Annotated in this window: 48 protein-coding genes, 1 tRNA gene and 3 pseudogenes (1 of these 52 running past the window's edge); 14 read left to right on the plus strand and 38 right to left on the minus strand. The window is 63.9% G+C overall.

Annotation, left to right across the window (positions count from 1 at the left end; all coding sequences use genetic code 11):
• Window positions 1–155: pseudogene (locus AB4Y44_RS25700) on the plus strand (electron transfer flavoprotein subunit alpha/FixB family protein); the annotation flags it as partial.
• A gap of 104 nt (window positions 156–259) precedes the next feature.
• Here AB4Y44_RS25700 and AB4Y44_RS25705 read toward each other — a convergent pair.
• From AB4Y44_RS25705 to AB4Y44_RS25765, 13 genes are all read right to left on the minus strand, one after another.
• Window positions 260–1063: a CoA ester lyase gene (locus tag AB4Y44_RS25705; protein ID WP_368701225.1), complete on the minus strand. Its 804-nt coding sequence runs from the start codon at window positions 1061–1063 to the stop codon at window positions 260–262.
• Entirely contained in the window at window positions 1060–2439 is a 1380-nt protein-coding gene (locus AB4Y44_RS25710; RefSeq protein ID WP_368701226.1) for an MmgE/PrpD family protein, read from the minus strand. Before AB4Y44_RS25710 ends, AB4Y44_RS25705 begins: the two co-directional genes overlap by 4 nt.
• A 45-nt stretch (window positions 2440–2484) precedes the next feature.
• Window positions 2485–3663 carry a CaiB/BaiF CoA transferase family protein gene (locus AB4Y44_RS25715; protein WP_368701227.1) on the minus strand — a complete coding sequence of 393 codons (1179 nt, stop codon included), beginning with the start codon at window positions 3661–3663 and terminating at the stop codon, window positions 2485–2487.
• 15 nt (window positions 3664–3678) lie between these two features.
• Window positions 3679–4842 (minus strand): acyl-CoA dehydrogenase family protein, encoded by a 1164-nt coding sequence (locus AB4Y44_RS25720; RefSeq protein ID WP_368701228.1) that lies wholly within the window; start codon window positions 4840–4842, stop codon window positions 3679–3681.
• Window positions 4843–4880: 38 nt separating this feature from the next.
• Window positions 4881–5726 carry a MaoC family dehydratase N-terminal domain-containing protein gene (locus AB4Y44_RS25725; protein WP_368701229.1) on the minus strand — a complete coding sequence of 282 codons (846 nt, stop codon included), beginning with the start codon at window positions 5724–5726 and terminating at the stop codon, window positions 4881–4883.
• Window positions 5727–5884: 158 nt separating this feature from the next.
• Window positions 5885–6673 carry a citryl-CoA lyase gene (locus tag AB4Y44_RS25730; protein ID WP_342921947.1) on the minus strand — a complete coding sequence of 263 codons (789 nt, stop codon included), beginning with the start codon at window positions 6671–6673 and terminating at the stop codon, window positions 5885–5887.
• Between the two features lie 32 nt (window positions 6674–6705).
• A complete protein-coding gene (locus AB4Y44_RS25735; protein WP_368701230.1) occupies window positions 6706–7575 on the minus strand; it encodes a MaoC/PaaZ C-terminal domain-containing protein in 870 nt (289 codons plus the stop codon).
• A 21-nt stretch (window positions 7576–7596) separates the two neighbouring features.
• Complete coding sequence (locus tag AB4Y44_RS25740; protein WP_342921945.1) at window positions 7597–8388, minus strand: enoyl-CoA hydratase/isomerase family protein; 792 nt, start codon at window positions 8386–8388, stop codon at window positions 7597–7599.
• Window positions 8385–9521 (minus strand): hypothetical protein, encoded by a 1137-nt coding sequence (locus AB4Y44_RS25745; protein ID WP_342921944.1) that lies wholly within the window; start codon window positions 9519–9521, stop codon window positions 8385–8387. Before AB4Y44_RS25745 ends, AB4Y44_RS25740 begins: the two co-directional genes overlap by 4 nt.
• Window positions 9518–10693 carry a phenylacetate--CoA ligase family protein gene (locus AB4Y44_RS25750; protein ID WP_368701231.1) on the minus strand — a complete coding sequence of 392 codons (1176 nt, stop codon included), beginning with the start codon at window positions 10691–10693 and terminating at the stop codon, window positions 9518–9520. The genes AB4Y44_RS25745 and AB4Y44_RS25750 overlap by 4 nt, the downstream gene beginning before the upstream one ends.
• 45 nt (window positions 10694–10738) lie before the next feature.
• Window positions 10739–11938 (minus strand): acetyl-CoA C-acetyltransferase, encoded by a 1200-nt coding sequence (locus tag AB4Y44_RS25755; protein ID WP_368701232.1) that lies wholly within the window; start codon window positions 11936–11938, stop codon window positions 10739–10741.
• 59 nt (window positions 11939–11997) lie between these two features.
• The gene (locus AB4Y44_RS25760; protein WP_368701233.1) at window positions 11998–13290 is read right to left on the minus strand and encodes an acetyl-CoA hydrolase/transferase family protein; all 1293 of its coding nucleotides are present in this window, start codon (window positions 13288–13290) and stop codon (window positions 11998–12000) included.
• Window positions 13290–14195 (minus strand): SDR family NAD(P)-dependent oxidoreductase, encoded by a 906-nt coding sequence (locus tag AB4Y44_RS25765; protein ID WP_368701273.1) that lies wholly within the window; start codon window positions 14193–14195, stop codon window positions 13290–13292. The genes AB4Y44_RS25760 and AB4Y44_RS25765 overlap by 1 nt, the downstream gene beginning before the upstream one ends.
• A gap of 293 nt (window positions 14196–14488) precedes the next feature.
• Between AB4Y44_RS25765 and AB4Y44_RS25770 the strand changes: the two genes are divergently transcribed.
• A complete protein-coding gene (locus tag AB4Y44_RS25770; RefSeq protein ID WP_342921940.1) occupies window positions 14489–15391 on the plus strand; it encodes a LysR substrate-binding domain-containing protein in 903 nt (300 codons plus the stop codon).
• Window positions 15392–15430: 39 nt separating this feature from the next.
• Here the strand turns inward: AB4Y44_RS25770 and AB4Y44_RS25775 are convergent, their stop codons facing one another.
• The 4 genes from AB4Y44_RS25775 to AB4Y44_RS25790 form a co-directional block, all read right to left on the minus strand.
• Complete coding sequence (locus AB4Y44_RS25775) at window positions 15431–16588, minus strand: acyl-CoA dehydrogenase family protein (RefSeq protein ID WP_133183506.1); 1158 nt, start codon at window positions 16586–16588, stop codon at window positions 15431–15433.
• 70 nt (window positions 16589–16658) lie between these two features.
• Window positions 16659–18197, minus strand: a complete 1539-nt coding sequence (locus AB4Y44_RS25780) for a class I adenylate-forming enzyme family protein (RefSeq protein WP_368701234.1) — start codon at window positions 18195–18197, stop codon at window positions 16659–16661.
• A gap of 263 nt (window positions 18198–18460) precedes the next feature.
• Window positions 18461–19834 carry an MFS transporter gene (locus AB4Y44_RS25785; protein ID WP_342921938.1) on the minus strand — a complete coding sequence of 458 codons (1374 nt, stop codon included), beginning with the start codon at window positions 19832–19834 and terminating at the stop codon, window positions 18461–18463.
• Window positions 19835–19881: 47 nt separating this feature from the next.
• Window positions 19882–22221, minus strand: a complete 2340-nt coding sequence (locus AB4Y44_RS25790) for a cytochrome P450/oxidoreductase (protein ID WP_368701235.1) — start codon at window positions 22219–22221, stop codon at window positions 19882–19884.
• Between the two features lie 164 nt (window positions 22222–22385).
• On the opposite strand from AB4Y44_RS25790, the gene AB4Y44_RS25795 reads away from it, so the two are divergent.
• Window positions 22386–23270 (plus strand): IclR family transcriptional regulator, encoded by an 885-nt coding sequence (locus AB4Y44_RS25795; RefSeq protein ID WP_342921936.1) that lies wholly within the window; start codon window positions 22386–22388, stop codon window positions 23268–23270.
• A 67-nt stretch (window positions 23271–23337) separates the two neighbouring features.
• On the opposite strand, the gene AB4Y44_RS25800 is transcribed toward AB4Y44_RS25795, so the two are convergent.
• Window positions 23338–23661, minus strand: coding sequence for a hypothetical protein (locus AB4Y44_RS25800; protein WP_368701236.1), 324 nt, complete (start codon window positions 23659–23661; stop codon window positions 23338–23340).
• Between the two features lie 66 nt (window positions 23662–23727).
• Window positions 23728–23937, minus strand: coding sequence for an alkaline phosphatase family protein (locus AB4Y44_RS25805; RefSeq protein ID WP_368701237.1), 210 nt, complete (start codon window positions 23935–23937; stop codon window positions 23728–23730).
• Between the two features lie 116 nt (window positions 23938–24053).
• Here AB4Y44_RS25805 and AB4Y44_RS25810 point away from each other — a divergent pair, with 116 nt between their 5' ends.
• Window positions 24054–25415 (plus strand): NYN domain-containing protein, encoded by a 1362-nt coding sequence (locus tag AB4Y44_RS25810; protein ID WP_368701238.1) that lies wholly within the window; start codon window positions 24054–24056, stop codon window positions 25413–25415.
• 295 nt (window positions 25416–25710) lie between these two features.
• Here the strand turns inward: AB4Y44_RS25810 and AB4Y44_RS25815 are convergent.
• From AB4Y44_RS25815 to AB4Y44_RS25855, 9 genes and pseudogenes are all read right to left on the minus strand, one after another.
• Window positions 25711–25944, minus strand: a pseudogene (locus AB4Y44_RS25815) (hypothetical protein); the annotation flags it as partial.
• 64 nt (window positions 25945–26008) lie between these two features.
• Window positions 26009–26815 (minus strand): hypothetical protein, encoded by an 807-nt coding sequence (locus AB4Y44_RS25820; protein ID WP_342921934.1) that lies wholly within the window; start codon window positions 26813–26815, stop codon window positions 26009–26011.
• Entirely contained in the window at window positions 26812–29046 is a 2235-nt protein-coding gene (locus AB4Y44_RS25825) for a cation:proton antiporter (protein WP_368701239.1), read from the minus strand. The genes AB4Y44_RS25820 and AB4Y44_RS25825 overlap by 4 nt, the downstream gene beginning before the upstream one ends.
• A 12-nt stretch (window positions 29047–29058) precedes the next feature.
• Complete coding sequence (locus AB4Y44_RS25830; RefSeq protein WP_368701240.1) at window positions 29059–29646, minus strand: lactate utilization protein C; 588 nt, start codon at window positions 29644–29646, stop codon at window positions 29059–29061.
• Complete coding sequence (locus AB4Y44_RS25835; protein WP_368686543.1) at window positions 29633–31027, minus strand: lactate utilization protein B; 1395 nt, start codon at window positions 31025–31027, stop codon at window positions 29633–29635. Before AB4Y44_RS25835 ends, AB4Y44_RS25830 begins: the two co-directional genes overlap by 14 nt.
• Window positions 31024–31767, minus strand: coding sequence for a (Fe-S)-binding protein (locus AB4Y44_RS25840; RefSeq protein WP_342921930.1), 744 nt, complete (start codon window positions 31765–31767; stop codon window positions 31024–31026). The genes AB4Y44_RS25835 and AB4Y44_RS25840 overlap by 4 nt, the downstream gene beginning before the upstream one ends.
• 117 nt (window positions 31768–31884) lie before the next feature.
• A complete protein-coding gene (locus AB4Y44_RS25845) occupies window positions 31885–33096 on the minus strand; it encodes a porin (RefSeq protein ID WP_368701241.1) in 1212 nt (403 codons plus the stop codon).
• A gap of 140 nt (window positions 33097–33236) precedes the next feature.
• The gene (locus tag AB4Y44_RS25850) at window positions 33237–34691 is read right to left on the minus strand and encodes an APC family permease (RefSeq protein ID WP_368701242.1); all 1455 of its coding nucleotides are present in this window, start codon (window positions 34689–34691) and stop codon (window positions 33237–33239) included.
• A 314-nt stretch (window positions 34692–35005) separates the two neighbouring features.
• Entirely contained in the window at window positions 35006–36022 is a 1017-nt protein-coding gene (locus AB4Y44_RS25855; RefSeq protein ID WP_368701243.1) for an AraC family transcriptional regulator, read from the minus strand.
• A gap of 207 nt (window positions 36023–36229) precedes the next feature.
• Between AB4Y44_RS25855 and AB4Y44_RS25860 the strand changes: the two genes are divergently transcribed.
• From AB4Y44_RS25860 to crcB, 5 genes are all read left to right on the plus strand, one after another.
• On the plus strand, window positions 36230–38212 hold the full coding sequence (locus tag AB4Y44_RS25860) for a primary-amine oxidase (protein ID WP_368701244.1): 1983 nt from the start codon (window positions 36230–36232) through the stop codon (window positions 38210–38212).
• A 7-nt stretch (window positions 38213–38219) separates the two neighbouring features.
• Window positions 38220–39200: a hypothetical protein gene (locus AB4Y44_RS25865; protein ID WP_368701245.1), complete on the plus strand. Its 981-nt coding sequence runs from the start codon at window positions 38220–38222 to the stop codon at window positions 39198–39200.
• 49 nt (window positions 39201–39249) lie between these two features.
• Window positions 39250–40728 (plus strand): phenylacetaldehyde dehydrogenase StyD, encoded by a 1479-nt coding sequence (styD, locus tag AB4Y44_RS25870; protein WP_368701246.1) that lies wholly within the window; start codon window positions 39250–39252, stop codon window positions 40726–40728.
• Window positions 40729–40851: 123 nt separating this feature from the next.
• Complete coding sequence (locus AB4Y44_RS25875; RefSeq protein ID WP_342921923.1) at window positions 40852–41598, plus strand: SDR family oxidoreductase; 747 nt, start codon at window positions 40852–40854, stop codon at window positions 41596–41598.
• 179 nt (window positions 41599–41777) lie between these two features.
• Window positions 41778–42158 (plus strand): fluoride efflux transporter CrcB, encoded by a 381-nt coding sequence (gene crcB, locus AB4Y44_RS25880; protein WP_028208288.1) that lies wholly within the window; start codon window positions 41778–41780, stop codon window positions 42156–42158.
• A 69-nt stretch (window positions 42159–42227) separates the two neighbouring features.
• Here crcB and cfa read toward each other — a convergent pair whose 3' ends face one another.
• Window positions 42228–43391: a cyclopropane fatty acyl phospholipid synthase gene (gene cfa, locus AB4Y44_RS25885; protein ID WP_342921922.1), complete on the minus strand. Its 1164-nt coding sequence runs from the start codon at window positions 43389–43391 to the stop codon at window positions 42228–42230.
• A 233-nt stretch (window positions 43392–43624) separates the two neighbouring features.
• Here cfa and AB4Y44_RS25890 point away from each other — a divergent pair, with 233 nt between their 5' ends.
• Window positions 43625–44041: an HIT family protein gene (locus AB4Y44_RS25890; RefSeq protein ID WP_368701247.1), complete on the plus strand. Its 417-nt coding sequence runs from the start codon at window positions 43625–43627 to the stop codon at window positions 44039–44041.
• Window positions 44042–44077: 36 nt separating this feature from the next.
• Here AB4Y44_RS25890 and AB4Y44_RS25895 read toward each other — a convergent pair whose 3' ends face one another.
• Window positions 44078–44749, minus strand: coding sequence for a nitroreductase (locus AB4Y44_RS25895; RefSeq protein WP_368701248.1), 672 nt, complete (start codon window positions 44747–44749; stop codon window positions 44078–44080).
• A gap of 82 nt (window positions 44750–44831) precedes the next feature.
• Window positions 44832–44981 (minus strand): annotated as a pseudogene (locus tag AB4Y44_RS25900) (porin); the annotation flags it as partial.
• A 182-nt stretch (window positions 44982–45163) separates the two neighbouring features.
• Between AB4Y44_RS25900 and AB4Y44_RS25905 the strand changes: the two are divergent.
• Together AB4Y44_RS25905 and AB4Y44_RS25910 are read left to right on the plus strand one after the other, a co-directional pair.
• A tRNA-Ser gene (locus AB4Y44_RS25905) sits at window positions 45164–45254 on the plus strand.
• A 178-nt stretch (window positions 45255–45432) separates the two neighbouring features.
• Window positions 45433–45702 (plus strand): hypothetical protein, encoded by a 270-nt coding sequence (locus AB4Y44_RS25910; RefSeq protein WP_368701249.1) that lies wholly within the window; start codon window positions 45433–45435, stop codon window positions 45700–45702.
• Window positions 45703–45935: 233 nt separating this feature from the next.
• Here the strand turns inward: AB4Y44_RS25910 and AB4Y44_RS25915 are convergent, their stop codons facing one another.
• Window positions 45936–46172, minus strand: coding sequence for a hypothetical protein (locus tag AB4Y44_RS25915; RefSeq protein WP_368701250.1), 237 nt, complete (start codon window positions 46170–46172; stop codon window positions 45936–45938).
• Between the two features lie 581 nt (window positions 46173–46753).
• On the opposite strand from AB4Y44_RS25915, the gene AB4Y44_RS25920 reads away from it, so the two are divergent.
• Window positions 46754–47524 (plus strand): hypothetical protein, encoded by a 771-nt coding sequence (locus AB4Y44_RS25920; protein WP_368701251.1) that lies wholly within the window; start codon window positions 46754–46756, stop codon window positions 47522–47524.
• A 244-nt stretch (window positions 47525–47768) separates the two neighbouring features.
• On the opposite strand, the gene AB4Y44_RS25925 is transcribed toward AB4Y44_RS25920, so the two are convergent.
• From AB4Y44_RS25925 to AB4Y44_RS25950, 6 genes are all read right to left on the minus strand, one after another.
• Window positions 47769–48755, minus strand: a complete 987-nt coding sequence (locus tag AB4Y44_RS25925; RefSeq protein ID WP_368701252.1) for a hypothetical protein — start codon at window positions 48753–48755, stop codon at window positions 47769–47771.
• Between the two features lie 438 nt (window positions 48756–49193).
• The gene (locus AB4Y44_RS25930) at window positions 49194–50180 is read right to left on the minus strand and encodes a hypothetical protein (protein WP_368701253.1); all 987 of its coding nucleotides are present in this window, start codon (window positions 50178–50180) and stop codon (window positions 49194–49196) included.
• A gap of 281 nt (window positions 50181–50461) precedes the next feature.
• Complete coding sequence (locus tag AB4Y44_RS25935; protein ID WP_368701254.1) at window positions 50462–53113, minus strand: hypothetical protein; 2652 nt, start codon at window positions 53111–53113, stop codon at window positions 50462–50464.
• A gap of 373 nt (window positions 53114–53486) precedes the next feature.
• Window positions 53487–55550, minus strand: a complete 2064-nt coding sequence (locus AB4Y44_RS25940; RefSeq protein WP_368701255.1) for a VapE domain-containing protein — start codon at window positions 55548–55550, stop codon at window positions 53487–53489.
• Window positions 55551–55849: 299 nt separating this feature from the next.
• Window positions 55850–56050, minus strand: a complete 201-nt coding sequence (locus AB4Y44_RS25945) for a helix-turn-helix transcriptional regulator (protein ID WP_368701256.1) — start codon at window positions 56048–56050, stop codon at window positions 55850–55852.
• Window positions 56051–56534: 484 nt separating this feature from the next.
• Window positions 56535–57065 carry a hypothetical protein gene (locus tag AB4Y44_RS25950; RefSeq protein ID WP_368701257.1) on the minus strand — a complete coding sequence of 177 codons (531 nt, stop codon included), beginning with the start codon at window positions 57063–57065 and terminating at the stop codon, window positions 56535–56537.
• A 66-nt stretch (window positions 57066–57131) separates the two neighbouring features.
• On the opposite strand from AB4Y44_RS25950, the gene AB4Y44_RS25955 reads away from it, so the two are divergent.
• Window positions 57132–57671, plus strand: partial view of a serine protease gene (locus AB4Y44_RS25955; protein WP_368701258.1) — the 5' portion only. The gene runs 192 nt beyond the window's last position; 540 of the gene's 732 nt are visible here — the first part of the coding sequence; the start codon lies at window positions 57132–57134; the stop codon falls past the right edge of the window.

Raw genomic sequence — 57671 nt, forward strand, 5'->3', positions numbered from 1 at the left:
CGGGTGCGATCCAGCATCTGGCCGGCATGAAGGACTCGAAGGTCATCGTCGCAATCAACAAGGACGAAGAAGCGCCGATTTTCAGCGTGGCCGACTACGGCCTCGTGGGCGACCTGTTCACGGTCGTACCCGAACTCGCTGGCGCAATCGGCTAATACTGCCGCCTGGCTAGTAGCAAAAACGAAAGGCGCCTTTGTGAAAACAAAGGCGCCTTCTTTATCGGCTTATTCACAGCAGCTTCAACGACATCGGTCAGCGTTCAAACACCCAGAATCCGCCGCGCCTTGAGGATCACCGGCATGTCGACCATCTTGCCGTCGAGCGCCACCGCCGCCCCGCGACTCGCCTGCACGGCTTCGAGCACGCGCTGCGCCCATGCGCGCTCCGTCTCGCTCCATGCGTACGCGCGATGCACGGGCTCGATCTGCTTCGGATGAATGCACAGCTTGCCGCCGTAGCCGAAGCGCCGTCCGCGGCGTGCTTCACGCTCGAGACCATCGGCATCGTCGAAGACGGTCGAAACGCCGTCCACAGGCGCCGCAATGCCTGCAAGCCGCGAGGCCAGCACGATCTGCGAACGGAACGCGTCGAGTTCCTCGCCGTCGCCGTCGATGCCCATATCCACCTGAAAGTCGAGCGTGCCGAACGCCACGCGCAGCACGCCTTGCGCGGCACACAACGCATTCAGGCCCGCGATGCCGCGCGCCGTTTCCACGATCGGCAACACGTGCAGCGCGCCGTGCGCGCCTGAGCGCACCGCCGCGACCTGCTCCGCACTTTCCGCCTTCGGCAACATGATGCCCGCCACGCCGTTATGTCCGGCGAGCGCGGCGGCGTCATCGGCGAACCAGGGCGTGTCGGTGCCGTTCACGCGCACCCACACGGGGCGCGCGGCGTCCAGCGCCGCAAGCACGGCGTCGCGCGCGGCGCCCTTTTCCGCCGGCGCAACCGCATCTTCCAGATCGAGGATCACGGCGTCCGCCCCTGCGCCGCGCGCCTTCTCGAAGCGCTCGGGCCGGTTGCCCGGCACGAAGAGATACGAGCGAGCAAGCGCGGCGCTCATACACTCGCCCCTTCGCCGAACAGCGTGCTCACGCGCGTCGCCTCGGCGATGCCCCACGCCGCGTCGAGCAGGCGCTGCGCATTGCTTTCGCTCGCCGCGCCCGAGAAGGCCGCGAGTCGTACGAACTTCGCTGCGATCTCTTCACGCGACAGCGTATTGCCCGGATCGCCCTTCGGCTCGTCCACGCGGCCTTGCAACGTGCGGCCGTCGCGCGTCGTCACGCTCACCTTGCCGATCCAGCGCGCGGGATACGCGCGGTCCACTTCCTCGTCGAGCGCCATCGTCACGCGTTCGCGAAACGCAGCGATATCGGCCGCCGAGTAGTCGCGCTCGAACTCGTTCACGCCCGCGTAGCCGCGGCATGCGACCAGGCCGAGCACCGTCCCCATGTTGAATTTCGCCTGATGAACGGTGCTCGGCACGACCACGCTGCCAAGCACGTCGATGGCGCCTTGATGCACATGCGCCGTCACGCTCGCGATATCGTCGGGATTCAGACGGTGGGCTTCGATCACGGACAGCAGCGCGTCGGCGGCCGGGTGCGTGTGACGGCACGCGGCGTGATACTTGAACGACGTTTCGACCGTGGCCCAACGCTCATCCAGGCGATCGACCAGCTTCGCGGCATCGGCGTCGCTCGACATGCCCGCCGCCATGCCCTGCGCGCCTTCGAGAATGCGCTGCGCGCCGCGAAAGCCGTCCGCCGCGAGCTGGGCGGCCATCAAGCCATTTGCCGCTGCCATGGCCGTGTGCAGCTGCTTCGAATCGGCCGCGTCGCGCAGGAACTCCCACAAACCGCTCGCCTGCGTGCCCGCCGAACCGAAGGCGTCGAGCATCTGGTCGGCCGAGAGCTTCAGCAGCTGGCCCGCCGCGGCAGCAGCTGCGATCGTGCCCACGGTGCCGGTCGTGTGAAATATCTTGTAGTGCGAACGACCCATGAATTCGCCGACACGTATGCCCACTTCATAGCCCGCCACCGAGGCCGCGATGAACTCCTTGCCTGACGCGCCCAGCGCCTGAGCGAGCGCGAGCGTCACCGGAAACACGACGGTACCCGGGTGCAGCACCGAGCCGTTGTGCACGTCGTCCTGCTCGACGAAATGCGAAGCGGCGCCGTTGGTCATCGCGGCGAAATACGCCGTGGTGCGAGTGCGATCGATGATCACGTCGCACGGGCCTCGCGCGTCTGTGGTGCCGCGCGCGGCGCGTGCAAAACGCGCGATCGTTTCGACCGGGCGCGCGCCCTTGCCGCCCAACGCGGAGCCGAGCCAGTCCACGTAGAGATTCACGGTGCGCTCGACCACGTGAGTCGGGATCGCGTCGAAGCGCAGTTGCGAGGCGAACGCCGCGAGTGCGCGGCTGGGATGATCTGTCATGGCAGCGTAGTTCAGTGAAGTCGGTTTGCGAGGCGCGAGGCGCGTTCAGATGGCGCCGGCTTCGCGCAGCGCACCGATGCGCGCCGCGTCATAGCCAAGCTCACGCATGATTGATTCGGTATGCTGACCGAGCGCCGGCACCGCATCCATACGCGCATCGAATGCGCAAGGCGCGCCCGGCGGCAACAAGGCTGGCACGGTCCCCGCCGACGTCTGCACCTCGCGCCAGCGCTCGCGCGCTTGCAGTTGCGGATGCGCCCACACGTCGGCCATCGTGTTCATCTGGGCATTGGCAATGCCGGTGCGGTCGAGCCGTTTGATGACCTGCGCCGCGGTCAGCTTCGAAAACGCATCGACGATCAGTTCGCGCAGTTCCGCACGGCGCGCGGAACGCTGGGAGTTCGCGGCAAAGCGCTCATCGGTGGCGAGTTCCGGCTGCAGCAGCACGTGCTCGCAAAAGAGCTTCCATTCGCGGTCGTTCTGCAGGCCGAGCATCACCGATTTGCCATCGCCGGCGGGAAACGGTCCATAAGGATAGATCGTCGCGTGCGAAGCGCCTGCGAGTGGCGGAGGCGTTTGCCCGTCGAATGCGTAGTAGAGCGGATAGCCCATCCACTCCACCATGCTTTCCAGCATCGAAACGTCGATGCGGCAGCCGCGCCCGGTGCGTCCGCGCATCAGCAGCGCGCTCAGGATGTTCGAGTAGGCATACATGCCTGCGGCGATATCGGCGATCGAGCAGCCCGCCTTCGCGGGCTCGCCGGGCGACCCCGTGATGGAGAGAAAGCCCGATTCGCTCTGGATCAGCAGGTCGTAGGCCTTGCGCTCGCGGTAAGGACCGTCGTCGCCATAGCCGGAGATGTCGCACACGATCAGCTTCGGGTAGCGCTCGCTCAACGCCTCGTAGCTCAGCCCAAGTCGCGCCGCAGCGCCTGGCGCGAGATTCTGCACGAGCACATCGGCGTCGGCGAGCAGCGCGTCGAGGATCGACGCGGCCTCCTTGTGCTTGACGTCGAGCGAGAGGCTTTCCTTTGAGCGGTTCGTCCACACGAAGTGCGAGGCGAGTCCATGCACGCGCTCGTCATAGCCGCGCGCGAAGTCCCCGACACCAGGCCGCTCGATCTTGATCACGCGCGCGCCGAGATCGGCAAGCTGGCGCGTGCAGAAGGGCGCGGCGATCGCGTGTTCGAGCGTGACGACCTTGATGCCGTCGAGTGGTCTCATGGCGCGCGCCTCCGGTCAGAACGAACGCGGCAGGCCGAGCACGTGCTCCGCCACGTACGAGAGGATCAGGTTGGTCGAGATCGGCGCGACCTGGTAGAGGCGCGTCTCGCGGAACTTGCGCTCCACATCGTACTCGCACGCGAAGCCAAACCCGCCGTGGAATTGCAGGCAGGCATTCGCGGCTTCCCAGGAAGCGTCGGCGGCGAGCAGCTTCGCCATGTTGGCCTGCGCGCCGCAGGCCTCGTGCGCGTCGAAGCGGCGCGCGGCCTCGAAGCGCATCAGGCTCGCGGCTTCGACGTTGACGAACGCACGCGCGATGGGAAACTGCACGCCCTGGTTCTGTCCGATCGGCCGCCCGAACACGATGCGCTCTTTTGCGTAGGCGCTCACCTTGTCGATGAACCAGTAGCCGTCGCCGATACATTCGGCCGCGATCAGCGTGCGCTCGGCGTTCAAGCCGTCGAGGATGTACTTGAAGCCCATCCCCTCCTCGCCGATCAGGTTTTCCGCGGGAATTTCGAGGTTATCGAAGAAGAGTTCGTTGGTCTCGTGATTGACCATGTTGAGAATCGGCTGCACCGTGAGGCCGTTGCCGATTGCCTCGCGCAAGTCCACCACAAAAATCGACATGCCTTCGGACTTCTTCTTCACGTCGGCAAGCGGCGTGGTGCGTGCAAGCAGAATCATGAGGTCCGAATGCTGCACGCGCGAGATCCACACCTTTTGCCCGTTGATCACGTAGCGGTCGCCCCTGCGTACCGCCGTGGTCTTGATCCTGGTGGTATCGGTGCCCGTGGTGGGCTCGGTCACGCCCATCGATTGCAGGCGCAGTTCGCCGCTCGCGATCCTCGGCAGGTACTTGCGCTTTTGCTCGGCCGAGCCGTGGCGCAACAGCGTGCCCATGTTGTACATCTGGCCGTGGCAAACGCCCGAGTTGCCGCCCGAGCGGTTGATCTCTTCCATGATGACCGAAGCCTCGGTCAGGTCCAGACCCGATCCGCCGTACTCCTGAGGAATCAGCGCAGCAAGCCAGCCGGCTTTCGTGAGCGCGTCGACGAATGCCTCGGGATAGCCGCGCGCCTCGTCGATCTTGCGGAAATATTCACCGGAGAACTGCTGGCACAGATCGCGCACGGCTTCGCGGATGTCCTGAAACGAGTCTTGTTGCTTGGTTTGCATGATCGATATGAATTCGCTATGAATAATCGTGTTGCCGCTCAGGCCAGCGTGGCGGTGGCCTGCATCGTCAGATAGCCGTCATGGTCTTTCGCCCAGAGTTCGACCGAGCGACCGTCGTCCGCAAGCTTGCCGCACAGCGTGAACGCGTTGCCCGCGAACGTGGGCCGTACCGCACGAAACGCGAACGTCGCGATGGTGGCGTCGGGCCGCTCGCGGTGCACGAGGTCGAGCAGCAGCGTCGCAATGAGCGGGCCGTGCACGACGAGGCCCGGATAGCCCTCTTCCTGCGTGACGTACGGGAAGTCGTAGTGAATGCGATGACCGTTGAAGGTCAGCGCGGAATAGCGGAACAGCATGAGTGCACTGGCGGTGAGCGTTCGCGACCATGTTTCGCCTTGCGGCGCGACGACGGGCTTGGGCGCGCTCGCGCCGGGCTGCGGCGCGTCGCGATAGACGATGTCGTGCTCTTCCTCGATGCACAGCGCCCCGCCACTTTCATAGCGATGCTGCACGGTCACGAACACGAGTCGGCCGCTGCGGCCGGTCTTGTCTTCGATGTTCGCGATGGTGGATGTGCGCGCGGCCTCGTTGCCCGCACGCAGCGGCGCGTGAAAGATCAGGCGACCGCCCGCCCACATGCGGCGCGGCAGTTCGACCGGCGGCAGGAAGCCGCCGCGTTTCGGGTGGCCGTCGGGACCCGCCTCCGCGAGCGGCGAGACGGGCAGAAAATAGAGCCAGTGCCACAGCGGCGGCACGGCGCTATCGGGGGCTTCACGATCGAGCGTGGCTGCGAGCGCGCGCAGCGGAAACGCGGTGATGTCGTCGGTGAGCGTTTCGGTCTTGTCGAGCCACGCACTGAGCGTTGGCGTTTGCGATTCCGGCATGGCGTTTCTCCGTTTCGAGACTGTTGGCCATACTATGAACGGCTAGCGACGCTTCGCGAAGTTGCCTTTGCCGAATCAGCCCTTTCGCTTTCGTTAATCCCCCGACCATTGTGGCCCGGTACTTGCACGCGGCTTTCAACCACGGCCGCGCGCCGGCGTCACGCTTCCCCGCGCAGATGCGCTGAAGCTTCGTCTTCCACGCGTTGCCACAACTCGAACGACATGGGGCGCTCGCCTTCTTCGAGCAGATGACCCACCAGGCCAATGGCGCGCGCCATCACGCCGAAGCCGCGCACGATACGCCACGGGAAGCCGAATTCGCAGCAGATCGCGCCGATCGCACCCGTCGCATTGATCGGCAGCGCTTTGCCCGAGGCACGCTCGGCCTCCGCGCCAATGAGTTGCATGAGCTTCACATAGCGCCCCGACATGCCGTTTTGCGCGGCCAGTTCGAAAAGGCGCGGCGTACGGGGATCGATGGGCTTGTGCAAAGGATGGCCGAGCCCCGGAATCGGCGTGCTGCGTGCGCGCCATGCCGCGACGGTATCGACTGCAAGTTTCTCCAGGTCGTCGCACTGGCTTTCATAGGGCAGCGTTTCGGACAGCATGCGGCACGCGCCTTCCATGCTGCCGACGAACACCGATCCAAGCCCGCATAGCCCCGCTGCAACAGCCGCCTGCAGCGACTCGGGCGCGCCCGCATAGGTCATGCGCGCGGCGATGGCGCTTGGCGTCATGCCGTGCTCGACGAGCGTGATGACGATGGCGTTGAACATCGCGGACTGCTGCGGCGTGGCCGCCTTGCCCGTGAGTTGCAGAAACGCGAAGTCGCCGAGATTCATGTGGCCAAGAACTTCGTCGGGCAGGCTCTTGCCACGCACGACGATGCGATCGGGCGTGCTGTACGCGATATCTGAACGCACGAGCGGTTTCGGTTGACGGGCCATAGTCCTGATTCCTTCGTTATACAGAATAGCGTTCAGCGCAGTTGTGCGCGTCCATGGTTGAGCACGAGCACGTCGCGTTCCAGCACGCGTGCGCGAAAACTCACCTCATTGCCGTCGCGCCACATCTCGGTGCGGATCGTCTCGCCCGGATACACAGGTGCCGTAAAGCGTGCGTGAAACGCCGCGAGGCGTTGCGGGTCGCTTGCGCACAGCGTCTTGAGCACGGCATGCGCGGCGACGCCCCACGTGGCGAGCCCGTGCAGGATAGGCCGCTCGAAACCCGCCGCGCGTGCGACCTGCGGGTCGGCATGCAACGCGTTGTCGTCACCGCACAGGCGATAAATCAGCGCCGTTTCCGGGCGCGTCGGCAGATCGCAATGATGATCAGGCACGCGCTCGGGCATCGGCGGCGGCGGCGCGGGCGCTTCATCGCTCAAACCGTTGTCCGCGCTGAAGCCGCCGTCGCCACGGCAGAACGTGAGCTGCGTGACGGTGGCATACCGCTCGCCGCTTGCCTTGTCGGTAATGCTACGCTCGATTTCGAGCAACGCGCCCTTGCCTGCGCCTTTGTCGACCACGCGCGTGATGCGCGAGCGGCCGATCACCGTTGCGGTCGGCGGCAATGGCTTGTGCATTACGAGGCTCTGCTCGCCGTGCAATAGCCGCACCCAGTCGATGCCCGAACGCGGGTCGCGCGCCCAGAAGCCGGGAAAGCCGAGCACGACGGCAAGCGTCGGCGGCACGCGCAACGCCTTTTCGTAGACGAATGCCAGGTCGTCCGGATCAACCGGGTTGGCGCCGTATCCCACAGCGAGGCTGTATAGCACGGCGTCGCGCGCGGTATAGGTTTGCTCGACGTCTTTGAACGGCCAGTTGCGCAGGGTGTGATAGTCGATCGTCATGGCGGTGCGTTCAATGAAAGATCAGGCCTCGGCAGCGGGCCACTTGAAGAGCGGGTCGGCCTTCTCGCGAAAGCGCTTCACGGCTTCGCGATGGAATTCGGTCGTGAACGCAATGCCCTGCGCCGCCGACTCGATTTCGAGCATCGCGCGCAGGTCGCTGCCAAGCGACTGATTCAACGCGCGCTTGGCCAGACCGAACGCAATGGGCGACGCCGTCGCGAGACTGGCCGCGATCTGCGTAGCGCGTGCATGAAGCTGGTCGGGCTCGACGACTTCGAGCACCGCGCCGATCTCCTTCGCTTCTGCAGCGCGTATTTCGCGCGCCGTAAAGACGAGATCCTTGGCGCGCGCGAGGCCCACCACGCGCGGCAGCGTATAGAACGCCCCGCAATCGGGCACGAGACCGACTTTCATGAAAGGCATGCAAAAGCGCGCCCGCGTGCTGGCAATCACGAAATCGGCGGCGAGTGCGAAGCTGAAGCCCGCGCCGTAGCACACGCCATCCACGGCCGCGATTACCGGGCGGTCGAGGTCGATCAGCATGCTCACCCAGCCGTGCAGGTCGTCGATCCGGTCGCGTCCCGCTTCGGCGCTCGTCACGTTCATGCCGCGCACGTCGCCGCCCGAGCAGAAGTCGTTGCCCGCGCCGCGCAAAACGACCGCACGCACGCTGCGGTCCGCACGGATGCGCTGCACGGCGTCGAGCAATTCCACCCGCATCTCGCCGTTGAGCGCGTTCTTCGCCTCCGGACGATTGAACGTGAGCGTCGTGACGCCCGCGTCCTGTTCAACCAGCAAGGTTTTTTCGCTCATGCGCTCACCCCGGCGCTGGCGAGTTCGGCGAGCGCCTTGTCGAGCGCCGTGACGAGATGCACCGGCTCGACGCCTGCGAACTCCACGTCGGGACGCGCGAGAAATGCCTCGATATGCGCCGCGCACGCCTCGCGTGTGGCGGCGAGTCCGGTGAAGCCGTCTTCGAGCCAGGCGACCGAAGCCAGCGGACGCGGGTGCCAGTCGCCATTGACGATCGCCTTGACCACCGTGCCGTCACGCACGAGCAGGCTCAGCCAGATCAGACCGGCCGGCGCCTTTTCACGTCCGCGCACGATACGGTCGCCCGTCAGGGTAACCGGGCTGTAACGCGTGGCCTCGCTCTTTTCATGGAACCAGCTTTCCTCGTGCAGTTCGCGCTCGTATTGCTGGGCGAAAATGCGTTCATCGCTGCCGAGAGCGCCAGATTCGAGCGCCACTTCACCGAACGTGCGTCGAACGCAGGCCGTGACCCAGGCGGTCAACTCATCGGCGCTCACCGCGCGGCCGATTTCCTGCTCCAGAAACGTGTAGCGCGAGCCGAGATCCTTGTGCTTCTTGTCCTTGACCTTCTCGGGCGCCATCGGCATGGCACGCGCCGCGATCGCCGTATTGATCGCCTTCACGTTCAGCAGAATGCGGAACGTCAGCACGCCGCCTTCGATCTTGAGCGACGTGGCCACCAGCTTGCGGCCGTCGATCTCGACGTCGTTCAGCGGCCGGTAAGCGGCCTGCAGGCCGAACACATCGCGCAGCGCTTCGGCGACGTGGCCCAGTATCGTGGGAAACGCCTGCGCCGCCGTTTGGGGCACGCCCGGCAGACCGATCGGCAGATAGAACGCGAGAAATGCCGAGCCGCGCCCTGCGTAGATCGCACCGCCGCCGCTCACGCGTCGCCGCGCGAGCACGTTGTTGTCGCGGCAGAACGGCAGATCGAGCACCTGGTTTGGATCTTCGTTCACGCCTACCGTGATGCTGTCTTCGTTGAAGACGTTCAGATAGACCGTGGGCGGCGCGAGATTTTCGGCCACCGCGCGCTCGACGGCCGGCGACACCGAAATCGAAAAGTCCGCGTAGCTGTGACCGCCTACGACGAGGCGCCACGGGGTTGGGATAGGCGTTGCGCTTGTATTCATGTCGTCTCTCTCCGTTGATCCTCTACCAGGACTGTGCCTTCGATCTTCGCGACCGTCTCGATGGCGTCCGCGTGTATCAGCGTCTGGCGCCTGAAGCGCTCCGCGATGGCCTCGATCGCGCCACCCTGCACCGTCCCTTCCACCTGCAGCGTGAGATGGTCGCCGCCATGAGCCTTTGTGCCGACCACGAGCCGATACGCGCCCGTCGCGCCCTCCACGCCCAGCAGCACCGTCTTCAGCTCGGAGGGGTACACCTTCACGCCCTTGATCTTCACCATCGAATCGGCGCGGCCGAACACCACGTGCGGCAGCGACACCATGCGCCCATGCACGGGTGCGGTGCGCTCGAGCATGGTGAGGTCGCCGGTGCGATAGCGCACGAGCGGCTGCAGTTCCTTCTTCAGATGGGTGAGCACGAGTTCGCCACGTTCGCCCTCGGCAACCGGCATGCCGGTGTCCGGGTCGATGACTTCGGCATACAGCAGTTCGTCGAACACGTGTACACCCGTGCCGCCGGGAAACGTACGCGCCACGGGCAGGCATTCGGAAAGCGAGTAACTGTCGATCAGCAACGTACCCGGCATCGCTTCGCGCACGCGGGCGTACAGCGCGGCATTGCCCGTGAACGCTTCGCCGCCCGCGAAGAACACGCGCGGCACGGGGCAGCCCGCTTCGATGAGCTTGAGCGCGTGCGACGGATTGCCGGCCAGCACCGTCACGCCGCATTGCTGCGCGACGCGCGCCGCGCGCTCGGTCTCGCCGGGACCATGCGGAATGCACGCCACGCCGCGCGCTTCCATCTGGGTCTGATAGAAGAGCCCCGCAACGAAGAGGTGATAGCCGAACGTCACCATGCAGACGTCGCCGGGGCCGATGCCGCACGCGTCGAGATGCTGGCCGCACGCGGCTTCGATCGCGCGCAGATCGGCGGCGCTCTGCAGGATCGGCACGAGCGACGCGCCCATCGGCGTGAGGTGCACCCGCACCGGCGGCACGGCCGGCGCGAACGCGCCGTAGCCCGGGCGATTCATCTCGGCTACCAGTTCGGTGCGCGTCATGAGCGGCACGCGCTCGGCGAACTCCGCCGCGCTCGCGACGCTACGCGGCAGACGTCCTTCATAGAACGGATGCGCTTGCAGTCGCGCAAGCTGCGCGTTGAGTGCATCGAGCATCGTCTCCTCCTTCTTATGTTCAGTAGGGATGCGAATCGTTCGTCATCAAGCCGCCCGCTCGAAGATGGCCGCGATGCCCTGCCCGCCGCCCACGCACATCGTTTCGAGGCCATAGCGGCCCTTGCGGCGCTGCAGTTCGTAAAGCAAGGTCGTGAGCATGCGCACGCCGGTCGCGCCGATCGGGTGACCGAGCGAAATGCCCGAGCCGTTCACGTTCAGCCGCGCTTCGTCGTGCCAGCCCCAGCCTTTAAGCACGGCGAGCACCTGACAGGCGAAGGCCTCGTTCAGTTCGACGAGATCGAGTTGATCGAAGGTGAGCCCGGTCTTTTGCAGCAGCTTTTGCACGGCCGGCACCGGGCCAGTGCCCATCGTCGCGGGCTCGCATCCCGCGGCGGCCCAACCCGTCAGGTAGCCAAGCGGCGTGAGACCGAGTTTGCCGAGCTGGTCTTCGGCGACGATCAGGCACGCAGCCGCCGCGTCGTTCTGCTGGCTCGCGTTGCCCGCCGTCACCGTGCCGCCTTTCATGAGCGGTTTGAGCTTCGCGAGCGACGCCTCGCTCGCGTCGGCGCGCACGCCTTCGTCACGTGCGAACAGCACCGGGTCGCCCTTGCGCTGCGGTACCGAAACCGCCACCACCTCCTCGGCGAAGCGGCCCGACTCCCATGCCGCCGCCGCGCGCTGGTGGCTGCGCACGGCGTAAGCGTCGGCCTCCTCACGCGTGATGCCGTATTCCTTCGCGAGGGTCTCCGCCGTTTCGATCATCCCGGAGATGTAGCCGAAGCGCGCTTCGGGCTGCGAGCGTTCGCGGCCGCGCTCGAGACGATCGTGCATCTTCACCGAACCCGCGCGGGCGCCCCAACGCATGTCGGTCGTGTAGTACTCGATGTTGCTCATGCTTTCCACGCCGCCGGCCACGACCACGTCCGCCGCGCCGCTCTGCACCATCATCGCAGCGGTCACGACCGCCTGCAGGCCGCCGCCGCAACGGCGATCGAGCTGCATGCCGGGCACCTGCACGGGCAGCCCCGCTTCGAGCGCGGCCCAGCGGCCGATACAAGGCGTTTCGCTGTTCGCATACGACTGCGCGAAGACTACGTCCTCGATGCGCGCCGGGTCCACGCCGCTGCGCGCGATGGTTTCGCGCAGCACCGTGGCCGCGAGCGTCTCGACGGAAACAGGGCGCAGGCTGCCGCCGAACGTGCCGACCGGCGTGCGTACCGGTGCGACTATCGCTGCTCTTCTCATTTCGGATTCCTTTGCATGGTGTCTGGTTGTTGTTCGCCGCGTCATGCGCCTGCGTACCGTCAAACCGCTATCGCATCCCGCCGCGCATGGTGTTGCGCGGCCAGCTGTTCGCGCCACTCCGGCGGCGCGATGGCCAGCATGCGTTCAGTGCGCTGCGCGAGCGTAAGCCCTCGCAGATCGGCCACGCCGTGCTCGGTGACGATCACCGCCGCGTCGCTGCGCGGCGTGCTGACCGGCCCCGAGAGACGCGCGACGATGCGGCTGCCATGCCGCGTGCTGGCTGCGAGCGCGACGATCGCGAGGCCCCCGTGCGAGCGCGCCGCGCCGCGCATGAAATCGAGCGCCCCGCCCACCGCGCCCACATAGCGGCCGCCGGCGGCCTCCGCATTGACCTGCCCCGTCAAATCGACTTCGAGCGCCGAGTTGATCGCGACGAACCGGTCGTGGCTGCCGAGCACGTCGATGTCGTGCGTATACGCTGTGGCGCGAAACTGGATCCGCGCGTTGCGGTGCGCATGCGCATAGATCTTGCGCGTGCCCATCATCGTGCCGGCCACGCTCACGCCTCGGTCGCGCGACTTGCGGGCATTCGTCACCACCCCGGCTTCGATCAGATCGACCACGGCGTCGCCGATAGTGCCGCTATGCACGCCCAGGTCGCGCCGGTCGCGCAACTGCTCGACGATGGTCTCGGGCAGCGCGCCTAGCCCGAACTGGATCGTCGAGCCGTCTTCGATCAGGGAAGCGGCGTGCTGCGCGATGCGCCGCTCGATGTCGCCGGCCTGCGTGGCCGGCGCTTCCAGCGGCGCGCGCTCGGTATGGATCAGCACGTCGAAATCGTCGGCACGCAACATGCGCTCGCCGTAGGTCCACGGTGCCGCCGCATTCACCTCCGCAATGACCACGCGCGCGCTGTCGATCAGCGGCACGAGATACTCATGGGCGATCGAGAGGCTGTAGCGGCCCGCCTCATCGGCTGGGGCCACTTGCAGCAGCAACACGTCAATGCGGTTCGAACCGCTCGTCAGCACGCTGCGAAACTGCGAGTAATGACACGGCAGAATGTCGAGCACGCCTTCGCGCTCGAGCCGCCGGTTCGTTCCCGACGCGCCATAGGCCACGAAGTCCACGCAGTCGGCATACGCGGGCTCGAGCGTGTCGGACCACGATGCGCCCACGAACACGCGAAAGCGCCCGCCGATCGCCTTGCGCTGCGCCATCAGTAGCGCCGTGAGCGTGCACGGCTCGGCTCCGCACTGGCCCCACGCGAGCATGTCGCCCGGGCGTACGTACTGCGCGAAATCGAGCTGCGCGGCGTCGACGATGCGCGCCGCGCGCGGGCCGCGCGTCATCAGACGGGGTCCCAGCTGAAGACATCGGCGGAAACGTCGAGCGTGTGGAACGACTTGCGCAGCGCCGGCATGGCATGCTCGGCAATCGTCTCCGGCGTCCAGCCCTCGCCGCGATGCACCGAACGCACGGGGCGCGGCTGGCTCATCAAGAAGATTTCGTTATTGCGCACTGCGAAAATCTGGCCCGTCACGTCGGTGGCCCGTTCGCTCGCGAGGTAGACGGCGAGCGGCGCGATCTTGGCGGGCGTCATCTGCTTGATCTTGGCGACGCGCGCTTCCTGTTCCGGCGAATCGATCTTGATCGAGTTGATCATGCGGCTCCAGGCGAACGGCGCGATGCAGTTCGAACGGACACCGAACTTTTCCAGGTCGAGCGCGATGGATTTCGACAGGCCCGCAATGCCGAGCTTCGCCGCGCTGTAGTTGGCCTGCGCGAGATTGCCGATCAGCCCGGACGTGGACGTCATATGCACGAACGCCCCGCTGCGCTGTTCCTTGAAGAGGTCGGCGGCGGCGCGCGAGACGTAGTAAGAGCCGTAGAGGTGAACCTTCAGCACGGCGTCCCACTCTTCTTCGCTCATCTTGTGAAAGAAGCGGTCGCGCAGGATGCCCGCGTTGTTCACCACGCAATCGATACGGCCGAACACATCCAGCGCGTTCTGCACGATGCGCGCAGCGCCGGCAGCGTCGGCCACACTGTCGGTGTTCGCTGTGGCCTGACCGTCGAACGCCTTGATCTCGTTCACCACGGCTTGCGCGGGGCCGTCGTTATGGCCCTCGCCGGTGAGCGAGGCGCCCACGTCGTTCACCACGACTTTCGCGCCGTGGCGCGCCATCATGAGCGCGATATCGCGGCCAATGCCGCCGCCCGATCCCGTCACCACCACGACCTTACCGTCCAGCATTCGTTGCGTCGTCATCGTTTTCGCTCCTCCAGCCCGCGTTGCGCCGGGCATTCATTCAATTTGAATCGTTATGCGGCAGGCTGTGCCGTTCGTGTTGCAGCTTGACGCATCGGCCAGGGCTGCACAATTTGGATATGCCGAACGCCTGTTTCGGCCAGGATTAACCCGTACTATCGCTAATGGCGTGCATTGCGCTGCGGCGCAATAATGGCTGGAGTCTGCTCGTCCCGCCTGTTTCGCGCATCCCTCGAACGAACGAGCAGACAGATATTGGAGTCACGGCAAGTCAACCCATGCATTTCGATCTCGTCGACCTGAAGCTCTTCACCCACGTAGCCGAGGCGAGCAGCCTCACGCGCGGCGCGGAACGCGCGCACCTGTCGCTGCCCGCGGCGAGCACGCGTATCAAGAATCTCGAAGAACAGGTGGGCGTGAAGCTCTTGAGCCGCACGAGCCAGGGGGTCACGCTGACGGGCCCCGGCGAGACGCTGCTCGCGCATGCGCGCCGCGTGCTCAAGCAGCTCGAGCAACTCACGGGAGACCTGCAGGAATACTCGCAGGGCGTGAAGGGCCATGTGCGCGTGTTTGCGAACACCACGGCGATGAGCGAGTTCCTGCCTGCCGTGTTGCGCACCTACCTCATCAATCACCCCGACGTGTACGTGGACATTCACGAGCGCCTTTCGCCCGATATCGTGCGCGCCGTGCAGGACGGCACGATCGACATTGGCATCGTGGCCGGCAATGTGCGCACCGAGGGACTGCAGGTGCTGCCCTACCGGCGCGACCGGCTCGTGCTCGTCACCGCACTGAGCCACCCGCTTTCGCAGGCGAGCGAGATGGCGTTTGCCGATACGCTCGACTACGACTTCATCGGGCCGCCCGACGAAAGCGCGATTTTCTCGTTTCTCAAGCGCGCCTCGTCGGATTTGCAGCGCACGATACGCTGGCGCATCCAGATCGGCAATTTCGAATCCGCGTGCCGCATGATCGAGGCGAACATCGGCATTGGCGTGCTGCCCGAGGGCACGGCGCGCCGCCATGCGCAAACCATGTCGCTCAAGATCGTGCCGCTCACCGACGAGTGGGCCGTGCGCAAACTGCAGATCTGCATGGCCGATCGCGACGCGCTGCCGCTGTTCGCGCGCAAGCTCGTCGATCTGCTGGTGGCCGACGGCATCGGCCGCCTCGAATAATCCCTTGACGCGGCGCGCGCTGCGCGCCGCCCCGCTCGCCTAGCGCCCGCCCGCCGCGCGGATCATGTTGCGCGCGATGACGATCTGCTGAATCTGGCTCGTGCCCTCGTAGATGCGGAAAATGCGCACATCGCGGTAGAAGCGCTCGATGCCATAGTCGGACATATAGCCCGCGCCGCCGAAAATCTGCACCGCGCGGTCTGCGACCCGTCCGCACATTTCGGATGCGAAGAGCTTCGCGCACGCCGCCTCCGTGCTCACGTTCTGGCCGGCGTCGCGGCGGCGCGCCGCGTCGAGCACCATGCAGCGCGCGGCGTAGAGCTCGGTCTGGCTATCGGCGAGCATGGCTTGCACGAGCTGGAACTCGGCGATCTTCTCGCCGAACTGCTCGCGCTCCATCGCGTAGCGCAGCGCGTCGTCGAGCATGCGCTGCGCCACGCCCACGCAGATCGCCGCGATATGGATGCGCCCTTTGTCGAGCACCTTCATCGCGGTCTTGAAGCCCACGCCTTCCTTACCGCCGATGATGTTCTCCGCGGGCACCTTCACGTCCTCGAAGATGACATCGCAGGTATGCGCACCGCGCTGCCCCATCTTCTTGTCGCGCTTGCCGAAGCTGATGCCGGGCGTTTTCGCGTCGACGATGAACGAGGTGATGCCGCCCGCGCGCGGCTCGTCGGGATTGGTGCGCGCCATCAGCGTGAACATGCCGGCCTGCGGCGCATTCGTGATGAAGCGCTTGGTGCCGTTCACCACGTAGTGGTCGCCGCGCCGCTCGGCGCGCGTCTTGATCGAGGCGGCGTCCGAGCCCGCGCCCGGCTCCGTCAGCGCAAAGCTCGCGATGATCTCGCCGCTCGCAAGCTTCGGCAGCCACGTGGCCTTTTGCTCGTCGGTGCCGTCGATCACGATGCCCTGCGAGCCGATGCCCACCGTCGTGCCGATGATCGAGCGAAACGCGGGCGAGGTCTTGCCGAGTTCGAACATCACGAGCACCTCTTCTTCCATCGTGAGATCGAGCCCGCCGTACTGCTCCGGAATGGTCAGACCGAACAGACCCATGGCCTTCATGTCGTCGACGATATCGGCCGGAATTTCATCGGTTTCGGCCACGCGCTCTTCGTTCGGCACGAGACGCTCGCGCACGAAGCGCGCGACGTTGTCGAGCAGAACGTTCATCGTTTCCTGGTCGCGAATCATGGTGTATGCCCTGCAATCGTTGAGCGGGCGGCACGACGCCGCCCGTGAAAAAAATGAAAATCAGGAATGCTCAGTGAGCGCGTACGGCACGTTTGGCCATTTCGCGCAGCGGCTGCTTTTGCAGCTTGCCGCTAGCCGTAGTCGGAATCATGTCGATGGCCACGATCTCCGAGGGGCGCTTGTAGGCCGAGAGCCGCTCGCTCAGGTAGTGGGCGAGATCGGCCGTGTCGATCGTCGCGCCCTCCTTCGCTTCCACGAAGGCCACGACTTCCTCGTTGCCTTCGGCGTCGCGCCGCCCCACCACGGCGCTCTGGCGCACCGCCGCGTAGGTGTTGATGACCGACTCGACCTCGATGGGATACACGTTGAAGCCCGAACGGATGATGAGATCCTTCGAGCGGCCCACGATGAAGAGCGCACCGTCCGCGTCCAGCCGGCCGAGGTCGCCGGTCTTGAGCCAGCCTTCCTGGTCGAGCACTTCGGCGGTCAGGCCCGGCTCGCGATAGTAGCCGTGCATGACGCCGGGACCGCGCACCCACAACTCGCCCGCTTCGCCACGCGGCACATCGTGGCCGTCGGGCCCGACCACGCGCAACTCGGCCCCCTCGACGATCTCACCCGAGGAGACGTCCTTGCGCGGCCGGTCCATGCGCGTGATGAAGAGCGAGCCCGCGTACTCGGTCATGCCGTAGCCGTGATGCAACGGCATGCCGAAGAGCGTTTCGACCTGCTGCTTGAGCGTGGGATCGAGCGGACCGCCGCCCGTATAGAGGTAGCGCAGCCGCGGCGCTTGCACCGTGCCGCCGTGCTCGCGCACATAGGCGACGATGCGCGTGAAGAGCGTCGGCACGCCCTGCAGGATGGAGATTTCGGAGGCGCCGAGCGCTTTCACGACCTCCTCGGCCGAAAAGCGCGCGGCCAGATGCAGGCTCGCGCCCGCCTCGAAGGTGGCGAGCAGCAGCGTGGCAAGGCCGAAAATATGCGACATCGGCATGACCGCGTATGCGCAGTCCGCCTGTGTCATGTTGCGCGATGTCGCCGAGACATGCGCGAAATGCAGCAGGCCGCGATGCGTGGCCATCACGCCCTTGGGCTGGCCCGTCGTGCCCGACGTGTAGATGAGCACCGCGACCTCGTGCGCGAGCGCCTCGGCCTCGCGCGCGGCGTTGACGTCGGGCGCGGCCATCATCAGCGGACCGAGTCCGGCGGGCGCGATTTCGCGCGCGCGATAGCGCACGCCGTGGCGCAGCGCGTCAGGCGACGCGCCGTGCGTAAACAGCATCAGACGCGGCCCGCAATGCGCGCGGATCGTCTCGATCTCGCGCTCAGAGAGCCGCGCATTGACCACGGCCGGCCACGCGCCGATTTCCGAAAGCGCGAACAGCAGCGTCACCACGGCCGAGCAGTTTTCGGCCACGATCAGCACGCGATCGCCCACCTCCACGCCCTGCTCGCGCAAAAACCGCTGCGCCTGCCCCACGTCGCTCCAGAGCTGCCCGAAGCTCGTCACCTTTGCTTCTTCGCGTATCGCCACGGCCTCGGGCGACGCCTCCGCCCAGTGCCGCGCGATATCGCTGATCTTGCGCGCCGCTCGCCTCACCACTGTCACCTCCCGTCGTTGCTCTTTGGCTGCGTACGGCGCGCCGTGGCACGCCGCATCGCGACAGGTATCAGTGTGGTTCAGGCGCGGCCTGCCAACAATTCGTTTTCGAGAAAGCCGGCATTCGTCTGCCGAGAAGTCGGAATTCACCCCGATGGCCGGGGCTTCGAGACGATTATCTGCTCGACCGGCTGCGCGCCTGGCGGGCGCTCAGCCCTCGTGCGTGACGCGTACGCGGCACCGGCGCGGCCCTGCGCAGGCGCTGGCGCCAGTCACTCCATCTGCGCCGCCGCACGCTCGCCTCCCATCGTGCCCTTAGAAGCACCATTCGCCCGATGAATCGCCACGATGCCCGCGAGCGACACACAGGCCGGCACGGCAGCCGCGAGAAAGAGCGCCGAGGACGACCATTGCAGGTGCAGGAGCGCGCCGCCCAGCACCGGGCCGACGACCGAGCCGATACGCCCCACGCCGAGGCTCCAGCCGATGCCGGTCGAGCGCAGCGAGGTCGGATAGTAGGTCGCGGCGAGCGCGTTGAGCGCGGGTTGGCCGCCGATGATCGTAAAGCCCGTGACGAAGATCGCCACGAACATCGCGGCCACGGAGACCATCACGGCCGGATTGCCGATGGCGGCCGTCGAGACGATCGCGATCAGGAACGTCGTGGCGAGCACGCGCGTAAAGCCCGCGAAGTCGATGATGCGCCCGAGCAGCAGCGTGCCGATCACCCCGCCGCCCCACAGCGCCGTGCCGGCGAACACGGCGGTCTGGGTCGAATAGCCCGCGTCGCGGATCACGGTCGGCAGCCAGTTCGAGAGGAAGTACATGGCGAGCAGGTTCGCGAAGTTCACGACCCACAGCAGCATGGTCACCCGCGCGCGCCCTTCCTTGAACAGCTCGACGAACGGCACGCCGCGCGAGCGCGTTTCCGCGCTCGTGAACTGCACGCCTGCCGGCCACGCGAGCGCCGGCGCCACGCGGGACAGATTGCGGCGCACGCGCGCCTGAGTATTTTCACCGCGGCCACGAAACAGGAGGAACTGGATCGACTCGGGCAATGCGAGCCACATCAGCACGCCGAGCACGAGCGGAATTGCGCCGCCCACGAAGAACACGGCGCGCCAGCCGAACGCGGGAATCAGCGCCGCGGTGATCAGGCCGCCCACCACGCCGCCCAGCGTAAAGCCGCACGAGACGATCATCATGAGCGTGACGCGCATGCGGCGCGGGCTGTACTCCCCCGCGAGCGCCATCGCATTTGGCATGATGCAGCCCAGACCCAGCCCGGCGACGAAGCGCCAGGCCACCAGTTCCGCGATCGAATGCGCGAAGCCCGTCGCGACCATGCACGCGGAAAAGAACAGCGTCGCGCCGATCAGCACCGGGCGGCGGCCGATCTTGTCGGCGAGCGTGCTGAACGTGAGCGAGCCCACCAGCATGCCGAAGAGGCCCGCGCCGAACACGGGCGAGAGCGTCTCCTTCGCAATGCCCCACTCGCGGATCACGACCGGCGCCACATAGCCCATCGCCTGCACATCGAAGCCGTCCATCACGAGGCACAGCGCGCACAGCGTGACCACGAGTAGCTGATACGGCCCGAACCGGCTTTCGTCGATGATGCCGGTAACCTCCACCGTCTTGTTCATGCAATGTCTCCAATCATTGTTGTGTCGTCCCGATCGCTCTGTGGCGACTAAAGTTCGAGGATCAATCGCCCGCTTTTCGCGCGTGAGCAGCAGGTCATCATGCGGGTTTGCGTATCCCGCTCGGCGCGTGTGAGCACCACGTCGCGGTGGTCGATCTCGCCCGCCAGCACGCGCACTTCGCACGAGCCGCACAAGCCTTCTTCGCAATCGCTTTGCACGTCGATGTTCGCGCGGCGCAGCGCGTCGAGCACGGTCTGGTCCGCGCCCACGTTGAGTACGAGCCCCGAGTCTTTCAACTCGATTTCGAACGCCCGCTCCTGCGAGGGGTCGAGCTTGCCGCCGGTCGCCGCGAAATGCTCCACGCGCAGCGCATCCTCGGGCCACGCCTCGCTGCAGGCTTCGAGTGCTTCGAGCATGCGTGCGGGGCCGCACGCGTAAACGCGCGTATGTTCGTCCACGTGCAGCGCGGCGAGATCGTTGCGCGTGCCTTCGTCCGAAACGTGCAGATGCAGGCGCTCGCTGTGCAACTGCGCGAGTTCGTCGACGAGCGCCATCGACTTGCGCGAGCGCCCGCTATAGTGCAACTCGTAGTCGATGCCCAGCTCGCGCGCGCGGCGCGCCATGGCGCTCACCGGCGTGATGCCGATGCCGCCAGCAATGAAGATCGCGCGCCGCCCTTCTTCGTCGAGCCGGAAGTGATTGCGCGGGCCGCGAATCTTCAGGCGCATGCCCGCGCGCAGCGTGTCGTGCATCCAGGCCGAACCGCCGCGGCTTGGCGTTTCGCGCAGCACGGCGATCTCGAACGCGCCCGTGTCGGCGGGGTCCGAGCACAGCGAGTACTGGCGCGAGATGCCCGTGTCGCCGCACTCCACGTCGATATGCGCGCCTGGTGCCCAGCGCGGCAGCGCGCCGCCGTCCGGCGCGACGAGTCGCAAACGGACGATGCCTTCGGCCACGGCATCTACACGCTCGACCACCACGGGCCGCGAAAGCGCATGCGCCGACGGCTCGCCAATGCGCACCGCCGCGTGCGCGCCGAGCAGCGCCGGATTCGCGCGCTCGGGGTTCCGCGCGGGGTCCCATTCCACCAACAGATGCTCGGGACCCCGGAACGACGTGTTGGGCACATAGGTGAACGCCTGCTCGGCCAGACGCATGTGCGGCAAGCGGCGTGTGAATTCTTCAAGGAAGATCTGCATCTCCATGCGCGCGAGGTTCTTGCCCATGCACTGGTGCGAGCCATAGCCGAACGTGACATGGTCGCTCGCGTTGTCGCGCCGAATGTCGAACAGGTCGGCATCGGCAAAGTGACGCTCGTCGTGATTCGCCGAGGACGTCACGATGAGCAGCTTCGAACCCGCCGCAATATCGATGCCGCCAATCTGCACGTCCTTCGTCGCGAGGCGCCGCCAGGCCGCCACCGACCCGTTGTGGCGCAGACACTCCTCCACCGCGTTCGGAATCAGGCTCGGGTCCTCGCAGATCGCGCGCCACGCATGCGGGTGCTGCAGCAGCAGCTTCATCGCGTTCGCCGTGGCGTTGGCCGTGGTCTCGTGCGCGGCCACGATGCCGGCCATCATCATCGAATGCAGATAGGAGTCCGTGACGACTTCGGGATGCGTCTTCTGCTGGCGGATGCCATATTGCATCCAGCCCGGGCCATCCGGATTCTGGCGCATCTTGTCCAGCACCTTGCCCGCGAACTGCCAGAAGTTGCCCACCGCGTGCGCGACTTCGACCTGCTCGTCGGGGCGCGGCCGGCCCCACGTATTGACCGTGTGCGCAATCGAGTACTTGCGCAGCAGGTCCATATCCTCCTCGGGCACGCCCAGGAAATGCAGCGCCACGGTGAGCGGCACTTCCCAGAGCATCTGGTCCACGAGGTCGGCGCGGCCTGCGTCGATGAAACGGTCCACGTACTCGCGCGTGAGGCGCCGCACCATCGGTTCGTGGTGCTTGAGATGTTCGGGCGTGAACGGCTCCATCAGCACGCGACGGCGCGGCATATGGGCAGGCTCGTCCTCGTTCACGAGCGTGCGGTTCATGGCATAGCCGTACGACTCCAGCACCGCGTTCGCCTCGGGACCGGTAGGGGTGATCTTTTCGAGCGCGATGGAGGGTGAGAACGTGAGGTTGTCGCGGAAGATCGCCTTGATGTCGTCGTAGCGCGTGACCACCCAGTAGCCGAGCTGCGGGCTGTAGAACACGGGCTCCTGCTCGCGCGCCCAGCGCACGTACTCGGGCGGGTCCTGCTGGTAGCCGTCGCTGAAGGGGTCGAATGCCGCGGCATTGGCGCTGACCGGGCAGCGCGGCGCGGCGTTTGCGTCGTTACTCACTGCGTGGGGGAACGGGCAGCGGCCCGCCGAAGGGGAAGGTGTCTCGCTCATATGCCTCTCCTGCATCCTGCGTGCATTACGTTTTGCGTAACTCTAGTACGCATTGCGTAATTACGAGATAGGGGTTAACGTGCAGGCCCAGCAGGCACTATGCCGCCCCTACGCGCCCTAAAATCCGCGTGAGCCCAACCGATACGCCAGCCTCTCCGCCCAGCATGGAAAGCAGGAAAACCACCCCCCGTCGCCCCGCGGCAAAAGTCTCCGAAGCCACCACGTCCCGCAAAGCCGCGAAAGAGACGAAGGCCGTAGCCGCGCCGCGCGAGCGTCGTCAGCGCGTGCAATCCGCGCAAACGGGCATGGCCGTGCTCAAGGGGCTCGCGCGCCTGGGCGGCCGCGCGAGCCTCTCGGGGCTCGCCGCCTGCGTGGGCGAGAGTCCCGCGAAGGTGCATCGCTATCTGGTGAGCCTGATCGAGGAAGGGCTCGTCGCGCAGGACACCGCCACCCAGCAGTATCGGCTCGGCGTCGAGGCGATGATGATCGGCGTGGCCGCCATGCGCCAGGCCGATCCAGTGCGCATTGCGGAGCCCGCGCTCGTGCGCCTGCGCGAGACGCTCGAAGTGACGTCGTTCGTCGCGGTGATGGGCAACAAGGGCCCGACGATCATCCGTTTCGAGGAGCCGGGGCTGCCCGTGACCGTCAACGTGCGGGTGGGTTCGGTGATGTCGCTGCTATGGTCGTCCACGGGCCGTGTGTTTCTCGGCCTGCTCGACGACACGCGCGTGCTCGCGCAGGCGCAGGAAGAGCTCGCGCACGCCGACGCTTCGTTGCGCGCACAACTGAATGCGAGCGATCCGATCGGCACGCTGCGGCGCGACGTGCAGCAAGCGCGCTGCGCGAGCGTGCGCGACACGAATCTCAAGGGCATCAGCGCCGTTTCGGCGCCGCTCTTCGATCACACCGGCAAGCTCTGCGGCGTACTCACGGCGCTGGGCGCCACGGGCGGCTTCGACGCCACGCCCGAGGGCCCGAACGGGCGTGCCGTGCGCCGCGAGGCAGACGCCGTGAGCGCGCTCCTCGGCTACGTGGCGCGCGCCGCTTAACGCTTCGTCAGCGTGGGAAAAAAACCGGTTCAAAAACTGACCGGGTTTTTCCTTTTTCTGAACGACGCTAGCGAGGCGCCGTCTTTGCGTCCGCGTCGGTGAGGGTATCCAGGAACGCCATTACGTCGCGGATATCCGCGTCTGACCAGACCGGTTTGCCGCCCAGGTGATTCGTCAGCGGCTCCGTCTTCGTATCCACACTACTGCGCAGAATCTTCGGCAAGTCGTCAAACTTCACGACGTGGCCGTGCGCGTCTTTCGAATACCACTTCTCCGGGTTCGTGTCGCGCTCGACATAGAAGCGTAACGAATCTTCGAGCGTATGGTACATGCCATTGTGAAAGAAGACGCGTCGCGTGGCGACGTTGCGAAGCGTGGGCGTGCGGAACATCCCGCAGAACCACTTCTGCTGCTTCGCCTCGTCTTGACGCAGCGGCCCACATAACCCCACCAGGGATTAGCGGTTGTCAATGTTGGCCGACGTGAAGATCGGCTGGAGCGATGCATCGTCGGCGTAGCCGAGATACGACCCAATGCCGAAGTTATCTTCGAGCGAACACAGCGGCGCGTAGTGGTTGTAGCCCGTGCTATCCACATGGCCGCCCTTGATGAACGGCGACAGCAGAAGCGCACCAATCTGATCGCCACCGACTCCGATGTAGTTCAACGCAAGCGACACGTACTGGATAGATGCAGGCAGCGTCGGCCATCGCGATTCCCGGCCCGCTGCGGTGCAACCGGCTATCATGTGAATTCACACCGTAGATGGAACGAATCAATCACATGGCTTCCCCCCAGGAAAACGTCAGCATGGCGGTGTTCTGCGACTTCGAGAACGTCGCGCTCGGCGTGCGCGACGCGAAGATCGACCGCTTCGATATCCAGCCCGTGCTGGAGCGGCTCTTGCTCAAGGGCAGCATCGTCGTGAAGAAGGCCTATTGCGACTGGGAGCGCTACAAGGGCTTCAAGGCCGCGATGCACGAGGCAAGCTTCGAGCTGATCGAAATTCCCCACGTGCGCCAGTCGGGCAAGAATTCGGCCGATATCCGTCTCGTCGTGGATGCGCTCGATCTCTGCTATACGAAGTCGCACGTCGACACGTTCGTGATCGTGAGCGGCGACTCCGACTTCTCGCCGCTCGTCTCGAAGCTGCGGGAAAACGCCAAGAAGGTGATCGGCGTGGGCGTGAAGCACTCCACCTCCGATCTGCTCGTCGCCAATTGCGACGAGTTCATCTTCTATGACGACCTGGTGCGCGAACTCGTGCGCGACCAGCACGCGCATGGCAAGGGCAAGAACAAGGACGGCGGCGGCGCGAAACGCCAGGGCGGCGAGGAACGGCAGCCGAAGCAGGACGGCGACGAGCGCAAGTCGAAGGCCGTGGCCTTCGCGATCGAAACGCTCGACGCGCTCGTGCTCGAGCGTGGCGAAAGCGGCAAGATCTGGGCTTCGGTGCTCAAGAGCGCCATCAAGCGCCGCCGGCCCGACTTCAACGAAACACGCTACGGCTTTCGCGCATTCGGCAATCTGCTCGAAGAGGCGCAGTCGCGCGGCCTGCTCGAAGTGGGCCGCGACGACAAGTCGGGGACCTGGGTGTCGCGACTGAACCCGCCCCCGCTCGCGGCTGCCGCCGCCAGCGTGTCAGCGCCGGAAAGCCCGGCGGCGCGTGCCGAAGAGCCGCGCGGCCGGCGCAAGGGCCGTCGCAACGGGCGCGGCGCCGCCGCCGCGGATGTGCGCGAAACCGCCGTCGAGCAACCGGTCGAGACGCAAGGCGAAATTCCGTTCGAGCCAGTCGAGGCGCTCGCGCACGCAGTGCATCGGCACGAAGCCGTGCCGCCCTTCTCCGCCGAGCCGTTCGACGCGAACGAGAGCACCCACGCGCCGCAAGAGGCTTACGGGGCGCATGCGGCAGCCGAGCCGGCTGCCGATGTCGAGCCCGCCGCGCCCGCCCCTGCGCGAGCGCGCAAGACGGCGGCCCGCAAGAGCCCTGCGCGCAAGAAGACAGCGAAGAAAGCGGCCGAAACGCCGGCCAGCACCGGCGAGGAAGCGGCGAGCGCCGCAGCAGCGCCGGCCGAACCCGCTGCCAGGAAGGCGCCGTCGCGTGCGCGTCGCGCGCGCAGCAAGGCCGCTGCGGAAGAAAGCTGAATATCGCGCCACGCGCGCCGCTCGCAGTGGGCGGCGCGCGGCGCATCGATCAATCGCCGAACGGATTCGCGGGGCGCTTGCCCTTCGCAGGCGGCGCTTCCTCGCTCTCGGGCGTGGTATCGCCGAAAGGATCGGGCTTGCCCGACGGCCCCGCCTTTCCAAACGGGTTCGCGCCCTGCGCGCGTTTCGATCCGCCAAACGGATTCTGTGCGGCGGCGCGCGTCGCTCCGCCGAACGGATCGCGCGGGTCGGCCGCGTCGCCGGCATCGTCCTCCACGGCTTCATCCTTTGCCTGCGCGAGGTTGTACTCGGCGCACACCTGCTCCAGTACGCGCGCCACGCTCGCTTCGAAGCCAGCCGCGTTATGAAAGTGCTGCATCGTCCAGTTGCAGCCGCTGCGGTCGGGCTCCTGCAGTTGCGGACGCGGCACGCCGATCTTCACGCCGTCGTCGACCACCTCCTGGAGCTTGTGGATGCGCCGGTGCACTTCCTCCTGCAGCCGCGAAGCATTGAGCGTCTTGCGCAACATTGCGAACCTCCTTTCCTGTACGCGTCACGTCGCGCGAGTCTAGCGCAATGGCCCGTCCGCGTCGCTACGTGGCCGGCGCGTTCATGTGCGCGAGCGCGTCACGCATCGAATCGCTCGGCACGATGAGTTGGCCCGTGAACGGCGTATCGAGGTCGGCGATCACATAGACCGCCGACGAAATCGACACCGCGCCAAGCAGGATCAGCACGATCGCCAGCGCGTTATGCGGCGCGACGAGCCCGAAGCTCAGAAAGATCAGGATCAGCCAGAGCGCGAGCATCGTGAAGAACGGCCGCGAAATCGTGCCGTGCGCCTCTTCGATCAGACGCCAGCGCGTATCGGTCACGCGGTCGAACATCTGCGAGAGCGGGCTCGCGAGCGCCTGGTGGTAGGCGTCGCGTGGCGCGAGCGTTTCGATCTCGTGGCCGACGGAATCGAGCAGCGCGCCGAGCGGCCGGCTCTCGAGTTCGTCGTTGCCGACGCCTGGATCATGCGGATAGTAGTTGCCGGGCGGCGGCTTTTCCTGCGCCCAGGTCGAGGCGATGGCACTCGCCGTATAGGCGCGCAGCAAGGTGCGCGCCGCGGCCGCGTCGGGGCCGTATTCGCGCAGGCGTTGATCGAGCTGGATCAGGTCGGCGGCGTAGGCGCGCATGTCGTTGGTCGCCGTATCGAAGCTCGATTTCGCGGACGCGGTGAGCAGGCTCAGCACGAGCGCCGCAAAGGTCACCAGCATGCCGATCACGAGTTGCACGAGCTGCACCGTTTCATGCTTGCGATGCTCCTCGGGCAATAGCGGCCGCAACAGCACGCCGAGGCCCGTGCCGCCGAGCAGCAGCGCGAACACGAGCAACGCCGACTGGATTTCGGTCATGGCGACGGCCTGCGCGCTTCGGTGGCGGCGTTTGCCATCTGCGCGGCGGGGTCGGTCTGCGCCGCTATGGGGGGCGCTGCGTGCACTTCGGCGCCGCCGACGCTCAATGCGTCGATGCGCGTATGAATCTCCTTCGCGTGTGCCTCGCCCGGCACGAGGTCTGGATGCGCGCGCGGCACCGCGAGCTTCCACGCGGCATCCAGCTCGCGCCGGATCGAATCGTAGATCTCCTTCGAAATCGAGCGGTCCTCGTACATGGCCTGCACGCGTTCGCGCCCTTCGCGCAGCGCATAGAGCAGCAGCATGCGCCGCTCTAGCACGTCCGAAGCCTGGCCGAAGCAGCGGCGCACGTCCGCGAGCCCATGCTCGGCCGTCGCGATGCGCGCCTTGAGTATCGTCTTGAGCAGCGCCGCGAGACGCTCGCCCAGCAGCGGCGTGAGGCTGCGGTCGTTGAAGACGATCAGCTGATGCAGCACCACCCGGCGACACATCAGGAGTTCGAAGCGATCGGCGAGCGCGTCGCCGTACGGCTGCCGCACGCGCAGCCAGCGATACAGCAGGCGCGCGACGCGCAACTCGATCGTGTCCGCGAGTATTTTTGCAGCGGCGCGCTGATAACCGAGGCGCCCGCCCACGCGCGCCTCCTCGATCATGGCGTCGGTGTTGCGCATCATGGCGTCGAGATTGCGGATCGTAATGATGCCGCTGCCATACTGCGGAATGAGATCGCGCTCCTTCGCCGCGAGGGTCACGAGGCCGATGACGAGACGCTCGCGGTCCGAGAGCGCCGCCTCGAAATCGAATGCCGTCGCGCTCATGTCCACGCTGCGCCGGAACGTATGGCAGGCCTGGTCGGCGATCGCATCGGGAATGTGAAAGGTGCGTGCCGCCATATGCACGCGCTCGGATACGCCGATCGACGAAAGCTGCACCGCCTTTTGCTGCAGCGCCTGCTCCTGGGGCGACAGCAGATCGAGGCGCAGCCGCCGGATCAGCAGCTTGAGCGACGTGCCGTTCACGATCAGGCTCACGAGCACGAAGCCCGTCGCGAGGATCGCGACGAAGCGGCGCGTGGAATCGGGCAGCGCCGTGTCCTGCGCGAGGCCGAGCGCGAGCACGAGCGTCACCGCGCCGCGCAGCCCGCCCCACGCGATCACGAGCTTGTAGGCGGGGCTCACGGGCTCGGTGAGCCGCAGTCGGCTCAGTAGCGGCAGCATGCCGAACACCACGACGACGCGCGCCGCGAACGCCGCCACCACCACGACGGCGAGCGCGACGAGATCGAGCCACTGCGCGTTGCGCAGCGTGGCCGGAATCTGCATGGCCGCGAGCAGAAAGATCGCCGCGCCCGCCATGGCCGCGATCTGTTCCCAAATCAGTTGCAGATGCTTCCAGTTGACAGGCGACAGGCGCGTGCTCCCCAGCCCGCTGATGACGAGCCCGGCCGCGACCACGGCCACCACGCCCGAGACGTGCAACATCTGGTCAGCGAGGAGATAGAGCGGATACGGCAGCGCGAAACTGAGCGAGATCTCGGCTTTGCCCTCGCCGCCCAGCGCCGGCAGGAACCACGCGAACGCGCGCCCGGCCAGCGCCCCGACCAGCAGCCCGCCGCCGAGCGCGATGCCGAGCGCGCGCAGCGCGGACGTTGCCGAGACATGCGCGGCGTCTCCTGTGATTGCGGCGATCAGCACGCCGGCAATGGCGATGGCGGCCGCATCGTTGAGCAGGCTCTCGCCTTCCACGAGGCGCACGAGCCGCGCGGGCGCGCCCACTTCGCGGAACACCGCGAGCACGGCGGAAGGGTCGGTCGTCGCGATCATGGCGCCGAGCAGGAGGCCGTCGGCGAGCGGACCGAGGCCCGTGAGCCGCACCGCGCCGCCCACCACGCCGGTCGCCACGAACACGGCCACCACGGCAAGCAGCAGAATCGGCGCCGCGTCGCCGAGCATCTCGCGCACGTTCACGCTGAGCGCGGCCTGGAATAGCAGCGGCGGCAGGAAGATCCACAGGTACGCCTCGGGCGGCAGCCGAGGCGCAAGCGCGGGCATCACGAAGTTCGCGGCGAGCGTGGGCCAGGCCTCGCCGCTCACGAGATAGATGCCGCCCAGCGTGAAACCCCACGCGGCGAGCAGGACCGATTCGGAAATCGACCAGCGCAGGCTTACCGCCTGCACGAGAGCGATGCTCGCCAGAAGGAAGCCGCTCAGGAGAAGGACGTGAATGACCATGGCGTGCAACCGTCACGGCGCCGGCAGCCACACCACGGTCAACGACCTCACCCCTTGTGCCCCCTGGATCAGCACGCCTTCGATATCGGCCGTCGCGGACGGCCCTGTGACGAGCGCCGCGTAGCGCGCGCTGCGAAAATCGTCGCGCCGGTACGCGTCCTGCAGCCCCGCAACCAGATGCGCGGGATCGAGCAGCACCACGAGATGCTGCACGATATAGCCGAGCGCGTTCACCACGTACTCGCGCTCGCTCAGCCAGAGCGATCCCGTTTCCGCCACGCCGAAGCGCGCGCGCACCACGCCCACGTCGACGTCTTCGAGCGAGGCCGGTTTCGTGGCGGCGCTGATCTCGCGCGTGCCCGGCACCTCCGGCGTGGCCGACGCGACGCGCGCCTCGCTGCCGAAGCGGCGCAGGATCATGGCGCGCACCTCGGCCGCGCTTTGCACCTGCGTCTCGCCGCCGCCCATCAGTTTGAGCGCGGCGCCAAAGCGCTCGCGCAGAGCGCCGGCGGGCGCTTCGAACAGCGGCACCTCGGGCAACGGTTCGTGCGCGGGTTGCGCGGCGCGCACGCGCGCGAGAAACGCCTCACGATCCGCCATCGCCGCCTCCCTTGCGGTTTTTCCGGTACCAGGCATGGAACGTCGTGTGCGGCACGTGCGGCAGATCGCGCTGCTTGCCCCAGATATTGAGCGGGTTGTAGAGCATGAAATTCGGCAAGCGCCGCAACGCGCCCTCGAGCGACTTCACCGTGCCGCGATAAAGCGTCGGACTGCCGAGCAACCGGCCAGCCATCTTCAGTACTTCCTGCTTCACGAACGGCACTTCGTGCTGTGCCGCGATGACCTGCCGCCACTGGTAGATCTGCTCGTGAATATTGATCTTCACGGGGCACACATTCGTGCAGCTGCCGTTGAGCGTCGAAGCGAACGGCAACGCGCTGAAGCGTTTGAGGTCGAAGGTCGGATTGATGATCGCCCCGATCGGCCCCGCATAGGTGCTGCCGTATGAGAGGCCGCCGCTGCGCCGGTAAACGGGACAGGTATTCATGCACGCGCCGCAGCGAATGCACTTGAGCGAATACCAGAACTCGGGCATGGCGAGCCGCTCGGACCTGCCGTTGTCGACGAGCACGAAATGCATTTCGGCGCCGGGCCGCGGCGCGCGGAAATGCGAGGTGTATTGCGTGATCGGCGAGCCGAGCGCGCTGCGCGAGAGCATGCGCACGAATACGCCGAGATCGGAAAGACGCGGAATCAGCTTCTCGATGCCCATCGAGACGATGTGCAGCGGCGGCACGTTGGCGGAAAGGTCCGCGTTGCCCTCGTTGGTGCACACCACCACCGTGCCCGTTTCGGCCACCGCGAAATTGCAGCCGGTCATGCCCGCCGTCTTCTCGCGCACGAACCACGGCCGCGTATTCATGCGCTGGCTTTCCGCGAGATAGTGAATGTCGTTGTTGTGCGGGTCCGTACCGATGGTGCGGCCGAACACTTCGGCCACGTCGTCGCGCAGCTTGTGCACGGCAGGTACGACGATATGGCTGGGCGGCTGCTTGTCGAGTTGCTGGATGCGCTCGCCAAGGTCGGTCTCCATCACCGAAATGCCGCGCGATTCCAGGTACGGACGCATCTCGCACTCGTCGGTGAGCATCGACTTGCTCTTCACGAGCGCCGTCATGCCGCGCTCGCTCAGGATGCGATAAACGATTTCGTTGTGTTCCTCGGCCGTATCCGCGAAATGGACCTGCACGCCATTGGCTTGCGCCGTGCGCGTGAAATGGTCGAGGTAGTCGGCGAGATGCGAGAGCGTATGCGCCTTGATTTGCGAGGCGAGCGTGCGCAGCATTTCCCATTCGGGGATGGCATGCGCCTGGGCGTCGCGCTTCGAGCGCAGGTCCCACAGACGCTTGTCGTGGAAGGCGACATGCTCGGGCCGCGAGAGAAACGTGCCGGCGAGCTTCGCGTGTTCGACTCGCTTCATTCGCGCGCTCCGTTCAGCACCTGGGCAATATGGATGAAGCGGATGTCCGCGTTCATGCGCTCGGCGCAGCCCTGCTGGTGCATGAGGCAGGACATGTCGGCCGACACGATGTATTGCGCGCCCGCGCTCACGTGATCGACCACCTTGTCCTGACCCATGCGCACCGACACCGCCTCTTCGGTCACGGCGAACGTGCCGCCGAAGCCGCAGCATTCGTCGGGGCGCGCCGGCTTCACGAATTCGATGCCCTTCACATGTTCGAGCAGCGCGAGTGGCTTCGAGAAGGTCGGACCCGCGATTTCCGAAACCGAGGCTTCCTTCAAGTGGCGTAGTGCGCTGCAGCTATTGTGCAAACCCACGCGCCAGGGAAATTCGGCCCAGGGGAATTCGCGCACGCCCAGCACGTCATGCAGGAACTCGACGAGTTCGTAGGTGCTCTCGCGCACCTTGCGCACGGCGTCGGTCTGCTCGATCGCGGTGAAGTGGTCGCGCACGTGATTCACGCAGCTCGCCGAAGGCCCGACGATATAGTCGTAGCCCGCGAAGGCGCGCGCAAAGACGCGCTCCGCACCGGCTGCCTCGGCCTGCGCGCCGCTGTTGGCCATGGGCTGGCCGCAGCAGGTTTGTTCGAGCGGATAGTCGACCTCGCAGCCTAAACGCTCCAGCAGCTCCAGTGTGGCGATTGCCACCTCGGGGTAGAACGCGTCGATGAAGCAAGGGACGAACAAGGCAACTTTCATGCGCGGGCTCACACGAAAAGCGGACCCGAACATTCTACTGCCGAACGGCGCGGGCGTCGCGCCAAGCGTGTACGCGCCGCGGGTTGCCGCGGCGCATCATGCGCGGTGGCTTTTCGCTCAAAAGTTGTGGCGAATGCCCGCGATCACGGCAAGCTGCTTGTCGGTGTTCGAATTCACGAGGTTCGGAATCTGCGCCAGGTTCTGCGTCGCGCCACTCGCGGCATCGATCCCGAGACCCGCCCCCGACGACTTCTGGCCGATCGCCACCGCATAAACCGCCGTGCGCTTGGAGAGGCTGTAAACCGCGCCCAGATTGATCTGGTGAAGCCGTGTGGACGAGCCGCCGTCCGGATGCGCGTCGTTGAAGATATAGGCGAAGCCGAACTGCAGCGCGGGCGAGTATTGCCACGACGTGTTCAGCTCGGCAATATCGAACGAAATGTCCGCGCCCTGCGGCCGCGCCGCGTTGGCGAAATACAGACTCTGCGAGAGAAGCGTATGGGTGTAGCTGAGCGCCACGCTGACCTTGTCGAACGCGTACGAGCCGCCTGCACCAAAAATACTCACGCGCTGCGCATTCTGTAATTCGCAGTACGATGCATTCGGATTGCTGCAACTGAAGTCGCCGATATAGCCGGGCTCGCCGCCCAGCGCCGCCTGCAGCGGATTGCGCAACTCGAGGTAGCCGGCGGAAAGTGAAAGCGGCCCGTTGGCATAGTTCGCCGCCACCGACCAGCCGCGGTTCTGCGAGAAATTGCCGGCCACGCCGCCGAAACTGAACAGGCCGCCCAACGTGAAGCCGCCGAAACTCGGGCTCACGTATTTGATCGAGTTATTGAAGTTGAACGCTTCATTGAGATTATCCACGTCGCCGAAGTGCGAGCCATAGAGCGTCGCCCAGTTGTTGCTCGACACGTAGGCACCCAGATCGTCGGAAAACGGATCGTACTGGCGGCCCAGCGTGAGCGTGCCGTAGTGGCTGTTCGCCACGCCCACCCAGGCGTTGCGGTTGAAGAGCGTGCCGCCCTGCAGCAGTGCGCCGTTCTGCGAGAAGAAGCTGTTTTCGAGCGTGAAGTTGACGCTCGTGCCGCCGCCGATGTCCTCGCTGCCCGTGAGACCCCAGCGTGACGGTACGAGGTTGCCGCCGCCCAGTTGCCAGTTGGCGTGGCCGCTCGTGCTGCCGTCGGCGCGCGTGGTCTGCTGGTTGGTCGAATAGATGAGGCCCGCGTCCACCGTGCCGTAAAGCGTGACTGAAGATTGCGCGTGTGCGCCAGTCGCGAGGGCGCACGAAGCCAGCGCCAGCGCCGAGCGCTTGACGAGATTTGCCATGTCGTTGTCTTTTCGAAGAGAGATGTGCCGCTGCGCTGCGTGCGCGTGCGCGGCCGAAGCGCGGCGCCGGGGAGCGCGCCGCACTGGTCAGGAACTGCGTGAATCGAGGACGTTGCGCGGAGCGCGTCGTGACCCTGTTGTTATTGGCCGAAGCGCGCGTAGATGTCCGGCCGCGAACGCTTGAGGACGAAGGCGATCAGCACGCCGATCAGCGCCACCGCGAGCACGACCCACGGGAACGCGCGCACGACGGGACTATCGGAGCCGGCGAGCGCGTCGAGATTGCCGATCAGCACGATGCCGATGGAGAGCAGACCACAGCCGCCCAGCACCGGGGCGAGCAAAGCGTGCCACAGACGCGTGTCCTTCTTCGTGGCGCGGAAAAACGCCGCCACCGAAAAACTCGTAACCGCCTGCAGCATGACGATGCCGATGGTGCCGAGCGCGGAGCCCCAGCTGAACACGATATTGAACGGATCGCTGCCCGCGATCACGAAAAGGCCCACCGGCACCGCGACCGAGAGCGTCTGCAGATAGCTCGCGAGATACGGCGACCCATACTTCGGATGCAGCCGATCGAGCACCGCGGGAAGAATCCCCTCGCCCGAGAGCGCATGGATGTAACGGACGATCGTGTTATGGAACGACAGCAGGCTCGCGAAGATGCTGGAAAGCAGCAGGAAGCTCATCGTCGTGGTCATCGCGCCACCCAGGTACTTCGTCGACTGGATGAACCAGAAGTCGCCCGGCTGTTTCGTCGCGACGTCCGCAACGCTACTGATGCCGTAGGCGCAAACGATGGCCCACGTGACGAACGCAAAGAACACGAGAATCAGCGTAACGGAAACATAAGTGGCGCGCGGCACCGTGACCTTCGGGTCGCGGCACTCCTTGCCGTAGATCGCCGTGGCCTCGAAACCGATGAACGACGCGAGCGCGAACATCACCGCGATGCCGAGGTGGCCGCTGAAAACGTGGCGCGGCGAAAACGGCGCGAGCGTGAGGCCGTCCGGTCCGCCATGACGAATCACGATCACGAGGCTCAGCAGCAGCAGGATGCCGAGTTCGAGACACATGAGCACGCCGAGCAGGCGGCTGTTGAGGTCGATGCCGCGAACGCCGGTGAACTGCACGACGACGAGGCACACGAATGAATACACGTACCACGGCAACGAACTATGCAGCAGTGGCCCGAGCACCACCGTGCAGAAGAAACCGAACAGGCCGTACAGTGCGATCTGGATGCTTGTGTACGAGAGCAGCGCGACGAGCGCGCCGGCCATGCCGACGGGGCGGCCGAAACCCGCCGTGATGTATGCGTAGAACGCGCCGGCGCGCACGATGTGGCGACTCATCGAAGCGAAGCCGACGCTGAACACGAGCAGCACCACGCCCGCGATCACGAATGCGCCGGGAATGCCCGCGCCATTGCCAAGGCTGATGGCCGGGGGCACCGCGCCCAGCATGCCGGTGAGCGGCGCCGCTGCGGAAATGACGAGAAAGACGATCTGCCAAAGCCCGAGCAGGCTGCGCTGTGAGTCCACTGCCGCGTTGTCTCCAACGAGGTGAGCGGGAGAAGAATACGGTTCGTTCATCGTTGCCTCTGCTGGTGTCTGTTCTGGGTTCGCCATACGACACGATGAAGAACCGCGTGCCTCCGGCGCTCGACGAATCGAATATCCCGATTCGGATTGAGCGCATGGTAGGCAGCTAATAAACTCGCTGACTTGGCGCAACGCGCCAATTACTCGATAAAGTGCGCCAGGGCTGGAGCGGGTTTTCACTTAACCGCGTTGAAGCGGTCGTTATTACCTTCGACATCCTGATTAATGCCATAGGCTGGGAATTCGTACTTTATTCAGCCCACAAACTTACTAAAAGCCATCAGTCCGCTTTCACGATTTGCGCGCTAGCGGGTTCGTTTCGCGCCTGCACGGCCCCAGTTGCGCGTCGCACGCCATAGCACCGTGGCGTCGGCATAACCCACCGCGCGGGCGACGGCCGCGTTGGTCATGCCGTCCTGCTCGCGCAGCACCGCCACGCTGCGCTCGCGCTCTTCACGAATGATCTGGCGCACGGAGGTCCCGGCGTCGGCCAGATGCCGCTGCAAGGAGCGGTCCGAAAGCCCGAGGTCCTTCGCGATATCGCCGACCACGAGCTTCTCGCGCGCGAGCCGACGCGTCACGAGATCGCGCACCTGGTCGACGAGCGTATGCGGGATCGTGTCGCGCGAAATGAGGTCGGTGGCGTGGCGCTCCATCATGCGCGCCATCTGCACGTCGGCGCTCTTGAGCGGCGTGTCGAGATCGTGCGGGTGCAGGACCACGCCGTTGGCCGGCTGCTGGAAGCGCACGGGCACGCGAAAGAGGCGCAGATATGGCTTGAGGTCCTCGGGCGCTGCGTGCTCGAAGTGAATCTCACACGGCGTCCACGCCGCGCCCCGCACCTGGCGAATCATGTGGCACATGGCGGATACGCTGTACTCGGCGTCCTGCCGGCGCGGCCAGATCTGCGTATGCGCGATGCGATAGCTCCACATCGGCCAGGCGTTGTCGCTCACGAGATCGACGGCCGTCGCGCTTTGCCACGAGCCGAGCGTATCGGTGAACTTACGGATTGCGGCGCCGAGCGTAGGCGACGACATGAACACGAGGCCAGCCGGCCCCAGTTCCGTGAGCTGCAATTCGGCGCCTAAACGCAGGCCGAGAAAGGGCTCGTCGAGCACTTGCGCCGCGCGTTCGAACGCGCCCACATAGCGCCCCAGCGCCACGATTTCATAGGGATTGGAAAGCTGCCGGCGACTCAGTCCGAACTCGGCCAGCAATGCATCGCAGTCCGCACCAGCGGCGTCGAGGGCACGCACGATGGGACCCATCACGGCACCGCGAATCATCGGAAACCCGCTATTGACAGGCACTCTTTTCATGTCTCGCTCCATTAGGGCCTGTATGCGTCGACGGTTTTAACCATCGATCTACTCTGGCGCACTCTATCGCCCCTTTGGCGCGTTTTGCAAGCGCGAAAAAAATACGGCGTTTCTACGATTCACCCATCGACATCGCACGAGACGAATGCGGAATCTTCATACCGTCCCATGCCCTGTTGCGCCCAACGCCTTCCTTACGAAATGCTTATGAACACGAATCCGAACGCGCATCCGCTCGACCCGTTGAGCCTCGCCGAAATGCAGCTTGCCTGTGACATCGTGAAAGCCGCCGAGCAACTCGATGAATATGGGCGCTTTCCTGTCACCGAATTGCGCGAGCCGCCCAAGGCGGAAGTGCTCGCATACAAGCACGGCGATTACCACTCGCGCCGCGCCTTCGTCATCGCGATCGATCGCACCCGCAGCCAGACGCTCGAATTCGTCGTGGACCTGCGCGAGAAGAAAGTGGAATCGCGCAAGGCGCTCGCCTTGCAAAACGCGCCCTATGGCCAGCCGCCCGTGATGATCGAAGACTTCATGAATGCGGAGCGCATCGTCAAGGAAGACACGGCATGGCGCGAGGCGGTGAAAAAACGCGGCCTCACCGAAGACGAACTCGAGCGCGTGCAGGTCGATCCGTTCTCCGCCGGCGCGTTTGATCGCCCGAACGAGAATGGCCGCCGCCTTGTGCGCTGCGTGAGCTACTACCGCGAGTCCCTGACCGACAACGGTTACGCGCACCCCATCGAAGGTGTCGTCGCCGTGGTAGACCTGCTCGCCTACAAGGTGATCGAGCTGATCGACGACGGCCGCATCATCCCCATTCCGCGCGCGAAACACAACTACGACACGCCGAGCCTCGGCGAACCGCGCGACACCGTCAAGCCGCTCTCCATCAGCCAGCCTGAAGGCCCGAGCTTCATGATAGACGGCTGGCAGGTTAGTTGGCAGAACTGGAAATTCCGCGTGGGTTTCACGCCGCGCGAAGGGCTCGTTCTTCACCAGATCACATGGGACGACGGCAAAAGCGCACCGCGCCCGATCGTCTACCGCGCGAGCGTGACCGAGATGTGCGTGCCCTACTCGGACCCCACCACGAACCACTACTGGAAAAGCGCATTCGATGCGGGCGAATACGGACTCGGCAAGCTCGCGAACCAGCTCGAACTGGGCTGCGATTGCCTCGGCACGATCCGCTATTTCGACATTCCTTCCGCCGACGACTTCGGCAACGGCTTCACCATGAAGAACGCCGTTTGCCTGCACGAAGAGGACTACGGCACGCTCTGGAAGCACTATGAGTTCCGCACCGGCGTGTTCGAGATGCGCCGCTCGCGCCGCCTCGTGATCTCGTTCTTCGCGACGGTGGGCAATTACGACTACGGCTTTTACTGGTACTTCTATCAGGACGGCACGATCCAGCTCGAGTGCAAGCTCACGGGCATCATCCAGACCTCGGCGGTGGCCGATGGCGACACGTACCCGTGGGGCGGCATGGTCACCGAAAACCTGGGCGGGCCGACGCATCAGCACTTCTTCAACGCGCGCCTGCACATGATGGTGGACGGCGAGAAGAACGCCGTCACCGAGCACGAATTCGTGCCGCGCGCGATGGGTGCCGGGAATCCGTACGGCAACGTGTTCGATACGACCAAGCGCGTGCTCAAGACCGAGCAGGAAGCGGCGCGCAATGCCAACGGTCAGACCGGTCGTTTCTGGAAAGTGGTGAACCCGAACGTGAAGAACCGCGTCGGCGCGAATCCGGGCTACAAGCTCATCATCAACGATTCGCCGCTCATGCTCGCCGACCCCAACTCGAAGGTGCGCCAGCGCGGCGGCTTCGCCACGCGCCACGTGTGGGTCACGCCTTACGACACGACGCAGCGCTACGCGAGCGGCGACTACCCGAACCAGCACGCGGGCGGCGACGGCCTGCCCCGCTATATCGAGGCGAACCGCAACGTGGAGAACGAGGACATCGTGCTGTGGCACAGCTTCGGCCACACGCACGTGTGCAAACCCGAGGATTTCCCCGTGATGCCGGTGGAGTATGCGGGCTTCATGCTCAAGCCCAACAACTTCTTCTATGGCAATCCCGCGATGGACCTGCCGGGCGGGCGCGATCCGCACAGCGTGCAGGACGGCGCAGACGCGCCCGAAGCAAAATCGTGCTGCCGCAGCAAGCGGTGAGCAGGCGATGATGCCGCTTAAGCGCCGCCTGGCTGCGATGCACGCCGCGCGCCCGCTGTGTGTATGGGCGTCGATCACCGGTGGCGCGGGCGCGCTTGCGGGAGGCGTCATGATCGCGGCGATGCAGGCCGGCACGCCGTTCGCCGCATTCGCCGCGAGCACGCTTGCCTTGCTTGCGATGGCGCTGATCCCGGGCACGCTCGCGCGCGGCTTCGCCACGCGTGCCACCGTGCCGATCGCGAGCGCACTCGTACTCACGATGGCGGCAATGGGCACCGGTGCACACACAGGCGAAACGTTCGCGCAGACGCCGCTCATCCTGGGCGGCGTCGTCCTGCTCGCCATTGCGTGCATGCACTTGCGGCGCACGCGTGATAGCGCGGCAAGATCGGTGCATACGCATACCATTGCGCCGGCGTGGCGCAACGACATGCTGCTGATCGCACCCGCGCTGCTTGCGGGCCTGTCGAGTGGCGTGCTCGCGCGCTTCCAGTTTTTCGCGCTCTGCGGCGGCGCCGCGATATCCGTGACGCAGGTCGTGACGTCACTCGCCGCGGTGAGTCTCGCAGGCTGGCTCGCCGATCGCGTCGATTACCGGCGCGCGCTGCTCGTGCTCTTCGTATTGCGTGGCGCGCTGCTCGTCGCGCTCACGTTCGATTGCCTCGCGCCGTGGGCCGCGCTCGCTGCCCCCGCATTCGCCGTGCTCGACTACCTGACGCTCCCCACGCTCATGCGCGGTGGGCGAGCGTCGCGCGCGCCGGGCGCCGGCTGTCCCGGCCTCGCCCATCACGCGGGCATGCTGGCAGGCGCGGCGCTCGCCGCCACGTCATGGGGCTTTGGACAAGGCTTCTACGCGCTGTTCCTCATTGGCGGCACGCTCAATCTTGCATGCGCATACGCATTCTCGACGCCACGCCGATTCCGTACGCGCGCGCCCTACCCTGCTTCAGCCGCACTCGCTGCGGGCAACGCAATCGATTTACGCTGAGACACTCACCAAATAAACATTCGCATTACTACCGAAATCAGGAGACGGAATGGACCGCCAGGACTTCACGCACTCGATCCGCACGCAGATGTTCGTCGACGGACGTTTTAGCGAAAGCGGCAACGGCCGCGCGTTTGCCGTATTCGACCCCGCCACGGGCGCGGAGATCGCGCAGGTGCCCGACGCCAGCGACGCCGACATCGACGCCGCCGTCACCGCGGCGCGCCGCGCTTTCGAAGCCGACACGTGGCGGCGCATGCCGCCCGCCGCACGCGAGCGCCTGCTGCTCAAGCTCGCCGACCTCGTCGAGCAGCACGGCGACGAACTCGCCGCGCTCGAAACACTCAACCAGGGCAAGCTGCTCGGCTTCTCGAAGATGCTCGAAGTGGGCGGCAGCGTGCAATGGCTGCGCTACATGGCCGGCTGGGCCACGAAGATCGAGGGCAGTACCGTGGATCTCTCCCTCGCGTTCCCGCCCGGCGTGCGCTACAACGCCTCCACGCGGCGCGTACCCGCGGGCGTGGTCGCCGCGATCGTGCCGTGGAACTTTCCGCTGCTGATGGCGGTCTGGAAAATCGCGCCCGCGCTCGCCTGCGGCTGCACCGTGGTGCTCAAGCCCGCCGAGGAAACGCCGCTCACCGCCATCCGCCTCGCCGAACTCGCGCACGAAGCCGGCTTTCCGCCGGGCGTGTTCAATGTCGTCACGGGCCAGGGCGAAACGGCAGGCGCGGCGCTCGTGCGCCATGCACAGGTCGACAAGGTCACCTTCACGGGTTCGACCGAAGTGGGCCGCATCATCGGCAAGCAATGCGCGAGCGACCTCAAGCGCGTGTCGCTGGAACTGGGCGGCAAGAGCCCCGTGATCGTGCTCGACGACTGCGATCCGCAGCGCGCGATCGAAGGCGCGGCCGGCGCAATCTTCTTCAATCATGGCCAGGTCTGCACGGCAGGCTCGCGCCTGTATCTGCCGCGCGCGCGTTTTGATGAGATCGTCGACGGCATTGCACAGGTTGCGCGCACAACCGTGCTCGGCTCGGGTTTCGACGCGGCCACGCAGATGGGCCCGCTCGTTTCGGCGCGCCATCGCGCCAAGGTCGCCGGCATGATCGCGCAGGGAAGCGCCGAAGGCGGCGAGATCGTGGCAGGCGGCGGCGACGGCAATCGGCCCGGCTTCTTCATCGAGCCCACGGTGATTGCGAACGCATCCAACAAGCCGCTTACCGTCGTGCGCGAAGAGGTGTTCGGGCCGGTGCTCGTCGCCATGCCGTATGACGATGTCGAGGAAGCCATCGCGGCAGCGAACGCTTCGGAGTATGGCCTCGGCGCGAGCGTCTGGACCAACCAGCTCGACCGCGCGCTACGCGTGGTGGACGGCGTGCAAGCGGGCACGGTATGGGTGAATACGCACAACATGGTCGACCCGGCGCTGCCCTTCGGCGGCTTCAAGGCCTCGGGCATCGGCCGCGAGCACGGCCGCGCGATCATCGACGCGTACACGGAGACGAAATCCGTCTGCATCGCCTACTGAGCACCGCCATGCGGCATTGTTAATCGAAATGGAATGATGAAACCCGGCGGCACGCAATGATCGCCGCCGCGGTTTCGTCCATGATCGAGCCCGTTCTCACCACTCACGAGAAGGACCCCGATCATGAACGCATCCACGAATTCGCGCGGCGTCGCCATCGTCACGGGCGCCTCGCGCGGCATCGGCGCCGCCATTGCCGAACGTCTCGCGCGCGACGGTTACGCCGTCGTCATCAACTACGCTTCGCGCAGCGCCGAAGCCGAGGCGCTCGTCGCGAAGATCGCGGCGGGCGGCGGTCGCGCGATTGCCGTGCAAGCGAACATCGCGAAGGCCGACGACGTGCGCCGCCTCTTCGAAACCACCGCCGAAAAGCTTGGCCAGCCCGCACTGCTCGTGAACAACGCGGGCATCATGAAGACGGTCACGGTCGCCGACTCCACCGACGCGATCTACGACGAAACCTTCGACATCAACGTGCGCGGCACGCTCAACACGCTGCGCGAAGCGGCGACGAAGCTCGCGGATGGCGGCCGCGTAATCAACCTTTCGACCTCCGTGCTCGCGATGAATCTGCCCGGTTACGCGCTGTATACGGCGAGCAAGGCGGCCGTGGAGACGATCACGCGCGTGTTCGCACGCGAACTGCGCGGCCGCTCCATCTGCGTGAACGCGATTGCGCCGGGACCGGTGGCGACAGAATTGTTCCTCAGCGGCAAGACCGAAGAGCAGGTCCAGCATTTCGCGAACATGCCGCCGCTGCAGCGTCTCGGGCAACCCGACGATATCGCGAGTGTCGTGTCGTTCCTCGCGGGCCCGGACGGCGGCTGGGTCAACGGCCAGGTACTACGCGCGAACGGCGGGATCGTGTGACGCGCCGCCCGGCGCGGGTTCGCGTCTGAACCCGGGCAGGACGTGGTCTGAGGGCAAGGCGCCGTGGCGTGAAACCGCCGGTCCCGGCCGGTGCTACACTCCGTGCTCGCAAACGGTCAACAGACAGGGCCGGTGCTATGGCGCGCCGGCTCATATTGCGCCCTCAACCACTCCAGACCATGTATTTGTCCATCTTCGCCGTCGGCATTGGCGGCGCGCTCGGTTCGCTGCTGCGCTGGGTTCTCGGGATACGCCTGAATGCCCTTTACCCTGAACTGCCGCTCGGCACGCTAGCGTCGAACATCATCGCGGGCTATGTGATCGGCGTCGCGGTCGCCTACTTCGGGCGCATGCCCCAGCTCTCCGCCGAATGGCGCCTTTTCGTCATTACCGGCCTCATGGGCGGCCTCTCCACGTTCTCGACCTTTTCAGCCGAAGTCGTTTCGCATCTGCAGCACGGACGTTTCGGCTGGGCCGCGGGCGAAATCGCCATTCACGTGTGCGCCTCCGTCGTCATGACGATCCTTGGCATCGCAACGGTCTCGGCACTGATTCGCTGATCGGCAACGAAAACGGCCGCGTTCGCGAATGGCGAACGCGGCCGCCGCATGGATGAGACGACGGGAAGATCAGGCAGGACGCTGATAGCCGCCCAGCAAACCGTTCTTCGAAAACACCCACTGCCACAGCTGGATGTCGCGCGCACGGAACGCCCCGGCGCACGAAAGCAGGTAATAACGCCACATGCGGTAGAACCGCTCGCCCATCTGCGCCTTGAAACGCGGCCACGCGGCCTCGAAATTCGCGTGCCACGCCATTAGCGTGCGATCGTAGTCGGCGCCGAAGTTATGCAGGTCTTCGGCCACGAAGAGGCCGCCCGAAGCGTCGGCGATCTGGCCGATGGTCGGCAGCTCGCCGTTCGGAAAGATGTATTTGTCGATCCACGGATCGGGCGTGGTATCGCGGCGGTTCTTGCCAATGGTGTGCAGTACGAACAGACCGTCGTCGACAAGACACCGCTGCGCGACTTCCATATAGGTGCGATAGTTCTTCGGGCCCACGTGCTCGAACATGCCCACGCTCGCAATGCGGTCGAACTTCTCGTCGAGCAACCGGTAGTCCTGCAGGCGGAATTCGACGGGCAGATCCTTGCAGCGCTCGGCACCGAGCGCTGCCTGCTCCTTCGAGATCGTGACGCCCACGCACGACACGCCATAGTGTTCGGCCGCGAACTTCATGAGGCTGCCCCACCCGCAGCCGATGTCGAGCAGGCGCATGCCGGGCTTCAGGCCCAGCTTGCGGCAGATGAGATCGAGCTTGGCGTCCTGCGCCTCGTCGAGCGTCTTCGCGCCGCCCGACCAGTAGCCACAGGTATAGGCCATGTTCTTGTCGAGCATCGCCTCGTAGAACTCGTTGCCGATATCGTAGTGCTGCTGGCCCACCTTCCATGCCCGGCGCACGGTCTGGCGGTTCATGAGGCGCGCCTTGAGCGCGTAGAAGACGAGACGGGAGGGATCGATCTGGTCATCTAGATGCGCGCGCAACACATGTGCGAAGAATTCGTCGAGCTGCTCGCAGTCCCACTGGCCGTCCATGTAGGCCTCGCCGAGGCCCAGATTGCCGAGCGCCAATACGCGCTCGGGCAACTGCGGATCGTGAATCCGCATGTCCCACGGCCGGGTGCCGTTGAACTTCACGTCTGCGCGCGCCAATAGCTGGGCTATAAACCGCCAGGCCCCCGAAACGGTGGCCTCACGAACGGGTTGAGCTGCTTCGAGATCAGTCGTTGCCATACGTGCTCCATGCGGCTGGAGCGGGTCCTTGGTACCGTGCTCCGATGCCATTCAAGAGGTTGCTATCAAGACATTCGTCGTCGCGCGCGCTGCGAGAAACTCTATGATGCACCTACTTCAAAAAACGTGCAGGAACACGCACAGGCCATACGGGGCGGGCCATAATCGCAAACTCGACAAAACCCATCGCCCCTGCGCGAGCAAACGGCGCGCCCGAACTGGAGAGACTGACCATGGCCTACGACGACAAGAACATCTTCGCCCGCATCCTGCGCGGCGAAGCACCCTGCATCAAGGTGTACGAGGACGACGCGACGCTCGCGATCATGGACGTCATGCCGCAATCCGAAGGCCATCTGCTCGTGCTGCCGAAGGAAGGCGCCGAGTTCATCTATGAGCTCTCTCTGGAAGCCGGCGCCGCCGCGATGGCGACGGTGCAGAAGATGGCGGTCGCGATGCGCAAGGTGCTTGCACCCGAAGGCCTGTTGATCGCGCAGTTCAACGGCGCTGCCGCCGGGCAGACCATACCGCACGTGCACTTTCACCTGATTCCGCGCCGCGCGGGTGAAGAGCTGCGTCCGCATGCGCGCGAAATGGCCGACATGGGGCAGCTCGAAGCGCTGGCCGCGCGCATTCGTGCCGCGCTGTAAACAATATGTATTGGTAACGTTAGTTATTCATAAGATTCAAATGCCGTCGAATTGCACGAATTCGTCGAGCGGGACGCGCGCCGAGCGCCACTGGTTGATGGGCGCGTCCGCGTCTTCGTGACCGATCGCCATGCCGCAGAACACCATGCGTTCGCGCGGCAAGGCGAGAAACTCGCCAACGCTCTGCGCGTAGCGCGCCCAGCATTCCTGCGCGCAGCTATGCAGGTCGGCTTCGCGCAGGAGCAGCATCACCGTCTGCAGGAACATGCCGAGGTCGGCCCATTGCGGCGGCCCCATCTGACGATCCACGCTGCAAAAGAGCGCGAGCGGCGCATCGAAAAACGCGTAGTTGCGCGCGAATTGTCGTAGCCGGCCGGGCCGGTCCTCGCGCGCCACATCGATGCTGCGGTAAAGATCCTCGCCCACCTGAAAACGACGTTCGCGATACGGCGAACCCAGCTCGCGCGGATACACGTCGTACTCCATCGGCTCGCCCGCCGGCGCCTGCGCAATGCGATCGGCCATGATCGACTTGAGCTTCGCGAGCGATTCGCCGCCGACGACATGAACATGCCAAGGCTGCAGATTGCCGCCCGAGGGCGCGCGCGCAGCGGTATCGAGCACGCGGCGGATGACGGCGGGGTCCACTGGATCGGGCAAAAACTGGCGCACGGACCTGCGGCTGGTGACGGCTTCGCTGACCTTCAAGCAGATTCTCCTCGGGGGATCGACGAAGCATTATCGGCGATCCCCCGCGCGGCTGCCGACGCCACATAGGTCCGCGTTGGCGTCAGAACTTGTGACGGATGCCCACCACGACGAGCGCCTGATTGTCGGCGCCCGAGCTCACGCCAAAGTCGCCGATCGATGCCTGCGCAACGACAGTCGGACCCTTGGCGTCGAGCGTGCGGCCGCTCGCCTTCTGATAGCCGGCGAGCGCGGTCCTTGCGAGGCGGCTGCAAGGTCGGCGCGGCAACGTCACGGAATGCCCGGCAAGCGGGGAACGAACGATTTCTGCGTTGCTTAAGCGGCGCCGGAGACTCTGCAAAGCGCAGATCATGCCAGGCGCGGCGCGGGCGCTTTCCTCCGGCGCGCGGAGTCTGCTATAATTCGCCTCCCGCCGGAGAGATGGATGAGCGGTTTAAGTCGCACGCCTGGAAAGCGTGTATAGGTTAATAGCCTATCGGGGGTTCGAATCCCCCTCTCTCCGCCAAACACCCCCAATTGATGCGGGTTTCCGGGCGATTTTCGACGCGCCCCATCATCCGGCCCATCATTCCCAAATCGTCGCCCGCCCCGAACGCATCGCGTTTGCGCAATGGCGCGGCATCGCTTCCGCACGTCACCGGCCAGAGCTACACTCGCGCCAGCGCCCCTACCGGGCGCGCGAGGTGACCGCCATGTATTCAACCAAGCTGCTTCCCTTCCTAGCCGCTACGTTCGCGGTCGCCGCGCACGCACAGACCGTCATTGGCTCCGATGGACGGACTTACATGGTCCTGCCGCAATCGCAGCCGCAAGCCCAAGGCTCCATCTATGGCGCGTATCAGCGCGCGGAAGAATCGAACGCGCAAACCGAACTGCTCCAGCAACAAGCCGAACTATTGCGGCAACAAGCGGCATTGCTGCAACAGCAACGAGAGCAGATGGAGCAGAAGTAAGGCGCGACGCGGTAGATGAACGCCTCGCCGGGCCCCACCCTAGCACTCCCGCGCGGATCAGCCGGGGGTGGGGGGAAAATTCGCGAACGCGCGAGGGGGATATAGCCCTGTCCTGTGGTCGCGCAGAGTTTGGGGCAAAGAACTGCGGGTGATAGGTTGGCTAACTGGCGCAGGAGAATGGGCCACACCTCCGCGGCACCGTTGCGGGGGACCTTCACAAGCGCCATCGCCGGTCACTTTGCGACCATTACCACGTCATAGACTCGGCGTTGATCGTCTACGCAGACGCCGCCAGCGGCAGGGAACTGGCCGACCAGATCGCAGCGCAGGCCGTGGCCGTCGGCGCTCGAAAGAATTGCCTTCGCGTATTTGTCTCCGATTGAAGAAGCGGAGCTAATCGCCGTGGCCGACTGGCCGCGACTATTGACGCCGTAGGCGGTGGCAAAGCCAAACGTGTCGTTTGATGCCACCCGCACAACTGGACCGGAGTAGACAACCCGTGCAGCGACCCGGTATAAATCTTCCCGGAATCTCTCGGCATCATCGAGACGTTATAGGCACATGCCGTCAGAGCGAACGATAGCCCGAATGCAAAAGCCCTTTTCATAGTGACCGCGCCCCGTCAATGTGGTGATCGGATATTACTGGATCGGCGCGAGCCGTTCCCGGCGACTGAGCGCAACGCGCGGGGAGCATGTTCTCGATGCGCGTCGGGCGAATCGGACTCCGGGGAAGGCTGCACGGCCAGGCCCAGGGGAGGGGGCAAAAAATCATCGCCGTTGAGCGCGCAATGACCCTCCCTTATGTTGCAGCGCGAAAACGGTGGAAGAACTGCGGTTGATAGCCCACCTATCACCCGCGCATCCTTGCCCATTCGCAGCCAAGCGCTTGACCTAGGCTCACTGAACAGACAAGCGAACCTCCATCGGTTCCGCCGCCTACACGGCCTACCGAGCCACGACAGGCTCACGACGTTCGCAGCACGCACCGGACCACGCGGACAGCACGAGTAAAATGTCGATTTTCTGCCCCACGCTTCCAAGGACCAACAATGCAGCAGGAAATCGAAGACCGCATCAAACGGCTGGGAACCTTCAAAGTCAGGTTGCGCGAGTGGGAGCGCATTAATGACCAAACGTTGCGGGAGGAGATAAACCAAGAAAAGGCTTGGGTGCACAGAGAGGTCGCGCAGCTTGGCTGCCTGAAAGTGTTCACAATCTCCCCGCCGCCAGCAGTCGGCGGAATGATTATGCGTAACGTGGATCTTTTCGATCACATGTTTGACCGTATCTATTCGGAGCCGGTTATCCCGATGGTTATCGACATGATCGACGACGCGATTGGCAGACTAAAGTCCGGGATGATTCCGACAGCGAATGCGGCGACAAAGCCACAAACGGAAGTCGGTATTGAGGCAACCGTCCAGCAGGGCTATGCCTTCATCGTGATGGCGATTGATCCGAACGACCCCGCCTTGGAAGACGTGCTCGATGCAATCAAAGAAGGCGCTATGCGCTGTGGCATTACAGCAGAGCGCATTGACGAAGTGCAGGCTAGCGAGCGGATTACGGACCGCATCCTAGAGTCCATTAGGCGCGCACAGTACGTCATTGTCGACGTGACCCACCCGAAACCGAATGTGTTCTACGAAGCAGGCTTTGCGCACGGGATTGGCAAGCTTCCGATTTACGTGGCTCGAACGGGCACCCCGCTTCAATTTGATCTCAAGGACTATCCGACGATTTTTTTCCGCAGCATGAAGGAGCTAAAGGACGGCCTCGAAAAGCGCCTCCGCGCCCTCGCCGAAGCTGCCATTAAGTAACGCAGCGCAGCAAAGCGCACACATTTGAGATCTGTTGCCGATTGCGCGCGCGAGGCTAGCCTGCCATTGAGTCGCCGTTTGGAGCAGCACCGACGCAACGTTGTCGTACGCTGCACCCGGCCTTGCTATTGCCGACATCCGGCGATGCTTGTGCCGCTCATGCTGCCTCGCACGAGCCATGACCCTTCATCGTCGGCACTCCACCTCCGCGACCGGTGCTGCGCAGAAAGAATCCACCATGTCCTCAGTCTGGTTGATGTGAGTTCGAATAGCCGGATATCGACTCAATTATGCGATCTCGATCAACGCCATTGAAAGGCATAATCCCATCGCTACTCTTTGCGGTTTCGGAATCCCACTCCTTTATCGCCTCCTCCTTGGTGGTATCGGCGCCAGGCTGATTATCTACAACCCAATAATACCTTTTATTACTATTTACTTCGTAGCTGAAATATTGAAGATGACCATTCAGAAACATTGGAAAGGCACCCCAATTCTTGTCGGTAAACAGAGTTTCAGCACCCAAATCATGAAATGGGTTAATATTGAATCTGTACCGCGTGCTCGCGTTAGACCATTCCGTATCCGGCGGGACTCGATAGTTGATGATCACATAGATATAACCATCTTTTTCATAAATAAGATTGCTATCGGTTATAGGTGAGTTTGCAACCTTAACTGTATCGACCTTATGACGAGATGCGATTTTAACCAAATTCACCTGTTGCACTGGATATTTATCCCCTGTCGGGTTCGAGCGGACGTCCCCGGGTATCACTTCTCCGGTGAGAACCCAGATGATATTGTTGCTGACGAGGACATACAGGATAGTTTTTCCATGTAGCGCCTCCTCAATACTTCCCTTTGGCAGCACGTGAGAACTTTCAGATGCAGCGATTGGTTGAGTACTATCTCTATTACTGGCAACGGGCGATGGTGGAACGGGTTGATCATGAATGATTGCCTCAATTGCAACCGCTGCGAGTAGCGCAAATAACACGATAGCACCGATTAACATAAGGGTTAGCCTATGTCTCCTTTCACGCAATTGCTCTTGCGCGAGTATGAATATTTGATCCCTAGTCATTCGCTCTGTAGAAATATTTAATCTCTCCAGTGCGGACGTCGCCAGTTTCGCCCGGTCTGCGGGCCTAGCTGACTGGATCAGGCTTTCTAGATTTCTTAAATGAGCCCGGTAAGCGTAAAGTGCGATGGCGATGGCAAATGCCACGAGCGCCACTCCGGACTTGATGTAAGGTGAAATGGATACTGCGGACAGTATTGGTTGCATAGATCACCTCCACGACTAGTTCGAAGTTGTTGTTCCGAGGTGCTTCGCCGATGCGAAAGATAATATCCGCGTTCGTTCGATCTTAGTCGCCAATTTCTGTTTGCGCGACTCGGTAGATACCAGCCATCACCGATACTCCGTAAAGATTGAAAGCAACAGAGGACGGTGCAAAAGCTGCCACTCTAACGCTCGACCCGCAATCCGCCGTGATCAATCCTTCCTGGCGACATATACGAAGATCGGGCAGCGCTGCACGCGAGCAACACAAACGAAGCAACTTCACGTCCGACCGATGAACAACGTTAGTTATCTCCTCAACCGCTAGGGGACCTGAAGCCCGTCCCCAGTCGGTCGCTTCGACATACATGTCGAAGGGGCTTATTCCGCATCAACAATAGGTGAGGGACCCGAATATTCGGATAACAATTCGCCCATGAGAGTAGTGAAGCCTCCGTACGAACCGGGCCGCGCGCTCATAATGTACTGGCGATTCTCCGGATTGAGCGTTAATTGCTCAGAATATTTTTCAAACTGCATCAGAATTTTTTCTTTCAAAATTCGACGCACGACGTCAAATGCGACGGGAGTCTCATCCGCCGAAAACACGACATCAATATTGGGCCCGTCGAAGACACCGTGATTTGTTTTTAACCGTACCGCAAACTTCCAAGCGGCACATACTGCTGCCAGCGACGTCGCTGATACAACGATCGCAAAGCGATCAGCTTCTCCAGGCTTCAAGATTTGCGCAACTTGACACTCAGCCACCGCCATGTATTCAATGGTCTCGCTAAGATCAACGTCGTAAGTTGCCGAATAGTTCGCTCGGCCTAGCGGAAATCTTCTAAAAAACTCCAGAACCTCAAATTCAACTGCATTGATTAGAATATCAACGCCACTGGGATTCGATACGCGAAAATCGACTACGCAAGCACGTTTATCTGCGGACAGATGTGTATAGATAGCGGAAATATGTAATACCCCCAACCCGCGCGCCGCATCTGAGACAACTAGCGAGATCATCCTTTGCTTCGTGGTCTCCTCGTGCTTTCGCTTCCACATCATCAGCAACTCCTCCGAGAAGCGGATAACGTCGCTGTCGATTAGCTTTGCACAACTCTGGCAAAGCCATATCGCGTTCCCGATACCGGACCGTTCTTCTGGCGACAGACTTTTGTTGTATCTCGGACCACCGGGAGCCGCCGCTGTGATATGAGCGGCCACGCCAAGGTTCACCGCCTTGCGCTCGTCTTCGTGCGGTCCGCTAGTCGCTCGGCCGCAGTCCGGGTTTGTGCAACACTGCGCGGCACGTTTAGCCAAGGTTTCTTTTGTCGCCCGCGAGAAATCATGTCTCGAGACAATCACTCACGCCTCCGATTGGAGAGTTCTGGAAAGTAGCAACAATATTACCCGGGGCTCTAGCGTGAGTGGGAGGTGGATTACAGAGGACGATGAGCCATTCAATCATCTTGGCGAACGTGCTTCGCGAGCGCGCACCCCGACCGTCCTCCGCCTTCTACTCGCTTCATCCGTAAAGCACGCCAGAGAATTTATGCGATCTGCATGATCTCGTTCACGTGACCGTTCGGCGCAGCAGCATCGCGAAAATCTGGTCTTATGCGCCATAGCCCTCTGGCTACCCGCCCTCACCTATCTTCCTGCTTCTTTCCCCGGCGCTTCGTGGCAGGCAATTGAATGCCTAGTTGCTCGGCCAATAACTCCCCGCCAGTCTTCCTACCTCCGAGCCCCTGATACTCCATCGCGGTTTGAACCGGGGAGATTTGCTCCGCCGCGAACTTCATCGCGTCGCCAAGGTTCTGAAACTTCTTGCCGGTGAATGGATCCTCGCCTGTCGCTAGCGCGGTCGGGACGCTAAACACTGGCGAGACGCCCATGATCGCGCCAAAGAGCGAGGAATACTTCGCATCGCCACTCGCGAAGCGGTAGATCGCATCGGGGATGGAGGAGAGGCCGAAGCGACGGACTCGCGCATTGGGCTCACCCGTCACGGTCTGTACCGCGCGATCGAGCGCCGGGTAGATCACGAAGCTGGAAACAGCGAGCATCGCCAGCCGGTCGAGGGCACGGGCTTTCTCCTGCGGGTTACCGCGCACGAGGCTCTTCGCAATATTCCCATAGGCAGCAAAGCGCCCATAGTCATATCGCGCGAACGTTGGCACTACCTGCATGACTTGCGCCACGGCGCGCGAGCCGAGGATGCGCGAAGGCAGCCGGTAGTTCGGCATGATGCTCTCGGTTTCTTTAATTGCCTCGGGAAGCGAGGCCCCTTTTGCCTGCCGCGCATAGTAAGCGTGCATCATCAAGGTATCGCTCCAAGACCAGAGGTGCGCGTTAGCCGACGCGTAGACGCGCCGAATCATCTCCACCGGATTCGCATAGCCCCATGCGCGAGCGACGCCGCTCATCTCCGGCGCAGTGCCAAGCTGCTTCGCGAGCTTATCCGCGAATCCGCGCGACATGTTCGCGGCGTGCTGGAGCCCCGCGCCCTCCTTAATCGCCGCGCGATAGTCACGGCCGAGCGTTGCGACCTGCTCATGCGCCTTGAGCATCATGCGGACCTCCTGCGGCAACCGCGCCACCGCGCCGATGTTGCCTACAAGCCCGCGCTCGATTAACCCAAAGTCCGAGATGTTAAACGCGTGAGGCAGAGGGTTCCAGAACATCGAACCGACCAGTGCGCGCGAGACATCATGCAGGACCTTGTAGCCGCCTTGGTGCGCGCTATAGGCGAAATCGTCCAGCACATCTGCTGCGCGCGGGTCGAACTTCATGCCGCGAAATTGAGGTATCTGCACTTCGCGCCAGCCGGGTAGAGCCTCCCGCGCGGTCGTTGCAATTTGCTTGAACTCCGGCGACAGCTTCACCTGTTCGAGGAATTGCGCGTGGTCGAGCGCGCGGCCCAATCGCACATTCGACATGACTGCCGCGAGCATCGGATCCTCATAGTACCGCTGCGGCGTGTGCTCCATGATCTTCGCCTTGGTCGAGGGCGTGAGGGCAAAGCGCTCGCCCATGTAGTTCACCTCGCGGTTTGCGAGGTCATCCGGCCCGAGCTTTCCCCCGCCGATCTTCTCGCCATTGCGCCAGACCGTGAACGTGCCGTTCGGATTCTGCATCATGTGGAGATTCATCTCTCCCGCGTCCGGGTCGCGAGACTCCATGCCAAAGATTTTCCGGCCCTGAAGCTCCGGGGCGAAAGTGCTAAGTCCGCGCGCCCTCCCCGTCGGCACAACGTTCCGCACGGTGCTCAACACTCCTTGCTGTTCAATCGGCACGCGCGAACCCACGTACCCCGGCTCGTCCGGTCCCACGTCGTAGCCGAGGGCCCGGAGTTCCTCCCGCATCTTCGCGTTCTTGCCGTTGATAAGCTGCACGTTGAGCTTCATCTTTTGCTCTTCCGGCGAGAGCTTGATGCTCGCATCTTCGAAACTTCGATCAATGCGTTGCGCCATCTCATTCCAGTTCTTCGGCATGTGCGCGCGCAAGTCATTCACCCACTGCCCCATGCGCGCTTCCGCGCTGCGCGTCGTGCGGAACAGACCATCGCTCAATTGCCCCAGGGCATCTCCCGCGTGCGTGCCTGCGGTCGAAGCAAGCGACGAGCCGAGCCCTGCCGCGCGATTGCTAATTGGCGTCACGCGCGCCGCGCCCGGTAGCCCCGGCATCGCGAGGCTCGCGGCGAATTCCGTCGCAGTTTCAACTCCGCGCTCAAGGCCCGTCGCTGGCTCCGGTGTGCGCTTGTCCACTTCCCCCTCAAGCATCTGCGCGACGGTTGGAGCTTGCGCCCTGCCGCTCGCACGGCTCGCAACAATGCTCGCGGGATCATTGTGCGGATCGAATGGGTTCACGCGCTCAATGCCTTCGACTGCACCTGCCGCCGCATGCCCTACCGCGCGCACGAAGAGCCCTACCTGCCGCACAACACCGCTACCCAGATCCGCGCTGTTTCGCGCAATGTCCCCGGGGCTCGGCGCATCCACCGCTTTCCCCAGCCCCTCCGCCCGCGCCGGAAGCGCAGCGCGACTGTGCGCGAGAGGACTCGTCGCCGGCTCTTCTTTCGCGTTGCTGGGTCCGAAGAGATTATCAACGGTTCCGCGCGCTGGAGCGAATAGCTCATCCACGTTGCCCTTGCGCGGTGTCTCGCGCGATAGCCCTCTCGAAGGCTTGCGTGAACCTGCAGCAGGCAAAGGTTTCGCGCCTTCGGGCAACGGCGCAGGTGCAGGCACTGGCACCGCCGCAGCCGGAGCATCTGGAAAAAGATCATCAATGTTAGGCACGATTTGAACTCCTAAACGTTAATCTTGAGGAACGGGTCGAATATTCGAGTGCTACGCGGCCCGCGCCGCCATGTGTGCGTCCCCGGTGTCCCCGGCACGCCCCCACTACCTAGGGACGCCCGAAACGCCCACCCGGCATGGGTTTGCGCCGATGTCCTCGCCGTCCTCTCCTTTTCTTAAAATTAGAAATATATATATAGTGTATGTGTACGCATATACACACGGCCGTGCTATTGCTAGGCGTATGGCCGTATGCGTGGGGGTTTTGCAAATAGGTGAGGACAGAGGACATCGGGGACACCGGACTATGGCGGAAACCAATCGACCGCAGTGGACGCAATTTTGTCCCCACACCGCCCCCGTCGCCGCACCATCACCCCCCATCGTGCGGCTCCGCGCGCACCCAATACCATTTCTTGTCCCCATTCAGCCTCTGTTGCTTGCGCGTGAACCCCAGTTCCCGCAGCGCATCCGTGTAGGCTTTCTCGTGCTTCTTCGTATTGACCGCGAAGTCGCCTGTCACTCCCGAGATCGCTTCCGAGAGCGTGAAAGGGCGATTGGGGGCTTCGCGCGCAATCCATTCTTCTAGGCTTTCAGCCAGTACGCTCACGCGGCGGAATTCCCGCTGACCTTCGAGTTGACCTGGGACCGCGTGAGCTACGCCGGTACGCGCAAACATCTCTCGCGCCTCAGCCCAAAGCTGATCGCGGTCGCGCGTAATTGCATCGAGGTCAATCTTCTCAACCGTGAAAGGCAGCCAGCGGCGCTCCCCAGTTGGGTCGCTCAGGAAGTCGTCTTCATTCGTCGTGCCGCAAATGATAAAGCGGCGCGGATGACTCACGACGTGGGATTCGTAGAGAGGCCGCGCGCGGTCGTATTGCTTCGTGAGATAAGCTTTCGTTGCATCGCGGTCGCGACCGAAGAGCCCGCTCAACTCCGCCATCTCGCAAATCAACTTCCCTTGTACCAACCGCGTCAGTTCCTCGTCCTTCGTGCTGAGGGAGATTTCCGCGAAATGCATTTCCTCCGGGACAAGTCGCTGCAGCGCGGTCGACTTCTTCAGTCCTTGCTTGCCTACGAGAATCGGCGCCATGTCGGCCTTCACTCCGGGCTTCATCACTCGCCCCGCCATCGCGGTCCACCAATAGAGTCCGATGCCGCGGTGATACGGAGAAGCCTCGGTACCAAGGTAGCGCGGAAGGAATTCTTCAACTCTCGGCGTGCCGTCCCACTCCAACGCAGAAAGCCATGCTTGCGCGGAGTCAAATTTGTTTATCATTGCCTCACGGAAGATTAAATCCCGAATCAGATCTTTCGCAATCCGCTGAAAGCCCGCGTTGCTAAGCCTCACGCGCACTTCGGCATAGTCGCTTTCTTCCAGCGCACGACATGTCGGGCTCCCGCGTTCCGTCACCAGCACGCCTTGCTGAAACATATCGAACACGAACGCCATGCCGCAGATATCCGGATTCGCGAGCACATGCGCGAGATTTGCCTCGCTGGCGAGAATCTTCTTATCGGCTGCGCGGTCGAGCGTATCAAGCGTGCTCCCTCTGGCACTTAGCACAGGTTCGGGAGGCTGCGCCAATACTCTCCCAATGTCTTCCCGCAAAGCCTCTGCGGTCAGATCCTTTTGTTTCCCACCCCCGTCCCGCCGCAGCAAACTGCGCTCGATTTCCGCAGCGATCTCTTCAGGCCCGAGTCCGGCCATCATCATCGTGCGGTAGGCTGCCGCGCGCGCCTCGCGTGGCGACGCATGCCCACAGCCGTCAAACCAACCCCACCGCAGCAACGCGGTCGTCGCGGGGTCGAGCTTCACACGGCCAACGGTACCGGGTTTTTCGAGCACCATCAGGAGTGCGAAAAGATCGTCTGGCATTTCGAGAACTTCCGCGCTCGGGTTCTTCCACCGATACTCCCCTGACATTGTGCGCGAGGGTTCAAGCAGCACCGTCGCCGCTCCCGCGATGATATCGAGCCCAGATTGCTTCCCCCAAGGGCCAAGGTTCGCATTGGCGTGCTTCCCTAGTTTTCCGCGCTGCGCGGGCTTTAGTTCAAAAAACTTATGCCAGCCACCGGACGGCGATCTCTGCGTGAGGGTCGCGCGGATGGCCGGGTAATTCTGCGCGAGCCACGCCAGTGTCCTCCGTCCCTGCTTCCCGCTCTGCACGTCGAAATCGAGCGCGACGAAGCACTCCCCCATCAGCCAGCTTGCATTGTCGTGCTGGTGTTCATCCCAGTGCGCGCCTGCTTGCTTCGGGTCTGTAAAAGGGTACCGCTCCCAGTTCTCTCCCTTCGGGTGCGCCGGATTGTAAGGTCGCTTTGTGCGTGGCCGCACGGGCACGAGTTCAACCCCGCACCGCACATACTTTTCCACCATTCCTCTCATCGCCGCCACAGCGGTCTCTTCATCTTTCGAAAGGTTTTCGGCTTGCATTTAGGACTCCATTTCAAGTCGTGCGAACATCTCCCGCGCGAGATGTGTTGCGCGCATTGGTCCGCCTTGTAAGTAGCAGATTATCGCGAGCTCCCCCGGTTCGCGCTTCACAACGCGCACCCACACAACGCCTGTGAAGCCGAGGATTGCAATGTAAGAGCCGGTCCCGTACGGTGCGTGATGCACTCGGCGGTCGATAATTATTTCTTCGCTCTTGATGCCGAGCCTATGCGCAGCGTCCTTAAACGTTGTGAGTTCAGCGAGACGCGGGCGGTGGTGCGTGCCGAAGTCAAAGTAGCTCATTTCACCCCCCGCGACTGGCGAACCTGCTCTGCTAGCCACGCCTCCACCTCGCTTTCAAGCCAACCAGAGGCTTTGGTGCCGAGTTTGATAGGAGTTGGAAATTCGCCAGCTGCGACCTTTTTATAAATGGTCGAGCGGCGCAGTGCGCATCGCGCGCACACTTCGGGCAAGCGTAGAATTTGAATAGCGGTAGACATTACGGAGGCTCCTTCGAAAGTGGCTTGCCGAGAGGCCAGCCTGTGGGACTGTGCTTGTCCGAGATACGAAGGATGAAACCGCGAATGTTTAGCAATACGAAATGGTGCGTGCGGGCCGTGCGTGGGCGGCGTTCATTGACGGTGGATCAATTATGGACTATGGCCGATCGGACGCAAGTAGATTCGTCGCCGGGTTGCGCGCCATGTGCGTGCGTTGTGTCCGCGCAACGCGATGGCCGCGCACACCGACGCCGCCCCGCCCCGGACGGGGGTGTTTCCGAAAACCGGATGCCCCGGCAACGCACGACGCGGGCCGCCATGCCGTTCGTTCGCCCCGCACCACGTCGCACCACGTCGCCCCGTAACCTACGCGTACGTGCGCGTTTTTACGCCCGCGCCACATTCAATCGCGGTTGATACACCCAGAATCTCCCCTAAAGTCCGCAAATTGCCGCGCGAACGGCTGATCTGTTTCGACCAGACCTTAGAGCCAAACCTCCAAGGGGAGAACGCGCCGGAGTTCCGCACAACGCCGCTCGAGTTCCTTTAGCAGTTTGTCGATCATCTTTTGGAGCGCCCTTAGCTCAGCCCGTCGATACGGATGGCGAGTGGCTCTGGAGATGCTGCCATCACCCGCCGGGAACAGTTGCAGGGAAAGCTCTAAGATATCAGCATCTGTGTGGGCTATTTCGCGGTTGCGGAAGTCTATGAGGACTTCGTGCAGCGCGCGCTCCTTCCGGGTGTACACGCGAAGCAATGAACCGGGGACTGTGCGGTCGGCGACTGTTGCGTTGCCGCGCGAATTTACGAAGGGCCTCGCGTACGCGATTGCGAGAGCCGTGGTTAGCGACAGGTGCAATACACCAGGCTCCTCGTACCTCGGAAACGGGAAGTTCGCGCGAAGCGTTTCTTCTATGATCGCGCTCGCCTCATGCAGATCCTGCCTGGCGAGGAAAAGCCTGCGGTAGAGACGTAGTTGAGGCTCCAGTTCCGCGCTTACTGTCGTTGTGTCCACGTTGTTTGGCCCGCGCTTCGTAGTCTGGAGTGGACTTTATCTCAGATTCTGAGTTTAGGAGTGTGCATGACGAAGCTTATCTTGGACGACAGTCGGGAGTTTATTTTCCCTCTTCTGTTAGTTGATGGCGACAGCAATGCCGTAACGCTGGAGTCTTATGTCTTTCTGGGCACTGGCTTCTTTGTCACCAAGCGCGGCGATGCAATTACCGCTCGACACGTGATTCCGAGGCCGGAGGATATTCCGCCGGGCAAGTGCCTTGTTGCTCTCGTTCGGCAGGATGGGAAGGACATCGCGTGTTTGATTACGCGGTCTATGTTGTTTCACTCCCATGATCTCGCGATCTTTCGCGTCAACCTGCCGGTGACACGCTTTCTCGCAGTCACTGATGAAGATGTATTGGGCGGCATGGACGTTCAACTGATCGGAATTCCGAGTCACGAGCGCAGAGGGGCCGGGAAGGAGATGAGACTCTTGAAAGGTCACGTGACGTTCGTGAGCGATGAACTTGAACTAAACATCGCGGTGCCAAAGGGAATGAGCGGCTGTCCTGTATTTGTTGGAACGCAAGTCGTTGGATGGGCGACTGGCTATGCAAGGAGCGAA

The sequence above is a fragment of the Paraburkholderia sp. BR10937 genome (assembly GCF_040965695.1).
Lineage (GTDB): Bacteria > Pseudomonadota > Gammaproteobacteria > Burkholderiales > Burkholderiaceae > Paraburkholderia.

Bases quoted from the DNA above. Each gene is read 5' to 3' on its own strand.
- AB4Y44_RS25705 (WP_368701225.1), bottom strand. From the start codon at position 1,063: ATGAGCGCCGCGCTTGCTCGCTCGTATCTCTTCGTGCCGGGCAACCGG.
- AB4Y44_RS25710 (WP_368701226.1), bottom strand. From the start codon at position 2,439: ATGACAGATCATCCCAGCCGCGCACTCGCGGCGTTCGCCTCGCAACTG.
- AB4Y44_RS25715 (WP_368701227.1), bottom strand. From the start codon at position 3,663: ATGAGACCACTCGACGGCATCAAGGTCGTCACGCTCGAACACGCGATC.
- AB4Y44_RS25720 (WP_368701228.1), bottom strand. From the start codon at position 4,842: ATGCAAACCAAGCAACAAGACTCGTTTCAGGACATCCGCGAAGCCGTG.
- AB4Y44_RS25725 (WP_368701229.1), bottom strand. From the start codon at position 5,726: ATGCCGGAATCGCAAACGCCAACGCTCAGTGCGTGGCTCGACAAGACC.
- AB4Y44_RS25730 (WP_342921947.1), bottom strand. From the start codon at position 6,673: ATGGCCCGTCAACCGAAACCGCTCGTGCGTTCAGATATCGCGTACAGC.
- AB4Y44_RS25735 (WP_368701230.1), bottom strand. From the start codon at position 7,575: ATGACGATCGACTATCACACCCTGCGCAACTGGCCGTTCAAAGACGTC.
- AB4Y44_RS25740 (WP_342921945.1), bottom strand. From the start codon at position 8,388: ATGAGCGAAAAAACCTTGCTGGTTGAACAGGACGCGGGCGTCACGACG.
- AB4Y44_RS25745 (WP_342921944.1), bottom strand. From the start codon at position 9,521: ATGAATACAAGCGCAACGCCTATCCCAACCCCGTGGCGCCTCGTCGTA.
- AB4Y44_RS25750 (WP_368701231.1), bottom strand. From the start codon at position 10,693: ATGCTCGATGCACTCAACGCGCAGCTTGCGCGACTGCAAGCGCATCCG.
- AB4Y44_RS25755 (WP_368701232.1), bottom strand. From the start codon at position 11,938: ATGAGAAGAGCAGCGATAGTCGCACCGGTACGCACGCCGGTCGGCACG.
- AB4Y44_RS25760 (WP_368701233.1), bottom strand. From the start codon at position 13,290: ATGACGCGCGGCCCGCGCGCGGCGCGCATCGTCGACGCCGCGCAGCTC.
- AB4Y44_RS25765 (WP_368701273.1), bottom strand. From the start codon at position 14,195: ATGCTGGACGGTAAGGTCGTGGTGGTGACGGGATCGGGCGGCGGCATT.
- AB4Y44_RS25770 (WP_342921940.1), top strand. From the start codon at position 14,489: ATGCATTTCGATCTCGTCGACCTGAAGCTCTTCACCCACGTAGCCGAG.
- AB4Y44_RS25775 (WP_133183506.1), bottom strand. From the start codon at position 16,588: ATGATTCGCGACCAGGAAACGATGAACGTTCTGCTCGACAACGTCGCG.
- AB4Y44_RS25785 (WP_342921938.1), bottom strand. From the start codon at position 19,834: ATGAACAAGACGGTGGAGGTTACCGGCATCATCGACGAAAGCCGGTTC.
- AB4Y44_RS25790 (WP_368701235.1), bottom strand. From the start codon at position 22,221: ATGAGCGAGACACCTTCCCCTTCGGCGGGCCGCTGCCCGTTCCCCCAC.
- AB4Y44_RS25795 (WP_342921936.1), top strand. From the start codon at position 22,386: ATGGAAAGCAGGAAAACCACCCCCCGTCGCCCCGCGGCAAAAGTCTCC.
- AB4Y44_RS25800 (WP_368701236.1), bottom strand. From the start codon at position 23,661: ATGTTCCGCACGCCCACGCTTCGCAACGTCGCCACGCGACGCGTCTTC.
- AB4Y44_RS25810 (WP_368701238.1), top strand. From the start codon at position 24,054: ATGGCTTCCCCCCAGGAAAACGTCAGCATGGCGGTGTTCTGCGACTTC.
- AB4Y44_RS25820 (WP_342921934.1), bottom strand. From the start codon at position 26,815: ATGACCGAAATCCAGTCGGCGTTGCTCGTGTTCGCGCTGCTGCTCGGC.
- AB4Y44_RS25825 (WP_368701239.1), bottom strand. From the start codon at position 29,046: ATGGTCATTCACGTCCTTCTCCTGAGCGGCTTCCTTCTGGCGAGCATC.
- AB4Y44_RS25830 (WP_368701240.1), bottom strand. From the start codon at position 29,646: ATGGCGGATCGTGAGGCGTTTCTCGCGCGCGTGCGCGCCGCGCAACCC.
- AB4Y44_RS25835 (WP_368686543.1), bottom strand. From the start codon at position 31,027: ATGAAGCGAGTCGAACACGCGAAGCTCGCCGGCACGTTTCTCTCGCGG.
- AB4Y44_RS25840 (WP_342921930.1), bottom strand. From the start codon at position 31,767: ATGAAAGTTGCCTTGTTCGTCCCTTGCTTCATCGACGCGTTCTACCCC.
- AB4Y44_RS25845 (WP_368701241.1), bottom strand. From the start codon at position 33,096: ATGGCAAATCTCGTCAAGCGCTCGGCGCTGGCGCTGGCTTCGTGCGCC.
- AB4Y44_RS25850 (WP_368701242.1), bottom strand. From the start codon at position 34,691: ATGAACGAACCGTATTCTTCTCCCGCTCACCTCGTTGGAGACAACGCG.
- AB4Y44_RS25855 (WP_368701243.1), bottom strand. From the start codon at position 36,022: ATGAAAAGAGTGCCTGTCAATAGCGGGTTTCCGATGATTCGCGGTGCC.
- AB4Y44_RS25860 (WP_368701244.1), top strand. From the start codon at position 36,230: ATGAACACGAATCCGAACGCGCATCCGCTCGACCCGTTGAGCCTCGCC.
- AB4Y44_RS25865 (WP_368701245.1), top strand. From the start codon at position 38,220: ATGATGCCGCTTAAGCGCCGCCTGGCTGCGATGCACGCCGCGCGCCCG.
- styD (WP_368701246.1), top strand. From the start codon at position 39,250: ATGGACCGCCAGGACTTCACGCACTCGATCCGCACGCAGATGTTCGTC.
- AB4Y44_RS25875 (WP_342921923.1), top strand. From the start codon at position 40,852: ATGAACGCATCCACGAATTCGCGCGGCGTCGCCATCGTCACGGGCGCC.
- crcB (WP_028208288.1), top strand. From the start codon at position 41,778: ATGTATTTGTCCATCTTCGCCGTCGGCATTGGCGGCGCGCTCGGTTCG.
- cfa (WP_342921922.1), bottom strand. From the start codon at position 43,391: ATGGCAACGACTGATCTCGAAGCAGCTCAACCCGTTCGTGAGGCCACC.
- AB4Y44_RS25890 (WP_368701247.1), top strand. From the start codon at position 43,625: ATGGCCTACGACGACAAGAACATCTTCGCCCGCATCCTGCGCGGCGAA.
- AB4Y44_RS25920 (WP_368701251.1), top strand. From the start codon at position 46,754: ATGCAGCAGGAAATCGAAGACCGCATCAAACGGCTGGGAACCTTCAAA.
- AB4Y44_RS25940 (WP_368701255.1), bottom strand. From the start codon at position 55,550: ATGCAAGCCGAAAACCTTTCGAAAGATGAAGAGACCGCTGTGGCGGCG.
- AB4Y44_RS25945 (WP_368701256.1), bottom strand. From the start codon at position 56,050: ATGTCTACCGCTATTCAAATTCTACGCTTGCCCGAAGTGTGCGCGCGA.